The 57,671-nt window shown below is 73.6% G+C and carries 39 protein-coding genes and 1 pseudogene (2 of these 40 cut by a window edge); 15 read left to right on the plus strand and 25 right to left on the minus strand.

Annotated elements, in window-relative coordinates:
* Window positions 1–14,879: the 5' portion of a non-ribosomal peptide synthase/polyketide synthase gene (locus tag IEY93_RS15980; protein WP_229691175.1), read on the minus strand. The gene continues 6,958 nt to the left of window position 1, outside the view; 14,879 of the gene's 21,837 nt are visible here — the first part of the coding sequence; its start codon is at window positions 14,877–14,879; its stop codon lies beyond the left edge, outside the window.
* Between the two features lie 199 nt (window positions 14,880–15,078).
* Here IEY93_RS15980 and IEY93_RS15985 point away from each other — a divergent pair, with 199 nt between their 5' ends.
* From IEY93_RS15985 to IEY93_RS15995, 3 genes are read left to right on the plus strand one after another with little or no spacing between them, the layout of a single operon-like run.
* Window positions 15,079–16,107 carry a FecCD family ABC transporter permease gene (locus tag IEY93_RS15985; RefSeq protein ID WP_189163848.1) on the plus strand — a complete coding sequence of 343 codons (1,029 nt, stop codon included), beginning with the start codon at window positions 15,079–15,081 and terminating at the stop codon, window positions 16,105–16,107.
* A gap of 2 nt (window positions 16,108–16,109) precedes the next feature.
* Window positions 16,110–17,195, plus strand: coding sequence for a FecCD family ABC transporter permease (locus tag IEY93_RS15990; RefSeq protein ID WP_229691176.1), 1,086 nt, complete (start codon window positions 16,110–16,112; stop codon window positions 17,193–17,195).
* Between the two features lie 4 nt (window positions 17,196–17,199).
* Window positions 17,200–18,024: an ABC transporter ATP-binding protein gene (locus IEY93_RS15995; protein ID WP_189163850.1), complete on the plus strand. Its 825-nt coding sequence runs from the start codon at window positions 17,200–17,202 to the stop codon at window positions 18,022–18,024.
* Window positions 18,025–18,033: 9 nt separating this feature from the next.
* Here the strand turns inward: IEY93_RS15995 and IEY93_RS16000 are convergent, their stop codons facing one another.
* Together IEY93_RS16000 and IEY93_RS16005 are read right to left on the minus strand one after the other, a co-directional pair.
* Complete coding sequence (locus IEY93_RS16000) at window positions 18,034–18,981, minus strand: methionyl-tRNA formyltransferase (protein WP_189163851.1); 948 nt, start codon at window positions 18,979–18,981, stop codon at window positions 18,034–18,036.
* Between the two features lie 54 nt (window positions 18,982–19,035).
* Window positions 19,036–20,022: a siderophore-interacting protein gene (locus tag IEY93_RS16005; RefSeq protein ID WP_189163852.1), complete on the minus strand. Its 987-nt coding sequence runs from the start codon at window positions 20,020–20,022 to the stop codon at window positions 19,036–19,038.
* Window positions 20,023–20,212: 190 nt separating this feature from the next.
* Between IEY93_RS16005 and IEY93_RS16010 the strand changes: the two genes are divergently transcribed.
* From IEY93_RS16010 to IEY93_RS16020, 3 genes are all read left to right on the plus strand, one after another.
* A complete protein-coding gene (locus IEY93_RS16010) occupies window positions 20,213–20,893 on the plus strand; it encodes a TetR/AcrR family transcriptional regulator (protein ID WP_189163853.1) in 681 nt (226 codons plus the stop codon).
* A 224-nt stretch (window positions 20,894–21,117) separates the two neighbouring features.
* The gene (locus tag IEY93_RS16015) at window positions 21,118–22,794 is read left to right on the plus strand and encodes an FAD-dependent monooxygenase (RefSeq protein WP_189163854.1); all 1,677 of its coding nucleotides are present in this window, start codon (window positions 21,118–21,120) and stop codon (window positions 22,792–22,794) included.
* 363 nt (window positions 22,795–23,157) lie between these two features.
* Complete coding sequence (locus IEY93_RS16020) at window positions 23,158–23,457, plus strand: SHOCT domain-containing protein (RefSeq protein WP_189163855.1); 300 nt, start codon at window positions 23,158–23,160, stop codon at window positions 23,455–23,457.
* A gap of 68 nt (window positions 23,458–23,525) precedes the next feature.
* On the opposite strand, the gene IEY93_RS16025 is transcribed toward IEY93_RS16020, so the two are convergent.
* From IEY93_RS16025 to IEY93_RS16035, 3 genes and pseudogenes are all read right to left on the minus strand, one after another.
* A complete protein-coding gene (locus IEY93_RS16025) occupies window positions 23,526–24,005 on the minus strand; it encodes a DoxX family protein (RefSeq protein WP_189163856.1) in 480 nt (159 codons plus the stop codon).
* A gap of 447 nt (window positions 24,006–24,452) precedes the next feature.
* Window positions 24,453–24,827 carry a hypothetical protein gene (locus tag IEY93_RS16030; RefSeq protein ID WP_189163918.1) on the minus strand — a complete coding sequence of 125 codons (375 nt, stop codon included), beginning with the start codon at window positions 24,825–24,827 and terminating at the stop codon, window positions 24,453–24,455.
* Between the two features lie 40 nt (window positions 24,828–24,867).
* Window positions 24,868–25,320 (minus strand): annotated as a pseudogene (locus IEY93_RS16035) (winged helix-turn-helix domain-containing protein); the annotation flags it as partial.
* On the opposite strand from IEY93_RS16035, the gene IEY93_RS16040 reads away from it, so the two are divergent.
* Complete coding sequence (locus IEY93_RS16040; protein ID WP_229691177.1) at window positions 25,240–26,067, plus strand: transporter substrate-binding domain-containing protein; 828 nt, start codon at window positions 25,240–25,242, stop codon at window positions 26,065–26,067. The pseudogene IEY93_RS16035 and the gene IEY93_RS16040 overlap by 81 nt on opposite strands.
* 180 nt (window positions 26,068–26,247) lie before the next feature.
* Here the strand turns inward: IEY93_RS16040 and IEY93_RS16045 are convergent, their stop codons facing one another.
* Window positions 26,248–27,072, minus strand: coding sequence for a GNAT family N-acetyltransferase (locus tag IEY93_RS16045; RefSeq protein ID WP_189163857.1), 825 nt, complete (start codon window positions 27,070–27,072; stop codon window positions 26,248–26,250).
* Between the two features lie 371 nt (window positions 27,073–27,443).
* Between IEY93_RS16045 and IEY93_RS16050 the strand changes: the two genes are divergently transcribed.
* Window positions 27,444–28,181, plus strand: a complete 738-nt coding sequence (locus IEY93_RS16050; protein ID WP_189163858.1) for a hypothetical protein — start codon at window positions 27,444–27,446, stop codon at window positions 28,179–28,181.
* A 34-nt stretch (window positions 28,182–28,215) separates the two neighbouring features.
* Here the strand turns inward: IEY93_RS16050 and IEY93_RS16055 are convergent, their stop codons facing one another.
* A complete protein-coding gene (locus tag IEY93_RS16055; RefSeq protein ID WP_189163859.1) occupies window positions 28,216–28,875 on the minus strand; it encodes a response regulator in 660 nt (219 codons plus the stop codon).
* Complete coding sequence (locus IEY93_RS16060) at window positions 28,872–29,054, minus strand: hypothetical protein (protein ID WP_189163860.1); 183 nt, start codon at window positions 29,052–29,054, stop codon at window positions 28,872–28,874. The genes IEY93_RS16055 and IEY93_RS16060 overlap by 4 nt, the downstream gene beginning before the upstream one ends.
* Window positions 29,055–29,429: 375 nt before the next feature.
* On the opposite strand from IEY93_RS16060, the gene IEY93_RS16065 reads away from it, so the two are divergent.
* The 3 genes from IEY93_RS16065 (at window position 29,430) to IEY93_RS39355 (ending at window position 34,488) form a co-directional block, all read left to right on the plus strand.
* Complete coding sequence (locus tag IEY93_RS16065) at window positions 29,430–30,680, plus strand: MFS transporter (RefSeq protein WP_189163861.1); 1,251 nt, start codon at window positions 29,430–29,432, stop codon at window positions 30,678–30,680.
* A gap of 332 nt (window positions 30,681–31,012) precedes the next feature.
* A complete protein-coding gene (locus IEY93_RS16070; RefSeq protein ID WP_189163862.1) occupies window positions 31,013–31,975 on the plus strand; it encodes an AraC family transcriptional regulator in 963 nt (320 codons plus the stop codon).
* Between the two features lie 173 nt (window positions 31,976–32,148).
* On the plus strand, window positions 32,149–34,488 hold the full coding sequence (locus IEY93_RS39355; protein ID WP_203968621.1) for an ATP-binding protein: 2,340 nt from the start codon (window positions 32,149–32,151) through the stop codon (window positions 34,486–34,488).
* 7 nt (window positions 34,489–34,495) lie between these two features.
* Here the strand turns inward: IEY93_RS39355 and IEY93_RS16080 are convergent, their stop codons facing one another.
* The 10 genes from IEY93_RS16080 to IEY93_RS16125 form a co-directional block, all read right to left on the minus strand.
* Window positions 34,496–36,175, minus strand: coding sequence for an acyl-CoA carboxylase subunit beta (locus IEY93_RS16080; protein ID WP_189163863.1), 1,680 nt, complete (start codon window positions 36,173–36,175; stop codon window positions 34,496–34,498).
* A gap of 32 nt (window positions 36,176–36,207) precedes the next feature.
* Window positions 36,208–37,020, minus strand: a complete 813-nt coding sequence (locus tag IEY93_RS16085; protein ID WP_189163864.1) for an SDR family NAD(P)-dependent oxidoreductase — start codon at window positions 37,018–37,020, stop codon at window positions 36,208–36,210.
* On the minus strand, window positions 37,013–38,068 hold the full coding sequence (locus IEY93_RS16090; protein WP_189163865.1) for an AfsA-related hotdog domain-containing protein: 1,056 nt from the start codon (window positions 38,066–38,068) through the stop codon (window positions 37,013–37,015). Before IEY93_RS16090 ends, IEY93_RS16085 begins: the two co-directional genes overlap by 8 nt.
* Window positions 38,069–38,159: 91 nt before the next feature.
* On the minus strand, window positions 38,160–38,819 hold the full coding sequence (locus IEY93_RS16095) for an HAD-IA family hydrolase (RefSeq protein ID WP_189163866.1): 660 nt from the start codon (window positions 38,817–38,819) through the stop codon (window positions 38,160–38,162).
* A gap of 98 nt (window positions 38,820–38,917) precedes the next feature.
* Window positions 38,918–39,895 carry a ketoacyl-ACP synthase III gene (locus IEY93_RS16100; RefSeq protein WP_189163867.1) on the minus strand — a complete coding sequence of 326 codons (978 nt, stop codon included), beginning with the start codon at window positions 39,893–39,895 and terminating at the stop codon, window positions 38,918–38,920.
* A gap of 66 nt (window positions 39,896–39,961) precedes the next feature.
* Window positions 39,962–41,770 (minus strand): CoA-transferase, encoded by a 1,809-nt coding sequence (locus IEY93_RS16105; protein ID WP_189163868.1) that lies wholly within the window; start codon window positions 41,768–41,770, stop codon window positions 39,962–39,964.
* Window positions 41,767–43,077 carry a beta-ketoacyl-[acyl-carrier-protein] synthase family protein gene (locus IEY93_RS16110; RefSeq protein WP_203968622.1) on the minus strand — a complete coding sequence of 437 codons (1,311 nt, stop codon included), beginning with the start codon at window positions 43,075–43,077 and terminating at the stop codon, window positions 41,767–41,769. Before IEY93_RS16110 ends, IEY93_RS16105 begins: the two co-directional genes overlap by 4 nt.
* Before the next feature lie 217 nt (window positions 43,078–43,294).
* Entirely contained in the window at window positions 43,295–44,836 is a 1,542-nt protein-coding gene (locus tag IEY93_RS16115; RefSeq protein ID WP_189163869.1) for an FAD-binding oxidoreductase, read from the minus strand.
* 1 nt (window position 44,837) lies between these two features.
* Window positions 44,838–46,091, minus strand: coding sequence for an MFS transporter (locus IEY93_RS16120; protein WP_189163870.1), 1,254 nt, complete (start codon window positions 46,089–46,091; stop codon window positions 44,838–44,840).
* 20 nt (window positions 46,092–46,111) lie between these two features.
* Window positions 46,112–46,831, minus strand: coding sequence for an SDR family oxidoreductase (locus IEY93_RS16125; RefSeq protein ID WP_189163871.1), 720 nt, complete (start codon window positions 46,829–46,831; stop codon window positions 46,112–46,114).
* A gap of 274 nt (window positions 46,832–47,105) precedes the next feature.
* On the opposite strand from IEY93_RS16125, the gene IEY93_RS16130 reads away from it, so the two are divergent.
* Genes IEY93_RS16130 through IEY93_RS16140 form a run of 3 tightly spaced genes read left to right on the plus strand, consistent with a single transcriptional unit; the run spans window position 47,106 to window position 49,373 of the window.
* Window positions 47,106–48,158 carry a phosphotriesterase family protein gene (locus IEY93_RS16130; protein WP_189163872.1) on the plus strand — a complete coding sequence of 351 codons (1,053 nt, stop codon included), beginning with the start codon at window positions 47,106–47,108 and terminating at the stop codon, window positions 48,156–48,158.
* Complete coding sequence (locus IEY93_RS16135) at window positions 48,142–48,507, plus strand: cupin domain-containing protein (protein WP_189163873.1); 366 nt, start codon at window positions 48,142–48,144, stop codon at window positions 48,505–48,507. The genes IEY93_RS16130 and IEY93_RS16135 overlap by 17 nt, the downstream gene beginning before the upstream one ends.
* Window positions 48,508–48,521: 14 nt before the next feature.
* Entirely contained in the window at window positions 48,522–49,373 is an 852-nt protein-coding gene (locus tag IEY93_RS16140) for an SDR family NAD(P)-dependent oxidoreductase (RefSeq protein ID WP_229691178.1), read from the plus strand.
* Window positions 49,374–49,413: 40 nt separating this feature from the next.
* Here the strand turns inward: IEY93_RS16140 and IEY93_RS16145 are convergent, their stop codons facing one another.
* The 6 genes from IEY93_RS16145 to IEY93_RS16170 form a co-directional block, all read right to left on the minus strand.
* Window positions 49,414–50,529 carry a helix-turn-helix transcriptional regulator gene (locus tag IEY93_RS16145; RefSeq protein ID WP_308425753.1) on the minus strand — a complete coding sequence of 372 codons (1,116 nt, stop codon included), beginning with the start codon at window positions 50,527–50,529 and terminating at the stop codon, window positions 49,414–49,416.
* A gap of 675 nt (window positions 50,530–51,204) precedes the next feature.
* On the minus strand, window positions 51,205–52,422 hold the full coding sequence (locus IEY93_RS16150; protein WP_189163875.1) for an acyl-CoA dehydrogenase family protein: 1,218 nt from the start codon (window positions 52,420–52,422) through the stop codon (window positions 51,205–51,207).
* Between the two features lie 67 nt (window positions 52,423–52,489).
* Window positions 52,490–53,563: a phosphotransferase family protein gene (locus tag IEY93_RS16155; protein ID WP_189163876.1), complete on the minus strand. Its 1,074-nt coding sequence runs from the start codon at window positions 53,561–53,563 to the stop codon at window positions 52,490–52,492.
* Window positions 53,564–53,570: 7 nt separating this feature from the next.
* A complete protein-coding gene (locus tag IEY93_RS16160) occupies window positions 53,571–54,326 on the minus strand; it encodes an SDR family oxidoreductase (protein WP_189163877.1) in 756 nt (251 codons plus the stop codon).
* 7 nt (window positions 54,327–54,333) lie between these two features.
* Window positions 54,334–55,863 carry an FAD-dependent monooxygenase gene (locus IEY93_RS16165; RefSeq protein ID WP_189163878.1) on the minus strand — a complete coding sequence of 510 codons (1,530 nt, stop codon included), beginning with the start codon at window positions 55,861–55,863 and terminating at the stop codon, window positions 54,334–54,336.
* A gap of 20 nt (window positions 55,864–55,883) precedes the next feature.
* Entirely contained in the window at window positions 55,884–56,561 is a 678-nt protein-coding gene (locus tag IEY93_RS16170) for a LuxR C-terminal-related transcriptional regulator (RefSeq protein ID WP_189163879.1), read from the minus strand.
* A gap of 363 nt (window positions 56,562–56,924) precedes the next feature.
* Here IEY93_RS16170 and IEY93_RS16175 point away from each other — a divergent pair, with 363 nt between their 5' ends.
* Window positions 56,925–57,671, plus strand: partial view of an aldo/keto reductase gene (locus tag IEY93_RS16175; protein ID WP_189163880.1) — the 5' portion only. Its footprint extends 255 nt past the window's final position; 747 of the gene's 1,002 nt are visible here — the first part of the coding sequence; it begins with the start codon at window positions 56,925–56,927; its stop codon lies beyond the right edge, outside the window.

Genomic DNA, 57,671 nt, shown 5'->3' on the forward strand with positions numbered 1-57,671 from the left:
GCGACGGCGGCCTGGGCCAGCATGAACATGCTGACGCCGTGGTCGCGGGCGACTCCGCGCAGCCGGCGTTCGAGATCGGCCGGCAGCGACCAGCCGGCCGCCCCGCCGCGATGGCCGCTCTCCACAGGGCGCGGCCGGTCGGCGGGCAGCGCCGGCTCCTCGGGCAGCCCGGCCAGCGCGTCACGCCAGAAGGCGAGCTGCCGCTCCTCCAGGCCATCGGGGTCGCCGGGGTCGCCGAGCACGCGGCGATGCCAGAGGGCGTAGTCGGCGTACTGCACGGGAAGCGGGGCCCACCGCGGCGCCCCGCCCTCGCGCCGGGCGCGGTAGGCGTCGGACAGGTCGCGCCACAGCGGCACGTCTGACCACTCGTCGGCGGCGATGTGGTGCACGACGAGCAGCAGGACGTGCTCGCGCGGCGCCACCTGGAAGACCCAGGCGCGCAGGGGCGGCTCGCGGTCGAGTTCGAAGCCGTGGCCTGCGGCCTCGGCCAGCCGCCCGGCGAGCGCGTCCGGCGCGACCGGTTCGAAGCCGACGACGCAGGGGAGCTCCGCCGGGGCAAGGACATGCTGGTGGGGGTGTCCGTCCCGCTCGGGGAACACCGTGCGCAGGCTCTCGTGCCGGATCATCACGTCCCGCACGGCCTCGCGCAGGGCGTCGCGGTCGAGGTCGCCGGACAGCCGCCAGGCCGAGGGGATGGTGTAGGTGGCGCTCGGGCCCTCCAGCCGGTGCAGCACCCACAGCCGCCGCTGGGCGAACGACAGCGGCAGGAGGTCGGGCCGGGGCGCGGGCACCAGGGGTGGCGTGCTGGCCGGGGCCTCCCGCAGCCGACCGGCGAGCCGGGCGGCGGTGGGCGCCTCGAACACCGCGCGCAGGCCCACCTCGGCGCCGAGCACGGCGCGGATGCGGCCGATCAGCCGCATCGCCAGCAGGGAGTGGCCGCCGAGCGCGAAGAAGTCGTCGTCCACGCCGACCCGTCCGGCGCCGAGCACGGCGGCGAACAGCTCGCACAGGATCTCCTCGCGGGCGTCGCGGGGCCGCCGTGCGGAGGTGGGGACCGCCGTGTCGGGGACGGGCAGCGCGCGGCGGTCCAGCTTGCCGCCGGCCGACTTCGGCAGGGCGGGCAGCTCGGCGAACACCGCGGGGACCATGTGCTCGGGCAGCGTGGCGGCGGCGTGCGCCCGAAGCGTCTCCGGATCGGCGTCCCGGCCGGCGGCGGGCACCACGTAGGCGACCAGGCGCCGCATGCCGGGGGTGTCCTCGCGGACGGTCACGGCGGCCTGCGCGACGCCGGGGTGGGCGTGCAGCACCGCCTCGATCTCGCCGAGCTCGATGCGGAACCCGCGCAGCTTCACCTGGTCGTCGGTGCGGCCGAGGAACGTCAGCGTGCCGTCGGCGCGGCGCCGCACCAGGTCTCCGGTGCGGTACATGCGCTCGCCGGGGGCGCCGAACGGGTCGGCGACGAACCGTCCGGCGGTCAGATCGGGACGGCCGAGGTAGCCCAGGGCCAGGCCCTCCCCCGCCAGGTACAGCTCGCCCGGCACCCCGGCGGGGACCGGCTCCAGCGTCTCGTCCAGCACGTGGGCGCGGGTGTTGGCCAGCGGCGCCGCCCAGGGCCGCGGGCGCTCCGGGCTCGGGCCATGCCAGCCGTAGGCGTCGACGGCGCACTCGGTGGGGCCGTACAGGTCGTGCGCCACGACTGTGGGCAGGGAGCTCAGCCGCTCCCACAGCGGCGCGGGCGTGGCCTCGCCGCCCACCGCGATGACACTGGGAAGGCGGCGGCCGGGGGCGAGGAAACCGTGGTGGATCAGTTCCCGCAGGTAGGTGGGGGTGAGGTCGACGAAGTCGATGCGCTGCTCGTCCAGGTAGGCGAGCAGCGCCGCCGGGTCGGCCATGGTGTCCTCGCCGACGACGTGCAGTTCGTGCCCGGCCAGCAGCCAGAGCATCGGCTCCCATGAGCCGTCGAAACCGAACGACGCCGCGTGTACCGCGCGCAGCGCCTCCCGCCCGGCGGCGGCGCGGACGGCCGGCTCGATGAGGTCCTCGCGGTGCGCGCCGAACAGGTTGGACAGGCCCCGGTGGGTGCCGAGCACCCCCTTGGGCCGGCCGGTGGACCCGGAGGTGTAGATGACGTACGCGACCGCGTCCGCGGGGACGGGCGGCACCGGCGCGGGGGCTCCGGCGGGCCCGGGGGCGTCGAGGAGCACGGCCCCGGCCCGCGCGGCGGCGGGCAGACGGGGCGCGATGGCGGTGGTGGTGAGCACGCAGGCCGGAGCGGCCTCGCCGAGCAGGTGGGCGAGCCGCTCCGCCGGGTGGCCGGGGTCGAGCGGCAGGTAGGCGGCGCCGGCGCCCAGCACGCCGAGGATGGCCGGGACCATCTCGGCCCGCGGGAGGGCCAGCCCTACAACGCTCCCCGCCCGCACGCCGCGGCCGGCCAGCAACCGGGCGACCCGGCCGGCCTCGGCGGACAGGCCGGCGAAGGTGAGCCTGCGCCCGCCGGTGACCAGGGCGACCCGGCCGGGATGGGCGCGGGCCGTGTCGGCGAAGATCTCCGGGACCGTGCGCGGCTCCACCGGCCGGGCGGTGTCGTTCCAGGCGCCCAGCGACGCCCGGCGTTCCTCGCCGGTCAGCACCGGCAGCCGGCCGACCGGGCGGTGCGGGTCGGCGGCCAGCAGGCCGAGCAGCGCGACCAGGCGGCCCGCCATGGCGTGGGCCGTCGCCGCGTCGGCGCGGTCCTTGGCGTACTCCAGCAGCAGGATGACGCGGTCCTCGCCCGCGTGGTCGGCGAAGGTGAAGTCCAGGTCGAACTTCGCGGTCTCGGCGCGGACCGGCCACCACTCGGTGGGCAGGTCCAGCACCCGCGGGTCGCCGTCGGGGCGGTAGTGGTAGCCCAGCATCACCTGGAACAGCGGGTTGCGCCCCGCCACGCGCGGCGGGTTGAGCGCCTCGACCACCTGCTCGAACGGCAGGTCCTGGTGCTCGAACGCGGCCAGGTCGGCGTCCTTGACCCGGGCCAGCAGCTCGGTGAACGACGGGTCGCCGGACAGGTCGGCGCGCAGCACGAGGGTGTTGACGAAGAAGCCGACGAGGTCGTCCAGCGCGCCGTCGGTCCGCCCGGCGATCGGGGCGCCGAGCGGGATGTCGGTGCCCGCGCCCATCCGGTGCAGCAGGGTGGCCACCGCGGCCTGGAACAGCATGAACATGCTGGTGCCGGTCTCGGCGGCCAGGGCGCGCAGCGCGCGGACGGTGGCGGTGGGGAGCTCGGCGCGCACCTGGCCGGCCCGCCCGTCCGGTTCGGCCGGGCGGGGCCGGTCGAGCGGCAGGGGGATTTCCTCCGGCAGCCCGGCCAGGGTCTGCTTCCAGAAGGCGAGCTGCCGTGCCGCCCGGCCGCCGGGGCCGGCGGGGTCGCCGAGCAGCCGCCGCTGCCAGAGCGTGTAGTCGGCGTACTGCGCGGGCAGCGGCGCCCACCCGGGCTCCCGGCCCTGCGTGCGGGCCCGGTAGGCGGCGGCCAGGTCGGTGAGGAACGGCCGGTCGGACCACTCGTCGGTGGCGATGTGGTGCAGCACGATCGCCACCACGTGGTCGCCGGGGCCGGCGCGCAGCACCTCGGCGCGGATCGGGATCTCGGCGCGAAGGTCGAACGGCCGGGCCACCACGGCGCGGATCCGCTCCTCCAGCAGGTCCGGCGGGCAGTCGTGGACGTCGTAGAACCGCCCGATCTCGCACGGATCGAGGATGTGCTGGTACGGCCCGGCGTCCCGGTCCGAGGCCGCCGCCCCGGGCGCGGAGGTCTCGTCCGTGGCCTCCGGGAACACCGTGCGCAGCGCCTCGTGACGCTCCACCACGTCGCGCAGGGCGCGGCCCAGCGCGCCGGTGTCCAGCGCGCCGCGCAGGCGGACGACCAGCGGGAAGTGGTAGGCGTCGCCGCCGCTGAGCCGTCCGGCCAGCAGCAGCCGCCGCTGGGCCGGGGACGCCGGGACGCGCGGCGGCCTCGCGGGCGGCGGCGCGAGGGACGGGCGGGCCGGGCGGGCGGCGCTCGCGCGCTCGGCCAGCTGGGCGGGGGCGGGCGCCTCGAACAGGTCGCGGATGGCCAGTTCGGCGCCGAGCTCGGCGCGGGCCCGGCTGATGAGGCGGGTGGCGAGCAGCGAGTGGCCGCCGAGCTGGAAGAAGTCGTCCTCGGCGCCCACCTCCGGCACGGCGAGCACCTCGGCGAACAGGCGGCAGAGCACCTCCTCCTGCGGGGTGCCCGGTGCCCGTCCCCCGGCGAGCGGCACCGCCGGTTCGGGGTCGGGCAGCGCGCGCGTGTCGAGCTTGCCGTTGTCGTTGACGGGCAACCGGTCGAGGGTGACGAACGCGGCCGGGACCAGGTAGTCGGGCAGCCGCCGGCGCAGGTCCTCGCGCAGGCGGGCGGCCAGGCCACCGGTGCGGGCCGCGTCGGCCGGGGTGTTGGCGTAGGGCGGCTCGCCGCCGGCCGGCACGTAGAGTCCCTCGGTGCGGCGGAACTCTCCCCGTACGAAGACGGCGTCGTAGGCGCCGGGCTCGCGGGACCAGGTGGTCAGGACGCGGTAGCCTTCGCCCGCGCCGAGCGCGTGCAGGTCCTCGGGTTCGATTCCGCCGGTGACCGGGGCGCCGTGCTCGCTGCCGAGGCGGGCGTCGGGCACTCCCGCCACCCGCAGCCGCCGCACGCCCGGCTCCCGCAGGCGGCGCGTGAGAGCGCCGGCCCAGTCCGCGGCCGTCGGCTCGCCGGACGTGGCGGTCACCTCCGTCCAGGGCAGCACGGGCGCGTCGCCGAGGCGCACGTCGGGCTCGCCGTCGTACAGGACGACGTCGTAGCGGTAGCGGGTCAGCTCGTCGTGGTGGCGCCCGCGCTTGGTGCGCAGGTCGACGCCGAGTCCCAGAGTGGTGAAGTAGTCGGGGTGGACCAGCAGTTCCTTCTCCAGCGCGACGCCGCGTTCGACGGCCGCGCGCAGGCCGTCCTCGCCGCCGGCCGTGCCGTCGCGCCCGGCGCGGGCCAGGTGCACCCCGGTGTGGAAGGCGCGGGCGAGCCGCAGGTCGCGCACGTCGCCGATGAACAGCGAGCCGCCCGGGGCCAGCAGTTTTATGGCGCCGCGGATCACCGTGGTCAGGTGGCCGAGGTCCGGCAGGTACTGGACGACGGAGTTGACGACGATGGTGTCGAAGTGGCCGGCGGGCAGGCCGTCGGTCACGTGCGCGGCCTGGCAGCGCAGCTCCACCTTGGCCGCCAGCTCGGGGGCGCGGCGCAGGTCCTCGGCCAGCTTGCGGATGACGGGGGCGGCGAAGTCGGTCGCCCAGTACGCCTCGGCGTCCGGCGCCAGGCGGGACAGCAGCAGCCCCGAGCCGACGCCGATCTCCAGGATGCGGCGCGGGCGCAGCTCACGGATGCGTTCGACGGTCCGCTCGCGCCATTCGCGCATGTGGCCGAGCGGGATCGGCGCGCCGTCGTAGCTGCTGTCCCATCCGGCGAAGTCCTCGGTGAACAGGGCGGTGCCGATGCGCTCGTACTCGTCGGAGTAGACGGTGCGCCACTCGCCGATCCACGCGCGTTCGGCGGCCTCCCGCAGCTCGCCGGCCGGCTCGGCGGGCACGACGTAGGCGACCAGGCGCCGCGTACCCGGAGCCGAGGGGTCCTCGCGGGCGACGACGGCGGCCTGGGCGACCTCCGGGTGCCGCGTGAGGGCGGTCTCGACCTCGCCGGGCTCGACCCGGTGGCCGCGGATCTTCACCTGGTCGTCGGTGCGGCCGAGGAAGTCGATGTCACCGCCGGGGCGGCGGCGCACCAGGTCGCCGGTGCGGTACATGCGCTCGCCGGGGTCTCCGTAGGGGTCGGCGACGAAGCGTTCGGCGGTGAGCGCGGGCCGGTCGAGGTAGCCGCGGGCCAGGCCGATACCGGCGATGTATAGCTCGCCGGGGACGCCGGGGGGCACCGGGCGCAGCCAGGCGTCCAGGATGTGGGCGCGGGTGCCGCGGATGGGCCGCCCGACGGTGGGGGTCGGGCTGTCGCCGGTGCCCGCGCCGAGCGTGTTGATCGTGTACTCGGTGGGGCCGTAGAGGTTGTAGCCGTAGGTGCCCTCGGTGTCGCGGAGCCGGTCCCACACCGCCTCCGGCACCGCCTCGCCGCCGAGCAGCACCAGCGGCGGACGGTGCCCGTCGAGCAGTCCCTGCTCGATCAGCAGGTGCGCGTAGGTCGGCGTGACGTTGACGACGTCCACCCGGTGGGCCTGGCAGTAGGCGACCAGGGCCTCGGCGTCCCGCCTGAGCTCCTCGTCGCAGATGTGCACCTCGTGCCCCTCGACCAGCCAGAGCAGCTCCTCCCACGACATGTCGAAGGCGAACGACACGGTGTGCGCGACGCGCAGCCGGCGGCCTCCGGCGGCGGCGACGGCCGGCGCGAAGATCTCCCGCCGGTGGTTGAGCTGCATGTTCGTCAGCCCCCGGTAGGGGGTGACGACGCCCTTGGGACGCCCGGTGGAGCCGGAGGTGTAGATGACGTACGCCGGGTGCTCCAGGCTGAAGCGGGGGCGGTCGGCCTCGGTGACCGGCCCGCCGGGCAGCCCCGCGAGCTCCCCGGTCACCGCCGGGTCATCGAGCAGGACGCGAGGGACGGCCGCGGCCGTCAGGCGCCGGGCGACGGAGCGGGTGGTCAGCAGCAGGGCCGGCCGGGCGTCGTCCAGCGTCGCCGCGAGCCGGTCGTCGGGGTGGTCGAGCTCCAGCGGCAGGTAGGCCGCGCCGGTGCGCAGGACCGCGAACAGGGCGACCACGGTGTCGATGGAGCGGGGCAGGGCCAGCGCGATGATCTTCTCGGGCGCCGCGCCCCGCGCGAGCAGCAGCCGCGCCATGCGGTCTATCCGGGCGGACAGCTCGGCGTAGGTGACGCTCAGCTCGCCGAAGACCAGCGCCGTCGCCTCCGGGGTGCGGGCGGCCTGGCCGGCGAGCAGGTCGGCGATGGTCTGCGTGGGCACGGGCGCGCGGCCGGCGGCGTGTCCCCGCTCCAGCTCGGCACGTTCGGCGGGCAGCGTGTGGCCGACGCGCCCGGCCGGGGCGTCCAGGTCGTCCACCAGGTGCTCCACCAGCAGGGTGAAGCGGTCCAGCAGCGCCTGGGCGCGGGGGCGGGCGACGAGGTCGGGCCGGTGGGCGAGGGTGACCCGGATGCGCCTGCCCGGGGTGACGACGAGGTTGACGGGGTAGTGCGTGGCGTCCACGTTCGCCACGGCGGTGACCCCGTACCGGCCGGACAGCTCCGCGAGCCGCTCCTCGGTGTCGCCGTCGCGCAGCACGAACAGGGTGTCGAACAGCCGCCGGTGCCCGGTCTCGGCCTGCAGCACGCCGAGACCGAGGTACTCGTGCGGCATGAGGGCCACCCGCTCATCCTGGACGCGCCGCAGCAGGCCGGCCACCCGTTCGGCGGGGTCGAAGGCGATGCGCGCCGGGACGGTGTTGAGGAACATCCCGATGATGTTCTCGACGTCGGGCACCTCACTGGGACGGCCGGCGACCGTCGTGCCGAACACGACGTCGGCGCGGCCGGTCTCGGCGGCCAGCACCAGGCCCCAGGCGGTGGTGAGCACGGTGTTGAGGGTCAGTCCCCGGCGGCGGGCGGCGTCGCGCACACGCTCGGACAGCTCTTCGGGCAGGACGGCGTCCAGGCTCTCGGGGATGACCGGCCGGCCCTCGCCGGCGGCGGGCGCGAGCAGGGTGGGCTCCTGCAGCCCGGCGAGCGCGGCGCGCCAGGCGCGGGTGGACGCCTTGGTGTCCTGCGCCGCCAGCCAGGTCAGGTAGTCGCGGTAGGAGCCGGGGCGCGGCAGGGCGCGCTCCTCGCCGCCGCTCTGGTACAGGGCGAAGAGCCGGTCGAGGAACAGCCAGGCCGACCAGCCGTCCCACAGCAGCAGGTGCCGGCCGATGACGAGCCGGTCGCCCCGGTCCGCGCCGAGCCTGATCAGCAGCATCCGCAGCAGCGGCGGCCTGGCCAGGTCGAACCCGCGGGTCCGCTCGGCGTCCATGAGCTCGCGCAGCCGCGCGTCCTGCTCGGCGGCCGGAAGGTGCGACAGGTCGGTCTCCTCCAGCGGCACCTCGGAGCCTGGGACGATGAACTGCACCGGACCGGGCAGCCCGTCGCCGGTGAAGCCGGCCCGCAGGTTCGCCGTGCCGGCCAGCAGCACCCCGGCCGCACGGCGCAGGCGTCCGGCGTCCACGCGCGCGGCGAAGTCGAACGACTCGTGCACGGTGTAGACGTCGAGCGCGCCGTCGTCGTAGGTCGAGTGGAAGAACAGCCCTTCCTGGAGCGGCGACAGCGGCCACACCTCCGCCACGTCGCCGCCGGCGACCCGCCGCACCCGCGCGTACTCGGCCTCGGTGAGCTCGAACGCCGGGCCCGGCGCGGCGGCGGAGACGGCCTGGCCGCCGGCCTGCCGCAGCGCCGCGGCCAGGGCGGCGGGGGTGCGGTGCTCGAACACCTCGCGCGGGCTCAGGTCGAGACCCGCCCGGCGGGCCCGGCCCGCGACGGCGATCGAGCTGATGCTGTCGCCGCCGAGCATGAAGAAGTCGTCGTCGACGCCGGCCTCGCCGAGCTTCAGCACGGCCGCGAAGATCTCGGTGAGGACGCGTTCACGCTCGTCGCGCGGAGCCCGCGCGGCGGCGCGCACGGCCTTGGGGGCGGGCAGCGCGTCGCGGTCGAGTTTGCCGCTGGGCGTCAGCGGCAGGGCGGCGAGCTCGACGTACGCCCCGGGCACCATGGCCGCGGGAAGCACGCGCGCCAGGTCGGCGTTCAGCGCGGCGGGGTCCAGGACGCGTTCCCCGCCCCCGGCCGTGTCGGCGCCGTCGCCGCGGGCCGCTGGGACGACGTAGGCGACGAGCGTGGATCCGCGGACGGTCACCGCGGCCTGGGCCACGCCGGGCAGCGCGGTCAGCGCCGCCTCGACCTCGCCGGGTTCGACGCGGTTGCCGCGCAGCTTGACCTGCCGGTCGGTGCGGCCCAGGTACTCGATGACGCCATCGGCACGGCGGCGCACCAGGTCGCCGGTGCGGTACATGCGCTCGCCCGGCGCCCCGAAGGGGTCGGCGACGAACCGCTCGGCGGTCAGCCCGGCCCGGCCGTGGTAGCCCCGGGCGAGTTGCACCCCGGTGAGGTACAGCTCGCCGGGTACGCCGGCCGGCACCGGGCGCAGGCAGGAGTCCAGCACCCGCAGGCCGGTGTTCCACACCGGGCGGCCGATGGGCACGATGGTGCCCTCGGCCGGGCCGCAGGCGTGGTGGGTCACGTCGACGGCAGCCTCGGTCGGCCCGTACAGGTTGTGCAGCGGCACCCCGGTGAGGGCGTGCCAGCGCGCCGCGGCGGCGCCGGGCAGGGCCTCGCCGCTGCTGAAGACGTGCCGCAGCCCGGCCGCCCAGGACGGGTCGGCGGTGACCTCGCCGGCGCCGAGGAACGCCTCCAGCATGGACGGCACGAAGTGCATCGTGGTGACGCGCTGCTCGCGGATGAGTCCGGCCAGGTAGACGGGGTCACGGTGCCCGCCGGGCTCGGCGAGGACCACGGCGGCGCCCTCGCACAGCGCCCAGAAGAACTCCCAGACGCTCACGTCGAAGCTGGACGGCGTCTTCTGCAGCACCCGGTCGCCGGCGCGCAGCCCGTACTCGCCCTGCATCCACGCCAGCCGGTTGACGATCGCCCGGTGGGTCACGACGACCCCCTTGGGCAGGCCGGTGGACCCGGAGGTGTAGATGAGGTAGGCCGGGTCGCCGGGCCCCGCGGGCACGCCCTCCTCATCTCCCGGTCCGGTCGCGCTCTCGCCGTCCGCGGGTCCCAGCAGGACGCGGGCCGGGCCCTGCGCGCGCGGGAGCCGCTCTGCGGCCTCCGCGGTCGTCACCACCATTCCGGCGCCGGAGTCGGCCAGCATGTACGCGATGCGGTCGCGGGGGTAGTCCAGGTCGATCGGCAGGTAGGCCGCGCCCGACTTCAGCACGCCGAGCAGCGCCACCATCAGCTCCGCCGAGCGCGGGACGGCGACCGCGACGACGCGCCCCGGCCCGGCGCCCATCGCCCGCAGGCGGCGGGCGAGCAGCGCGGCGCGGGCGTCCAGCCCCGCGTAGCTCAGGGTCTCGCCCCGGAAGACGACGGCGGTGGCCGCCGGCGTGCGGGCGGCCTGGGCCTCGAAGGCGGCGGCCAGCGTGGTGTCGGCGACCTCCCGCTGCGCGCCCGCGATCTGTGCCTGCGCCGCCTCCTGCTCCGACAGCAGGGATAGGCGGGCGGCGCTGCGGCCGGGGTCGTCGGCCAGCGCCCGCAGGACACGGGTGAGCCGGTCCGCGATCCGCCGCACGGCCGCGCCGTCCAGGCGCTGGGCGTGGTACTTCAGCCGCAGGTCCAGCCGGGGGCCCGGCTTCACGATCAGGGCGAGCGGGTAGTGGACGGCGTCGTGGAACTCCTGGCCGGTGATCTCGACCGTCCCGGACGGGTCGGCCTGGCCCGACTCGGCGGGGTGGTTCTCGAAGACGACGAGGGTGTCGAACAGCTCCCCGCCGCCTGCCCTGCCCGCGATGCGCTGGAGTTCGGCCAGGCCCAGGTGCTGGTGGTCCAGCAGCCGGGTCTGCTCGGCCTGCAGCCGCTCGGCGAGGGCGGCGAGGGTGTCGCCGGGCCGCCAGCGGAAGCGGGTCGGCAGGGTGTTGATGAACAGGCCCACCATGGACTCGATGCCGTCGACCTCCACGGCGCGGCCGGAGACGGTGGTGCCGAAGACGACGTCCTGCCCGCCGGTGAGGCCGCCGAGGAGCAGACCCCAGGCGGTCTGGACGAGCGTGCCGAGGGTCACGCCCTGCTCTCTCGCCCGCGCCGTGAGCCGCGCGGTGAGGGTCTCCGGCAGTTCGGCGCGCACCTGGGCCGGCGCGAGCCGCGCCCGGCCCGCGGGGGCGTCGACCAGGCGGACCGGCTCGCCGAGCCCGTCGAGCGCGGCCCGCCAGGCCGCGCGGGCGGCGTCGCGGTCGGCGCGGGCGAGGTGGCGCAGATACTCCCGATAAGGAGTCACCGGAGGCAGCCCCGCCCCCGTGGCCGGCACGGCGGGCGCCTCCACGGCCTGCGCGGCCGGCACGGCGGGCGCAGCCTGCGTCGCGGGCAGCTCCGCGGCCTGCGCGGCCGGCACGGCGGGCGCCTCCACGGCCTGCGTGGCGGGCGTGGGTGCGGCCTGCGCGGCGGCCATTTCGGACGCCGGTGCGGCCTGCGCGGCGGGGGGCGCGTACAGGGCCAGCAGCTCGCGGTGCAGCACCGGCAGTGACCAGCCGTCCGCCACGATGTGGTGGAACGTCAGCACCAGTTCGGCCCGGCCGGGCTCGAGCCCGACCAGCGCGAACCGCACCAGGGGCGGGCGGGCCAGGTCGAATCCGGCCTCGCGCTCCGCGGCGGCGACGGCGTCCGCGAGCGGCCGCCGCTCCTCGGGGCGCCGCGCCGACAGGTCGACCTCCCGCCAGGGCAGCTCCGGCCTGGCGGCGATGATCTGCACCGGGTTTCCGTCCGGGCGGCGGCGGAAGCAGGCGCGCAGCGGGGCGTGCCGGTCGAGCAGCCGCCGGGCGGCCAGGCGCAGGGCCGCGCCGTCGACCGGCCCGGTCAGCTCGATGACCTGCTGGACCACGTAGGCGTCACCGTCGGCGCCGTCGACCAGCGAGTGGAAGAAGAAGCCCTCCTGGAGCGGGGTGAGCGGCAGTGGCTCCTCGACGTCCACGGGGTGATCCCCTTGGATCTCCGCGAGTTCCTCCGCCGTGAGCCGTACGAGCGGCGTCTCCGCGCCGGTGTCCTCCGTGCCGCCGGGGCCCGCGAGGCCGCAGGTGCGTCCGGCACCGGGCGCCGCCGCGCCGCGGATCGCCGGCCGGTCGTCGGCGGCGCGCTCGCCCGCGACCTGAGCGAGGGCGGCGGCCGTGCGGTGACGGAAGACGTCGCCGGGGGTGAGCCGCAGTCCCGCCTCGCGCGCGCGGACCAGCAGCCGGATGGCCACGATGCTGTCGCCGCCGAAAGCGAAGAAGTCGTCGTCCGCCGACACCTTCGCCAGGCCCAGCACCTCGGCGTACAGCTCGCACAGCACCTGCTCGCGGGCGTCGCGCGGGCTGCGGCCGGAGCTGAGCGCCGAGTAGTCGGGGGCCGGGAGCGCAGAGGCGTCGATCTTGCCGCTCGGGGTGACCGGGATCGCCTCCAGGGGCACGAAGGCGGCCGGGACCATGTGGTCGGGCAGGGCCTGCGCCGCGTGCGCGCGCAGCGTGCGCATCAGCGCGGTGACGTCCCGGAACGGCGCGGGGCGGTTGGCGTGCGGCCGGCCGGGGGACGGCCGGTACAGCTCCGCCAGGGGCGCGTCCCCGGCGGCGAAGACCACGTCCAGGTCGCCGTCACCGGCCTCGCCGTTCCAGGTCACCGCCACCCGGAGGCCGTGCCGGGCGCCGAGCGCGTGCAGTGCCTCGGGGTCGGCGGCCTCCACCGGCGGGGCGGGGTCGCCGGCGCCGTCGATGGCGCGCAGCGCGGCGAGGTCCTCGGTGAGCCGCGCGTTCGGCACCGCGGTGACGCGGAGCCGGGTGACGCCCCGCGCCAGACGCGCCGCGAGGCCCCGCGTCCCGCCGATCTCCGCCCACCCGATCTCCTCTCCGGTCTCGGGCGCGGGGTCGGCCTCCGCGGCGCGGGACCGCTCGCGGAGCACCACGTCGTAGCGGTACCGGGTCAGTTCGTTGTGGTGGACGCCGCGCTTGACCCGGATGTCGGCGGCGAAGCCGGAAAGGCCGGTGAAGAAGCCGGGGTCGAGCAGCAGCTCGCCCTCCCAGCGCACCGAGCGCTCCACCGCGGCGCGCAGGGCCCGCTCGTCCCGCGGGCCGGTGGCGCGCCGGGTCTCGACGGCGGCGCGCAGGCAGCGCAGCAGCCGCAGGTTCCGCACGTCGCCGACGTACACGGCGCCGCCGGGGGCCAGCAGCATGCGGGCCTTGTCCAGCACGTCCCGCAGGTACTCCTCGCTCGGGAAGTACTGGGCGACGGAGTTGACGACCACGGTGTCGAACCGGCCCGCCGGCAGCCCGGCGAGGTCGTGCGCGGCCCGCGCGCGCAGTTCGACCCGGCCGGACAGCCCGGGCACGGCGTCGACCTTGGCGCGCAGCGACCGCACCGCCTCCTCCGAGACGTCGGTGCCCCAGTAGACCTCGCAGCCGGGGGCGAGGCGGGACAGGATGAGCCCGCTGCCCACGCCGATCTCCAGCACCCGGCGCGGCCCCAGTTCGCCGATGGCCGCGACCGTGGCGTCCCGCCATTCCCGCATCTGCTCGACGGGGATGGGCAGGCCGTCGTACATGCTGTTCCAGCCGGCGAAGCCCTCGCCGAGGGCCTCAGAGCCCGCGGCCGAGTAGAGCAGTTCGTGCAGGTCCTTCCACTCCCGCACCCGCCCGGTCTCGTCGCGGCGCGGCCCGGTGGCCAGGGACGGCACCACGTAGGCGGCCAGGCGGCGGTCACCGGGCCGGTCCTCGCGGACGACCACCGTGACCTGGTCCACGGCCGGGTGCGCCCGCAGCACCGACTCGATCTCTCCGGGCTCGACGCGGAAGCCGCGGATCTTCACCTGCGAGTCGGTGCGGCCGAGGAACGCGAGCCGTCCGTCGGCCTGCCGGCGCACCAGGTCGCCGGTGCGGTACAGCCGCTCGCCCGGCGCGCCGAACGGGTCGGCGACGAACCGCTCGGCGGTCAGGTCCGGCCGGCCGAGGTAGCCGCGGGCCAGGCCGGCCCCGCCCAGGTACAGCTCGCCGGGGACGCCCACCGGGACGGGCCGCAGGCGGGAGTCGAGCACGTACGCCCGGGTGCCGGGGTCGGGGACACCGATGGGCACGATCGCGCCGGGCCGGATGCCGGGGTCGCACAGGCCGAGGGTGGAGTTGGTGGTGGCCTCGGTCGGGCCGTAGGCGTTGAACATCATCCGGCCGCGCGCGTACCGGCCGACCAGCTCCGGGGAGACGCGCTCGGTGCCGGCCAGCAGGGTGGCGGCGGGCGGCAGCTCGGCGTCCTTCGGCATGGCGTCGAGCAGCGCCGGAGGCAGGATCATGAAGGTGACGCCGTTGGCGCGGGCGTAGTCGGCGAGCGCCGTGCCGGGCATCCGCAGCTCGGCGGGGACGACCACCAGCCGCCCTCCGGACAGCAGGCCCAGGCACAGGTCCCAGAAGGCCACGTCGAAGCCGGGTGAGGCGAACTGCAGGACCCGGTCGTCCGGTCCGATGCCGAACCGCTCGGTCTGGGTGGCCACGAGCTTGGCCACGCCGGTGTGCGACAGCACCACGCCCTTGGGACGTCCCGTGGAGCCGGAGGTGTAGATGACGTAGGCGGCGTTGAGCACCGACAGAGGGCCCCGGTCGGCCTCGGCGGGGTCGTGGGCCGGGCGTCCGGCCAGTTCGCGCGCGGTCTCCGGCGCGTCGAGGACCAGGGTGTCCAGGCCGTCGCGCGACGGCAGCCCGTCCAGGGTGGCCTCGGTGGTGACCAGGCAGACGGGCGCGGCGTCGGCGAGCATGTGGGCGATGCGGGCGGGCGGGTGGTCGGTGTCCAGTGGCAGGTAGGCCGCGCCGGACTTGAGCACGGCCACCTCGGCGACGATGAGTTCGGCCGATCGGGGCAGGGCGAGGCCGACGACGCGCTCGGGCCCGGCGCCCCGCGCGATGAGCGCGTGGGCGAGCCGGTTGGCGCGCTCGTCCAGCTCGGCGTAGGTGAGCCGGACGTCGCGGAAGACCAGGGCGATGGCGTCCGGGCGGCGGCGTACCTGCTCGGCGAACATCTCGGGCCAGGTGAGCGGCGGCACCCGGTGGGCGGTGTCGTTCCACTCGACGAGGATGCGCCGCCGCTCATCGGCGGTCAGCGTTTCCGTCGCCGTCACTTCCTCCGGAACCGGCACTGGTCACCAAGCCTCTCAGAAAGCGGAAAAAACCGGCACAAACCGCCGTGATCGCCGGACATACTAAGGTAAGGTTTACCTAAGTTGATAGACCTGCGCCAGAGGAAACGACCACAATCTGGGGCAACAATTAAGGTTCGCCTTACCTAACCGTGAAGGACTCGAACGTGGAAGCACTCCGGTGACGCACGGCGCGGGGCGGTCCCGCTTCGCCGCCCTCGCGGGGCTGCTCGCCGTCACCCTCGTCGCGCTGTGCCTGCTGTCCATCGCCCTGGGCGCCCGCAGCCTCCCCCTCGACCAGGTCGTGCGGGCACTGCTCGGGCACCCGCCCGACCGGCTCGTCGAGAACGTGGTCTGGTCGGTCCGCGTCCCGCGCACCGCGCTCGGCCTGACCGCGGGAGCCGCCCTCGGGCTGTCCGGCGCGCTCATGCAGGCGCTGACCCGCAACCCGCTCGCCGACCCCGGACTGCTCGGCGTCAGCGCCGGCGCGGCCTTCGCGATCGTGGTCTCGGTCGCGTTCTTCGGAGTGGGGTCGCTGTACGGCTACATCTGGTTCGCGTTCGCCGGCGCGCTCGTCGCCGGCGTCCTGGCCTACCTGCTCGGCGGGCTCGGCCGTTCGGGCCTCACCCCGGTCAAGCTGGCCCTGTCCGGGGTGGCGGTGAGCGCACTGCTGTTCTCGCTCACCAACGCCGTCGTCCTGACCGACCCGGACGCGCTGAACCGCTACCGCTTCTGGTCGGCCGGCTCGCTCGCCGACCAGGACGCGGCCACCGTGCTGCGCGTGCTGCCGTTCATCGCGCTCGGCACGGTGCTGGCACTGGCCTGCGCGCCCGCGCTCAACAGCCTGGCCCTCGGCGACGACGTGGCCGCCTCGCTGGGGCGGCGGCTCGGGCTGGTCCGCCTCCAGGGCGCCCTCGCCGTCACGCTGCTCACCGGCGCGGCCGTGGCGGTCATCGGCCCGGTCGTCTTCGTCGGGCTCGTGGTGCCGCACATCGCCCGGATCCTCGCGCGGCAGGCCGGGCTCGGCCCCGACCACCGCCTGCTGCTGCCGCTGTCGGCGGTGCTCGCGCCCTGCCTGGTGCTGGCCGCGGACATCATCGGCCGGGTCGCCGCCCGGCCGGCCGAGATCCAGGCCGGCGTCCTCATCGCCTTCATCGGCGGCCCGTTCTTCATCGCCCTGGTCCGCCGGCGCCACCTCGCGGAAGTATGACCATGGCATCCCCCTCCCCCGCCCCTCCGTCCGCCGCGGCCCCGCCCGCCGGGCACCGCACGTTCCGGCTGGCCGTGCCGCCCGTCTCCGGCGTCCTGCGTCCCCGCCTGCTCGCCGTGTGCGCCTTCCTCACCGTCGCCGCCTTCCTGGTCCTGTGCTGGGGCGTGTCGATCGGCGACTACCCGATCGGCCTTCCCTCGGTCGCCGGGGCGCTCGCCGGATACGGGGACCCCGGCACGCTGCTGGTCGTCCGCGGACTGCGGCTGCCGCGCGCCCTGATCGGGGCGCTGGCCGGCGTCGCCTTCGGCGTGTCGGGCGCGGTCTTCCAGACCATGACCCGCAACCCGCTGGCCAGCCCGGACATGATCGGGCTCACCCAGGGCGCCGGCGTGGCCGTCGTCGCGGGCATCGTGCTGGGGTGGGACGCCGGGCCCGGCCCGCAGGCGCTGGGGCTCCTCGGCGCGCTCGCCACCGGCCTGCTCGTCTACGTGCTGGCCTGGCGCCGGGGCACCACCGGTCACCGCCTCGTCCTGGTCGGCATCGGCGTGTCGTGGATCTGCACCAGCGCCACCGACTACCTGGTCGCCAAGGGCGGGCGGTTCCAGGCGCAGGCCGCCCTCGGCTGGCTGGTGGGCAACCTCAACGGCCGCGGCTGGGACCAGGTGGGCCCGCTCGCCCTCGCCATGGCGGTGCTGGTGCCGGTCGCGCTGGCGCTGGGCCGCCTGACGCGCACCCTGCAGCTCGGCGACGACGTGGCCGCCGGTCTCGGCACCCCTGTGCAACGGGTCCGGCTCGCGCTGCTGCTCACCGGGGTCGGGCTGGTCGCGTTCGCCACCGCGGCGGCCGGGCCGATCGTCTTCGCGGCGCTCGCCGCCCCGCAGATCGCGCAGCGGCTCGCCCGCACCGCCTGGCCGCCGCCGGTGGCCTCGGGGCTGACCGGCGCGCTGGTCGTCCTGTCCTCCGATCTCCTGGCACGCGAGCTGCTCCCCAGCACGGAGCTGCCGGTCGGGATCGTCACCGGCGTGCTGGGCGCGCCGGTCCTTCTCTGGTTGCTCATCCGCGCCGACCGCGCCGGCTCAGGAGGCTGAAACCGTGCCGACCACCCACCCTGACCTGCGGGCGAGCGGGCTGCGCCTCGCCTACGACGAACGGCTGATCGTGGACGGCCTGGACGTGGCCGTCCCGCCCGGCCGCGTCACCGCCATCATCGGCGCGAACGCCTGCGGCAAGTCCACCCTGCTGCGGGCCCTCGCGCGGCTGCTCGCGCCGCGCGGCGGGGCCGTCCGGCTCGACGGCCGCGCGCTGCAGTCGATCCCGACCAGGGAACTGGCCCGGCGGCTCGGCATCCTGCCGCAGTCACCGGTCGCACCGGAGGGACTGACCGTCCTGGACCTGGTCAACCGCGGCCGCTCGCCGCACCAGACGTGGTGGCGGCAGTGGTCGAGGGCCGACGAGGAGGCCGTGCACGGCGCGCTGGCCGCCACCGGAATGGCCGGCCTCGCCGACCGCGCGGTGGACGAGCTGTCCGGCGGCCAGCGCCAGCGCGCCTGGATCGCCATGGCCGTCGCCCAGGACACCCCGGTGCTGCTGCTCGACGAGCCGACGACCTACCTGGACCTGGCGCACCAGATCGACGTCCTGGACCTCATCATCGATCTCAACCGGCGGGAGAACCGGACCATCGTGATGGTCCTGCACGACCTCAACCAGGCGTGCCGGTACGCCGACCACGTCATCGCCATGAAGTCCGGCCGCATCGTCGCCGAGGGCGCGCCGGCCGAGGTCATCACCGCCGAGGCCGTGCGGGACATCTTCGGCCTGCGCTGCCAGGTCATGACGGACCCGGTCAGCGGCACCCCGCTGATCGTCCCCATGGGCCGCCACCACAGCCCCGCGGGCGTGGAGGCGGCCCGGTAGGCCGCGTCCTCAGGGCCGGGCGGTGAGGTAGCCGCCCATCACGCGGAAGTAGTCGGTGGCCGCGTGCTCGGCGCCGTCCTCGGTGCGCAACCGCCGGACGACCAGCCCGCGCCGGCGTCCGGTACGCGCGTCCGCGCCGCTGACGACGACCACGCCGTCCCCCTCGCGGATGAAGATCCGCCCGGGGGTGCCGCCGTAGCAGGCCTCGGACACCGCGGCCGACACGATGCCGATGCGCTCGCCCCGGTGGTAGGTGAAGGCGCTGGGATAGGGGTCGGACTGCGCGCGCACCAGCCGCTCCAGGTCCTCGGCCGGCCAGGTCCAGTCGATGCGGCCGTCCTCGATGGAGCGCTTGTGGAAGAAGCGGGCCTTGGATCGATCTTGGGGAACCCACTCGGCGCGGCCCGAGGCGATGAGGCCGAGAGCGTCGCGCACGATGGGGCCGATCAGGGCGACCGTCTTGTGGAACAGGTCGGTCGCGGTGTCGTGCGGCCCCACCGGCACGGCCCGCTGGAGCACGATGTCGCCCGCGTCCAGCTCGGCGTTCATGCGGTGGGCGGTGACACCGACCTGTTCCTCCCCGTTGATGAGGGCCCAGATGAGCGGCGAGAAGCCCGCGTACGCCGGCAGCAGCGAGTCGTGGACGTTCAGCGTGCCGTGCGGCGGGAGGTCGAAGATCGACGGCGGCAGCCAGGTGCGCCAGTTGTTGGCGACGATGATGTCCGGCGCCGCGTCGCGGAGCGCGGCCGCGAGTTCCTCATCGCCCGGACGGGTGCGCAGCAGCACCGGCACGTCGTGCTTGGCGGCCAGGTCGGCGACCGAGTCGTCCCAGATCCTCTCGTACGCGTGGTCGCTCTTGGGGTGGGTGACCACCAGCGCCACCTCGTGCTCGGAGTCCAGCAGCGCCTGCAGCGTGCGATGGCCCCACGTCTGGAAGCCGAACATGACGACCCGCATCGGGCGTTCCTCTCCTTGGTCACGATCTTCGTGCGGTACGGCCGCGGCCGGACGTCAGCCGATGTCGGAGCGGCCGAGGCGCCAGTAGCCCATGAACGCGACGGCTCCGCGGTCGACGCCGAGGTCGCCGACCAGGTGGCGGCGCAGCAGCTTGACCACGCCCGCCTCGCCCGCGAGCCAGGCGTAGAAGCCGCGCTGGGCCGCCGCGCTCCCGGCGTCCGGAACCTCCCAGAGGATCTCGGCGTCGACGTCGACGTCCTCAAGCCGGCCGGCGGGCCGCTCCTCCGCCCCTTCCGGCCCGCGGGCTCTCCGGCCGCCGGCGACCAGGCGGGAGGCGGCCTCGCGGACCGCGGCGGACAGCCGCTCACCGTGGCCGTGCCCGGGGACGCCCGGGCCTCGGCGGGGCAGCCAGGTGACCCGGACCCCGGGCGGGACGAGCAGGGGCCTGCCGTCCGCGTGGTCGGGCACCTCCAGGATCACCTCGGCGTACACGTGCGCGGGGAGTGACTCGGCGATGGCGCGGATGGCCGGGACGGCGGTCTCGTCCCCCGCGAGCAGCAGGCGCGTCGCGTCCGGCGGCGGGGACCATTCGCGGCCGCCCGCCTCGCCGCGGTGCCGGGCGTCCGGGCCGATCACCACGAGCGGGTCGCCGGGCCGCGCCGTCTCCGCCCATCGGGAGGCCGGGCCGGTGGCGCCGTGCAGCACGAACTCCACGTCGAGCTCGCGGGCGCCGTGGCGTACGGCGCCCGCGGTGTAGGTGCGCAGGGGGTTGCGGCGCTCCGGCGGCATCGCCCGCCACCTCAGGTACCAGTCGTCCTGCTCGGGGAAGACCGGGTATCCGTGCTCGGGGTGCGGGAAGATCAGGTTGATCCGCTGGTCGAGCCCGCGGTCGGCGAAGAACCGCAGATCGTCACCGGCCAGGGTGACGCGCGTGAAGCTCGGGCTGATCCTGCTCACCCGCCGCACCCGCACGTGGAAGGCCCGGTACGCGGGCACATCCGCGGCTTGGGGATCCGCGACGGGCTCGGTGCCGACGGACATGGGTCGCCCCTTCCAGGTCTTTCCCGACTGCGACGCGCCGGCCCGACCGGCCGACCGCTTTAACTTAGCTTTGCCTAACCTAAGAACTCAACCCAGAGCACCCCCACACCATCACCACCCGCGGCTCTCGGTGAGAAATTTGCGGGATGCGCATCTTTTCGTATCGCGCAAGTATTGCTAGGGTTGGGGCGTGGACAGCGGAACGGACGAGCGAGTCGGCCTGCGCGAGCGCAAGAAGCGGCAGACGCGCATCGCGCTGGGCTGGGCCGCCATCCGGCTCGTCGTCGAACGGGGGTGGGACGCGGTCCGGGTGGAGGACATCGCCGCCGAGGCCGGAGTGTCGCCCCGGACGTTCAACAACTACTTCTCCGGCAAGGCGGAGGCGGTCGTCTCACGGCACCTCGACCGCTACCGGCTCATCGCGGAGGAGTTCCGCGCCCGCCCGGCGTCCGAACCACTGTGGGAGGCGATCACCAACGCGGCGCTGGCCCGCTTCGCCCTGGAGGAGGGCACCGCACTGCAGGAGGGCACCGGGTTGCCGGAAGGTGCCGGCCTCCGGGGGGTGTCCCACCAGGAGTGGGTCTCCGGCCTGCGGCTCATGCTCGCCGAACCGGCGCTGCAGGGCGAGTTCCACCGGGCCGCCGCGACCGCCGAGGCCGAGCTCGCCGCGGCGGTCGCCGACCGCACGGGCACCGATCCGGCCCGGGACCTGTACCCCCGCCTGGTGGCGGCGGCGGTCGGGGCGGCGATCACCGTCGCCATGGACCACTGGATGCGCAGCGATCCGCCGGTCCCGATGATGCCGCTGCTCCGCGACGCCCTCCGGCAGGTCGCCGCGGGCCTGCCCGCCCCGGGGTCGCCACCCGCCTGACCCGCGGCCATCGCTCCATCCCCGCGCGCCGTCACCCACCCCGGGCGACGCTCCAGGCGCGTGCCCTCGATCACCGATGTCGCCCCGCCACGCGGCTCCGCCCTTTGCGGTCCGGCCGCGGGTCACCCCTGCCCATCCCGGTGGCCGCCCGCCGCGCACGCCCTCCGCTGGGGCGCCGCCGGCTCATCTCGCCATGCCCTTCTTAAGCCTTGAGGAGAACCGACATGACCGCTGACGTCGTCATCATCGGCGCGGGCCCGAACGGCCTCATGCTCGCCTGCGAGCTGAGCCTGGCCGGCGTGCGCCCGCTGGTGCTGGAGCGCCTGCCCGCACGCACCGGCGAGAGCCGCGCCAACGGCCTGGTGGGCCAGGTGGTGCGCATGCTCGACCGGCGCGGGTTGTACGAGCGGCTCGCCGGCGAGCCGGGGCCGCCGCGGCCCCAGCCGTTCTTCGTGTTCGGCGCGCTCCCCCTGGACCTGCGGGCCGTCGCGACGGAGGACAACCCGTTGTACGGGCTGATGGTGCCGCAGCGCCGCGTCGAGCAGGTGCTGGAGGAACGGGCCGCCGAGCTCGGCGTGGAGATCCGCCGCGGGCACGAACTGACCGGGCTGGCGCAGGACGGCGACGGGGTCACCGCCGAGGTGACCGGGCCGGAGGGCGGCTACCGCCTGCGCGCCCGCTACCTGGTCGGCGCGGACGGCGGGCGCAGCGTCGTGCGCAAGCTGTCGGGCATCGGCTTCCCCGGCGTCTCCCGTGACGACTCCGTCAGCCGCACCATGCACGTGACCGTGCCCGCCGAGCTGGTGGACCCGGCGACCGGCGGGCTGAACGTTCCCGGCTACGGCCTGATCCCGCCGTTCATGCACCACCGCACCGAGCGCGGCCTGTTCGTCTTCGCCCCCTTCCCCACCGGGACGATGGTGAGCACGGCCGAACGGGAGCCGGCCGCCACCGGGGACGGGTCCGGACCGACCATCGACGAACTGCGCGAGAGCGTCCGCCGCGTGCTCGGCGCCGACCTGCCGCTCGCCCCGCCCGAGGGCGAGGGTCCGCACCTGAGGCGCCGGCTGACCGGCGGCAACACGCGCCTGGCCGACCGGTTCCGTGACCGCCGGGTGCTGCTGCTCGGCGACGCCGCGCACGTGCACAGCGCGATCGGCGGGCCCGGGCTGAACCTCGGCCTGCAGGACGCGGTCAACCTGGGCTGGAAGCTCGCCGCCGAGGTGCGCGGCTTCGCGCCGCCCGGGCTGCTGGACACCTACGAGACCGAACGCCGCCCGGTCGCGCGGCGGGTGGTGATGCACACCCAGGCGCAGTCGGCGCTGACCGCGCCGGGGCCCGAGGTAACCGCGCTGCGGGAGCTGTTCGCCGAGTTGCTGCGCGACCCGGCCAACGCACGGCACATCGCCGCGACCATGGCCGGCGCCGACGTCCGCTACGCCATGGACGGCGCCTCCCCCGCCGGCGCCGGCGCCGCCTCGGGCGATGGGGCGGTGCCGGGCGGCGGTGCGCCCGGGGCAGGGCGTCCGCAGGCCGGGGCATGGGCTCCCGATCTGTCGCTGGTCACCGAGGCGGGGCCGGTGCGGCTGGCCGACCTGACCACCAGCGCCCGGCCACTGCTGCTGGACCTGACCGAGGACGGATCATGGGCGGCGCAGGCCACGGCGTGGCACGACCGGGTGGACATCGTGCACGCCCGGCTCGCCGGGCCGGTGGCCGGGGACGCGCAGGAGCCGGTCACCGGGCTGCTGCTGCGCCCCGACTGCTACGTGGCCTGGGCCACGAGCGCCCCGGCCCCGTCGGACCTCAGCGGCCCGGGCGGGGCGGAGAGCGCAGGGCTGCGCGCCGCGCTGTCGCGCTGGTTCGGCGCGGCGCGCACCGAGGCCGCAAGCCGCGCCTGACGTGGGTCCCGGCCGCCCGGGCGGGCCGGCCACCTGATCGCGCGGATGCGCCGCGCCGGTCCACCGTCCGGGGCGGAGGAGGCCATGCCCTCCCAGCCTACGGCGGTCCCGGGGCCGGTGGGGGGGTGTGTCACTCCCAGGCGACGCTCGTCCTGGCAGGCCGGCGCGGGGTGCAGCACGATGAGGGCATGCCAGAACCGGCCGGCATATCGGGCTCCGCAGGTGCTCGCCGATCCGCCCCTGACCCGGCGGCGGACGATCGCGGCGGTGTCCCGGCCGGCACCCGCCCCGCAAGGCCGTGCGCCCCGGGGGCGACCCCTCGCGGCGGTCACACACGCCGCCGCTCTGCGCCGAAGGAAAGAGATGATCACACAGATGTCCCTGTACGGTCTCGTGCTGGACAACTCGGCGATCGCGCTCGCGGCCTTCAGCTTCGTCCTGCTGTGCGCCGCCGTCGCCGGAGGCGTCAAGGTCATGCTGCACGACCCGTTCGAGGAGCTTCTCCCCCGCGGCCGGTCCCGCGAGGAGGACCGGCTGTTCCGGAGGTTCGCCGAAGGCGAGATCGACGACGATGAGTACCGCCGCCATCGGGAGACCCTGCGGACGACGGCGCCACAGGCCCCGGAGGCCGGACGAGACGACCCGCCCCCGGGTCGCACCTGAGGGCGGGCCCCCGTACTCCCGCCGGCGACGCCCTCGCGTCGCCGGCGGGCTCGCGTCCGGCGCGGAGATCAGCGGGTTCGGGGCTGGAGCACCGCGGCGACCCCGCGCACCAGGCCACGCCTTGGGGCGTACTCCCCTCCCTCCGCGCTTCGCCGGCGCTGGATGAGGGTGTCGAGCGCCCAGACGCCCGGGCCGAAGACCGCGACGAGGAAGAACGACCAGCAGAACAGCGCGGCCATCTCCCCTCCGTTGTTCAGCGGCAGCAGGGCCTGCGGCTGGTGCACGACGAAGTACGCGTAGGCCATGGAGCCCGACGAGAGCAGCGCGCTCACCCGGGTGAACAACCCCAGGACGACGAGCGTGCCGAAGATGAGCTGGATGATCGCGGCCCACCATCCGGGCCAGGCGCCGAACGGGATGGCCTGCCCGGTGCCCCGGCTGCCGCCGAAGACGCCGAAGACCGACGAAAGGCCGTGGAACATGAACAGCAGACCCGTCACCACGCGGAACAGCGAGAGCACCGGTCCGGCGAACCTGTCGACGTTCATTTCTCACCTCTTGGTCTCTTGGCCGCCGCGCCGCGGGCTCACAGGGCATGGGGTCATGCGCGCCGTGCACGCCGTGCGATGACGCGGCCGGACGGCCGGGGTGGGGAGTGGTTCCCGCGGTCTGCCTCGGAACGACCCCTATGCCGCGCACACACGCGTCACCGGTGCCGTCCCCCCGCGAGAACGGGAAGTTCGGTGCGCAGGCGCCTGACCGCCTGCCTTTCCGTTGGTCCTCTGATATCCCGTCCTGGACCGATGTGAGGGTTCGCCCACCCCGCCCTCCGCTGCCGGCGGCGGTGACGGGGAAAGCTCCCACCCCAGAATCGGCTCGGGGGCACCCCTAGTCAACGGACCCGGCCACGGCCGCGCGGCCCGGCAGGCCACACCGATCGCGGCGGAACCGCCTCTGACCTGCTCCTCTGTGCCGCCGCAGCGCGAAGGCGACACTTATCTCGCAATGAAACTTTCCTCAATGGGGATTTCCGCGTGGCACAGGTGGCCGGATCCGCGGTCAGACCGCCAGCGCGCGGCGGGCGTAGGCGCGGACGTGGGCGTCGGAGTCGGCTGGGCCCACCCGGACAGGGCCAGGACGGCGGCCTTGCGGACGTCCAGGGCCGTGGCGCGGACCACCGCGTCCGGGCTGCCCGCCAGCCGGGCCAGCCCTCCGGCCAGGCCCGCAGTGGCGGGCAGGACCTCCACCAGCTCCCGCAGGCCGGCCGCGGCGCGCACGGTGCCGTGCGGGTCGGCGAGCGCGGCGACCAGCGCCGTGGCCGTGCCGGCGGGGACGGTCTCGGTGAGCGTGGCGATGGCCGCCCTGCGCACCTTGGGCGTGCGGATACTTCTCGCCCGACACCGTGGTGCCGACCCCGGGGCACCTCTCGACCAGGCCCTCGTCCCGCAGCGGGCCGAGCGCCTCGCGCACGGTGTTGCGGGACGCGCCGAACTCGCGGGCGAGCACCGCCTCCAGCGGGAGCCGCCCTCTGGGCAGCCGGCCGTGCACGATCTCCCCGCGCAACAGGTCGGCCACCTGACGGGCCCGGTCGGCTCGACGCCACGAGCGGCGAGCTTCCGTGGCTCGCCCGCACGTCGATCTCCGGCGGCACCCGGCCCCACCGAAGACCCTCTCCAGTGACGACGACGGCGCGCCCGCGCAGAACCGCGGCGGCCGGAAGGGCTGACCCATGCCTGCACCCCCCATTGCGGACGAGAACACCTCCGCCGGCGAGGAGACACCGTGAGCGCGGCCCCGGTCCTCGACAAGACCGCCGCGGACGACGCCACGCCCGAGACGCTGCGGGTGGTGCAGGCACGCCATCCCTGGCGCTGGGCCGCGACCGCCGTGGTCCTGGTGCTGCTGGCCATGGCCGTCAACGCGCTGGTCACCAACCCGGCCTGGGACTGGCCCGTGGTGCGCCGGTACCTGTTCCACCCCTCGGTGGTCGACGCGGTGCTGTTCACCGTCGAGCTCACCGCGCTCGGCATCGTCCTCGGCTTCGTGCTGGGAACGCTCCTCGCCCTGATGCGCCTGACCCGCGTCCCGCTGCTGACCTACCGGCTGGACCAGCTCGCCTGGGAGGTGCCCAAGGACAGCAAGATCACCGCGATCTCCGCACCGGCCGACATCGCCGGGCTGAACGTGTCGGTGGGCTCGGGGACCAACCAGGAGAAGATCCTGCTGGACGGGGACCGGCAGAATCGGGCGAAGGGCCTGAAGCCCATCCAGGTGCAGTACTACAAGCAGGCCTCCGACACCTACCTGGCGCTGAAGTCCGGGCGGGTCGACGCGTACTTCGGGCCCAACCCCACCGCCGCCTATCATGCGGCCGTCAGCGGGGACACCAAGATCGTCGGCACGCTCTCCGGAGCCGGCCCGACGTTGCAGGGCCTGATCGCGGCCATGACCAAGAAGGGCAGCGGGGTGGCCGAGCCGGTCCGCGACGCGCTGAACGTCGTCATCGAGAACGGCACGTACGCCGAGGTGCTCAAGCGGTGGGGCCTTGCGAACGAGGCCGTGCCCGAGTCCCTGCTCAACCCGCCCGGCCTGCCGCGGACCAGCGGCTAGCCCATCGGATGACGGCGCCGGAGGGGGGCGGGCGAGCGCCTCCTCCGGCGCCGCATGAGCGCACCGCCGCCGGATCCCGGCCGTGGCGAGGCCTGTCGCGGCATCGCAAGGACCGCCCCTCCTCCGGGCGACGGTGTGGGCCGTCCGCCCGGAGGAGGGCGGCGCACGTGTGCGCCGGCCTCACCCGACCGGCGTACCGGCGGGCACCCGCACGGCGGCGAACATCACCTGGCGCCGCAGCCGGAAACCAAGGAACTCGTACAACCGGATCGCGGTGGCGTTGGTCGCCACGGTGTGCAGGAACGGCGTCTCCCCGCGTTCCCGGATCCCGGCCGCGACGGCGAGCACCAGCCGGCTCGCCAGGCCCCGGCCGCGGAAGGCCGGGTCGGTGCAGACGGCGCTGATCTCGGTCCAGCCCGGCGGCCGCAACCGCTCACCGGCCATCGCCACCAGCCGGCCGTCATGACGGACGCCCAGGTAGGCGCCCATCTCGATCGTGCGGGGAAGGTAGGGGCCCGGCTCGGTGCGGCTGACCAGGTCCAGCATCTCCGGCACGTCGCCCGGCCCCAGCCGGACCAGCTCGCCGTCGTACGCGCCGGCGACGTCCTCACCGGTCAGCTGGACGCCCGGCAGGCGCATCACCACTTCCCATCCGCGCGGCGGCTCGCTCCGCAGGCCGGGGATCACGACCTGGGCCCCGGGTCCGGCGAGCGCGGCGAGGTCGTCCCAGTCCTCCTGGGCCGGCTCGTCGGGCAGCGCGAGGAACGGGGCGACGTCCACCGGGTAGCGCACCACCCTGCCGCGCCGTTCCGCGAAACGCGCGTGCCCGCCGTTCAGCGACCACCAGGCGGGATTGTCCAGCGGACGATCGCCGGCGGCCGGCTCCCCGGCCCTCTCGCGCACGGCTTCGCGGCCGTGCCCGGCCCGCTCCCCGTCCTGTTCGCCCGGCTCGGCGAGCGAAGCGCCCCCGTGTCCCTCCACCTGCTCGCACGGCACGTTCGGCATCCGCCTCTCCCCTTCCTTTCCTTCTTCACTGTGTTCGCCGCCCAAGGACCAAGCGTGACGTGCCCGGCTCTCACCGGGGTGACCGGGGCCGGATCGGGCGTCTCAAAATATCCAGTTAATTAGTAGGTTATATCGGAATCACGCCGTGCGTCTGCGCGGAACCTCGTCCGGCGGAACATGAGCGACCTCGTCATCCCAGGAGGCCGCGCCGCGGGCCCCGGCTCGTCATGCCGGTACGGGTCCACGCAAGCCCGGGAACAGTGCGCACGGCGGGAGAACGCCGCGGCTCGCTCGCCGCCGGAGCGGGCCCCGGCCGCTGACGTCGCCGGAGGCGACCGTGATGATGGAGGGTCACAAGGAAAGGACGGCCCATGACGCTTCCCTCCCTGCACGACGGCCCGGCCGGCGCCGGCTCCCGGCCCTTCCCGGTGGCGATCCGGCGAGCCGCCGGCACCACGCCCCGGCGGCTGCTGATCGCGATCACCCTGCTGCTGGGCCTGCTGCCCGCGGTGGCGATCGTCGCGGCGGCGCCACCCGCCGACATCACGCTCGCCGCCCTCGTGTTACCCGTGCAGAGCCTGATGTCGGTCACGGTCCCGCTGATCGGCATCCTGCTGGCCGGTGACCTGCGCCGGCTGCCCGGCACGCCCCCGCTCGCCCCCACCATGGCGGCGGCCGCGGTGCCGGCCGCCCTGATCGGCGCCTTCGGATCCGCCGTCTGCGCCATCGCACTCGCCCTGGTCCCGGCCACCGCTCCGGACCCCTGGCGCGGCGCTCCGGTCGTCCTGATCGGCGGCGTGCTGGTACAGGTCGTCGCCCAGCTCATCGGCATCGGGCTCGGGCTGCTGCTGCGCTCGCCCGCCGTCGCGTTCGTCGCCAGCCTCGCGCCGGCCGGCCTGTGGTGGGCGCTGGGCACCGTCGAGGTCCTGCGCCCTCTCCAGGCCTTCACCCCGTACGCCACCGTCGTGAACCTGCTCTCCGGCCGGATGAGCGCGGCCGCCTGGGGCCAGTGGCTCGCCGTGCTCCTGATCTGGGTCGCCGGCCTGAACGCCGCCGGCGCCGCACTGCTCGCCCGGCGACGGACCTCCGCCGTGAAGACGGCGGGATGAGGAACGACGGCCCCACCACGCGCCGAACCGCCGCTCAGGTCACCAGGCCCCTGCGGTAGGCGTACACCACCACCTGCACGCGGTCGCGCAGGCCGAGCTTGGTGAGGATGCGCGACACGTACGTCTTGACGGTCTCCTGGCTGATCACCAAGGCCGCCGCGATCTCGCCGTTGGACAGCCCGTCGGCGATGAGGCGCAGCACCTCCAGCTCGCGCGGGGTCAGCCCCGCGTCCCCCGGCACGCTCTCGGCAGGACGGATCCGCGCCGCGTACCTGCCGACGAGCTGCCGGGTCACCTCGGGCGCCAGCAGCGCGGCACCCGAGGCGACCGTGCGGATGCCGTTCAGCAGCTGCGCCGGCGGGGCGTCCTTGAGCAGGAAGCCGCTCGCCCCCGCCCGCAGCGCCTCGTACACGTACTCGTCCAGGTTGAACGTCGTCACCACGAGCACCTTGACGGGATGGGCCACCCCGGCGCCCGCCAGCAGGCGGGTGGCCGCGATGCCGTCGAGCACCGGCATCCGCACGTCCATCACCACGATGTCCGGGTCCAGCCGGTGGGCGAGGTCGACCGCGGCGCGACCGTCCCCGCACTCGCCCACCACCTCCAGGTCGGGCTGGGCGTCGATGATCGTCGCGAACCCGGTGCGGATCAGCGCCTGGTCGTCGCAGACCAGCACCCGCAGCGGCCCGCTCACGACCGGCTCCCGGTCCAGCCGCACCCGCCGGTGACGGCCCGCACGATCACGCCGGGCCGATCGGTGCCGGGGAACTCCGGCGGGAGGTGGCCGAGGCCCGGCCACGGCTCGCGCGCGCAGCGCCGGACCGCGGCGCCGCCCCGCCGCCACAGGTCCTGGACCCGCCGGAGATCGATCACCGGGAGAGCCTAGCCGTCGTACCGGCGTGGCACATGCCCTTCGCACCGCACCGGGCCGCCACCGGAGACGACCACCGCGATCCTCGCAGGGCCGCCGCCCGCCACCGCGTCAGGGCCGCATTTTTCGGCGGTTCCCGGGCCGAGGCGGGAAGGCCCTCTGCACCGGGAGTGAACGCGCCGGTGCCCGCCGGGTGCGCCGGCTCGCCCGGGTAGGGGCAGGCCGGATCGGCGATCCACGAAGAGTCCAGTGTTCGTCAAGTGGCACCGCGTACCTTCACAAAACGCCGCGAAGTCGCCGGCGGCACGCTCGCGCGTCGAGGCCACTGGTCTCTCCACCACGCTCCGCACCGGAAAGAAACGGAAAAGAGGTCCCTCTTGCTCAGCAGCGCCTATCGAGCTCAGTGCGAAGCCGAGGAAGCGCGCCACACGCCAGACCGCGACGCCGGGAACCGGAGACTCGCCCTGCTCGCCCTCGCACTCGGCACCTTCGCCATCGGCACCGGCGAATTCGGTAGCAACGGCATCATCCAGCTCTTCGCCGCCGATCTGGACATCTCGCTGCCGCAGGCGACGTACGCCGTGACCGCCTACGCGGTCGGCGTCATGATCGGGTCGCCGGTCATCACGATCATGGCGGCCCGGGCGAACCGCAAGAAGCTGCTTCTGGCGCTCATCCTGCTCTTCCTCGCCGGCAACCTGCTGTCGGCGCTGTCGGCGAACTTCGGCATGCTGCTCGCGGCCCGGTTCGTCACCGGCACCGTCCAGGGCGCCTACTTCGGCGCCGGCGCCGTCGTCGCCGCCTACGTCTACGGCCCGGGCAAGGGCGGGAGGGCCTTCGCGACCGTCATGGCCGGCCTGACGATCGCCACGATCGTCGGCTCCCCCCTCGGCACCTTCGTCGGCCAGCAGGCCGGCTGGCAGGCGCTGTACGTCGTGGTCACGGCGATCGGCCTGCTCGCCGGCGCGGCCATCCTCTTCTGGGTGCCGAGCACCACGGCCCTGGACGGCGGGCCCATCGCCCAGGAACTGGGAGCCCTGCGCCGCCCCATGGTATGGGTGATCATGGTCGTGGCCGCCCTCGGCATCTCCAGCATCTTCGCGGTCTACACCTTCATCGGTCCGTACATCACGGACGCGGCGCGGGCCGGCGAGTCGCTGATCCCCGTGGCGCTCGCCGTGTTCGGCGTGGGCATGGCGGTGGGGAACCAGGCCGGTGGCCGCCTCGCCGACCGCTACGCCCACCGCGGCCTGGTCCTCGGCTACGGGAGCGTCCTGCTGTTCCTCGTCGCGATCGCCACGGCGGGTGAGATGACCTGGCTGCTGATGCCCGCCCTCTTCGGGGTCGGCGCGACGATGATGCTCGCCATCCCCACGATCCAGGTGCTGCTCACCACGTACGCTCCCGAGGCGCCTACCCTGATGGGCGCGCTCAACCTCGCGTCGCTCAACCTGGCCAACGCGCTCGGAGCCGTCGGCGGCTCGATCACTCTGGCGGCGGGCCTCGGGACGCTCTCGACGGCCTGGGCGGGCCTGGTGCTGACCGTCGCCGGTCTCCTCGTCTTCGCCGTCACCGTCCCCCGGGTGGCGCCGCCGCGGCCGGTCCAGGCGACGGCGGCCGCCGCATGACCATGCCGGCTCCCGGGCGGCGGTCAAGGACGATCACCCGGGCGTCCTCGGCGGGAGAGGTGCCGCGGCGCGGCAGGCGGCCGCGGGCGGCGCACCCGTTCAGGAGCAACCACCAGCCCTGACCGTGGCCTTTCCCGCGCGAGATCCCGCAGGACCGGCGCCGGTCTGCGCGTACCGGGGCCGGTCCCGCCACGACGGCCAGCATCGGAACCGGCGTACCGGCCCGGTGCCGGGAGACCGGCACGCTGTCGCCCAGATGGCTGCACGGGCTCCGCGCGGCACCCGGGACCACAAGATGCGACCATCGACATGAGCGACCGCAGGAAGGGTTCATGATGTCGGCCTCGGAGATCGAACACCGGGTGAGCTCGGCTGATCTCGTCTCGGCGCTGGAGGCCCGCGCGCGCGAGATCGGCGGCAACGACGGCGGCTGGCCCGGCCTGACCCTCTACCGCTACATCGAGCCGACGGCGCCCGCCTGGGAGGAGATCCGGTCGCTGTCCCTCGGGATCGTCGCGCAGGGCAGCAAGGCCGTGATCGTGGACGGCGCGCGCTACGTCTACGACCCGTTCCACTACCTGGTGCTCGGCAGCAACCTGCACTTCCAGGCCGAAGTGCTGCAGGCCGGCCCCTGCGAGCCGTTCCTGTCCTTCGTCCTGGAGATCGACCCCGCGCTGGTGCGGAAGGTCTCCACCGACATGCTCGGCCGGCGCTCGGCCACCTCCGCCGCCGTCGCCGAGCAGGAGGGGGCCGACCGGTGCGTCGTCTCTCCGCTCGATCCGGAGCTGATGGCGGCGGTCCTGCGGTTCCTGCGGTCACTCGACAGCCAGGCCGACCGGCGGGTGCTGGCGCCGATGTGCGTCGAGGAGATGGTCTACCGCGTGCTGCGCCGCGAGCAGTTCGCCCGGATGCTGCACATCGCGGCCAGGCAGGTCTCGCACGACACGATCTCCGCCGCGCTGACGTTCGCCCGAGCGCACTACGCGGAGCCGCTGACGGTCAACGACCTGGCCAGGCAGGCGGCGCTCAGCCCATCGGCGTTCTCCGCCCTGTTCCGCGAGGTCACCGGCCGCACGCCCTATCGGTTCCTCAAGGAGTACCGGCTGGACCGGGGGCGTGAGCTGCTCGTCGACCGCGGGATGGGGGTCGCCGAGGCGTCCCGCCAGGTGGGCTACGCGAGCGTCTCGCACTTCATCAAGGAGTTCCGCAACCGCTTCGGCGTCACACCGCGCGCCTACGTCGACGCGCACAACGTGGCGGCCGAACTGCGCAGGATGCACCCGGACGCGGGCTAGATCGTCCCCGCGCGTCTCCGCGCCGGGCGGGACGCGCCGCCCGGGCGGCGGGAAGTCACGGGGAATGGGCACTGATCGAACAGGATCGCGGTACCTCCCGGCTTCACACTCGGCTTTACTGGCCTGATCCACTGATCCGCAGGCCGTCTCGACATTCCAAGGTGATCACACGCGTGGCTTCGCCCATCCTTCCCATCGGCGGCGGTGGCGAGGACCGCTCGGCTTCGGGAGGCTCCCTGCTCTTCCAGATCCTCGGCCCGTTGCGGCTCTGGCGGGACGGGGCCGAGCTGAACGCCGGCCCCCGGCAGCAGGCCTTTCTGCTGGCCCTGCTCCTGGCGCGGGAGGGACGGCCGCTCAGCACCGGCGAGCTGATCGACCTCATCTGGGACGACGACCCGCCGGTCAGCGCCCTCAATGTCATCCACAAGTACATCGGCTCGTTGCGGCGGCTGCTGGAGCCCACGCTCTCGGCGCGGGATCCCGGCTCCCACCTGCTGCGGCGCGGCAACGGCTACCTGTTCACCGCAGGCACCGGGACACTGGACCTCGTCGTGTTCCGGGACCTCACCGAGGCCGCCGAGGTCGCCCTGGCGCAGGATCGCCACGAGGTGGCCCTCGACCGTTACGTGGAGGCCCTGGGCCTGTGGCAGGGGCCGGCGGGCGGCGGCCTGCACCAGGGATCGGCCTCGACGTCGATCTTCACCAGGCTGGACGACAGGTTCTTCGAGGTCTGCACGGCGGCGGCCGGCCTCGCGGTACCGATGGGCCGGCCGGAGCGGGTGCTGCCGTCCTTGCAACTGGCCGCCACGATGGCGCCGCTGCACGAGCCGGTGCAGGCGAGCCTCATCTCCGCCCTGGGCGCCGCCGGGCAGCAGGCCGAGGCACTGTCGGTGTTCCGCGCGGTCCACGCCCGCCTGGCCGGGGAACTCGGCGTCGACCCCGGCCCGGCCCTGATCGCCGCGCACCGGCGGGTGCTGGACCAGAGCCTGACGGCGGGCGGGGCCGTGACCCCGCACCGGCCGGCCGGACGCCCGTCCTCGCCGCCCCGGCCCGCCACCGGGCCCGGCGCCTCGCCCGCGGGTGGCATGGTCGGCCGGGCCGGGGAGCTGACGGTGCTGCGGCAGGCGATCGAGCCCGCCTTCACCGGCGGCGGCGGGATCATCGTCCTGGAGGGCGAACCGGGGATCGGCAAGACCCGTCTGCTGGAGGAGCTCGCCGCCGAGGCCGATCGGCGCGGGGCCCGCGTCGTCTGGGGCCACTGCCTGGAGGGCGAGGGAACACCCTCGATGTGGCCGTGGGTGGAGGTGATCGGCACGGTGCTGGACGACTCGCCCGGCGTGGCGCGGCACCAGTGGCTCACCGGCGAGCTCGGCGCCCTGCTGGATCCGGACGGCGAGCTGCCCGGCGGATCGGCACCCGCCGGCGGTGGAGCGCGGTTCCGCCTGTTCGAAGCGGCCGTCGACGCCATCGGCCAGGCCGCGGCGCAGCGGCCGCTGGTGCTCGTGATCGACGACCTCCAGTGGGCCGACATCGCGTCGCTGCACCTGTTCGGTCACCTGGCGGCCCGGCTGCCGGGCGGCACCGTGATCGTCGGAGGTCTGCGCGACCGCGCACCCGTGCCCGGCGAGGCGCTGGCGCGGACGCTCGCCGCGGCCAGCCGGGTGCCCGGCCACTATCGCATCCGGCTCGGCCCTCTCGGCCCGGCCGAGGTGGCCGAGCTGGTCCGCCGGGAGACCGGGCTGACCCCGGGCCAGGGCGCCGTCCGCACCATCTGCGCACGCACCGCCGGAAACCCGTTCTTCGTCCGGGAGCTGGCCCGGCTGTTCGCCGACAGCGGCGTGGTCACCGAGGACGCCGTGGCGCGGGCGGAAGTGCCCTCCACCGTGCGCGACGTCGTCTGCGCCCGGATGACCGCGCTCGACGACCACGCCAGGGACCTGCTCCAGATCGCCGCGCTGATCGGCCGGGACGTGGACCTCGGCCTGCTCGCCGGTGTCGCCGGTGTCGACGTGCAGAGCTGCCTTGATCGCCTGGAGCCCGTGGAAGCGCTCGGCCTGCTCGGACCCGCTCCCGGAGACCCGTTCTCGTTCCGCTTCTCCCACGATCTGGTCCGCGAGTCGGTCTGCCGGACCATGCCTCCGGGACGGGCGAGGCGGCTTCACCTCCGCGTCGCCGACGCGCTCGAGCCGACCGAACTCGCCGGCGACTCCGTCGCCGAGCGCGTCGCCCACCACCTGTGGGCCGCCGGTCCGCTCGCCGATCCGCACCGGACGGCGGCGGCCCTGGTGCGCGCCGGCCGTCACGCGGCGGCCAAGTGCGCGCTGGAGGCCGCCGATGGACGGCTCCGGTCCGCCGTCCGGATGGCGCGGACGGCGAACCTCGCGGAAGTGGAGTTATCCGCGGTGTCACCGCTGATCGCGCTCATCAGGACGCGCTCGATGTACGGCTCCCCTGCGGCGGATCCGCGCGAAGGCGCGGAGCACCTGGCCCGGGGGCGTGGCCGCACCACGTGAGGAGCGTTCACAACGGGACGTTGCCGTGCCTGCGCGCCACGGCGCGGGCGCGCTTGCCGCGCAGCATCGCCAGACCGCGCGCCACCGCGGCCCGGGTGTGCCCGGGGTCGATCACCTCGTCGACCAGGCCCCGCTCGGCCGCGTAGTAGGGGTGCATCAGCTCTTCGGTGTACCGGGCGACCAGCTCGGCGCGCAGGCCGTCGGGGTCGGCCGCCGCCGCGAGTTCCCTGCGGTGCACCACGTTGACCGCCGCGTCCGCCCCCATGACCGCCACCTGGTTGGTGGGCCAGGCCAGCGACAGGTCGCAGCCGATGGAACGCGAGTCCATCACGATGTACGCACCGCCGTAGGCCTTCCTGATGATGACCTGGACGCGGGGCACCGTGGCCTCGCAGTAGGCGTACAGCAGCTTGGCACCGTGCCGGATCCCGCCGCCGTGCTCCTGCTCGGTGCCCGGCAGGAACCCCGGGACGTCCACCAGCGTCACCAGCGGGATGCCGAACGAGTCGCAGAACCGCACGAACCGTGCCGCCTTCTGGGACGCCGTGCTGTCCAGCACGCCCGCCAGGACCATGGGCTGGTTTCCGACGACGCCGACGACCTCGCCGTGGAGCCGGCCGAATCCGCACAGCACGTTGGGCGCCCAGCGCTCGTGCACTTCCAGATACTCGCCGTCGTCGACGATCTCGGCGATGACCTCCCGCATGTCGTAGGGCCGGCTCGCCTCCACCGGAACGATCTCGGCCAGTGCGGGCCGCAGATCGTCCTCCTCGGCCACCGGGACCACCGGAGCGGGCTCGAGGTTGTTGCCGGGCAGCAGCGACAGCAGGAATCGGACGTCCTCCAGGCAGCCCTCCTCGTCGTCGTACACGAAGGAGGCGACCCCCGAACGCTCGGCGTGCACGTCCGCGCCGCCCAGCTCCGCGTGGGTCACCCGCTCACCGGTGACCGACTCGACCACGTCGGGCCCGGTCAGGTACATCTGCGCGGTCCCGCGGACCATGAAGGTGAAGTCGGCCAGCGCCGGGGAGTAGGCCGCCCCGCCGGCGCACGGGCCGAGGACGATGCTGATCTGCGGGATCACCCCGGAGGCCTCCACCTGGCGGCGGAAGATCCCGCCGTACCCGTCGAGGGCCATGGCGCCCTCCTGGATGCGCGCCCCGCCGCTGTCGTTGAGCGCGACGATCGGGCAGCCGGTGGCGAGAGCCAGGTCCATCACTTTGTGGATCTTCGCGGCGTGGGCGGCGCCGAGGGAACCGCCGGCGATGGTGAAATCCTGCGCGTAGACGAACACCCGGCGGCCGTACACCGTCCCGGAGCCCGCGACCACACCGTCGGTGTACGGCCGCCCGGGTGCCGTGCCACGGCGGTACATCTCGATCTCGACGAACGAGTTCTCGTCGAGCAGCGACTCCAGGCGTTCGCGCGCGGTCCGCTTGCCCAGCCGGTGCTGCCGCTCCACGGCCTCCGGACGCCCCCGGATGATGCGGTCCTTCAGCCTGAGGCCGCCTTCCCGGAGCGCTCGCATGGTGAGCGGCTCCGCCGACGCCTCGCTCCGCGGGCTCTCCGGGCTCCGCGGGCTCTCCGGGCTCACCGGGCTCACCGGGCTCTGCGGGCTCTGCGGGCTCTGCGGGCCCGATGGGGCAAGGCCGGGGACACGCACCAGGTCGATCTCCGAAATGCTCATCGTCGCCCTTCGAGGATGTCGGATCCACTTGCTCACAAGGTCAGGTAGCCGCCGTCGACGGGAACCGCCGTGCCGGTCACGTACGTGCTCGCGGCCCCGGCGAGGAACAGCAGCGCCCCGTCGAGTTCGTGCGGCTCACCGAGGCGCCGCATCGGGGTGCGGCGTTCGATCCAGGCCCGTCCCGTCCCGGTGTCGACCATCTCCGCGGTCATCTCGGAGCGGAACCAGCCGGGGCACAGAGCGTTGACCCGCACGCCGCGGTCGGCCCACTGGGCCGCCAGTTCCCTGGTCAGGTTGATCACACCGCCCTTGCTCGCGGCGTACGCCGCCTGCGGCAGGCTGCCGCTGCCCACCAGTCCGTAGACCGAGGCCACGTTGACGATGCTGCCGCCGCCGCGCCGCAGCATGCCGGACGCGACGGCCGCGCTGAGGGCGAAGACCGAGTTCAGGTTCACCGCGACGATCTCGGAGAAGGCGTCCGGGGTCTGCTCCTCGGCGGGCACGACCTGCGAGAGGCCCGCGTTGTTGACCAGGATGTCGATCGATCCGAGTCGTTCGGTCACGGTGCGCACCAGGCGGTCGCGATCGCCCGCCGCGGTCACGTCGCAGGGAACCGCGAGTGCGCCGGGCATCTGGGCGGCGAGTTCGCCGATGCGGTCCTTGCGGCGGGCGGCGAGGGCCACCCGGGCGCCGGCCGCGGTCAGCACCTGTGCGAAGCGGGCACCGAGCCCGCTCGACGCGCCGGTGACCACGGCGACCCGGCCGTCGAGCCGGAACAGGGAGATCGGATCGGACGGGCCTCCGGGCACGAAGACGCCGGGCGCCGCGGCGCGGTCATCACGCATCGCGGACGCTGCCCGGTCCGGCGTCGCGGGACTCGGAGGCCGGCAGGGCGCCGAGCCCCACGATCATGGTCGCGACGGTCTCGCCGCCCTGGTGGAAGGTCACCTCGGCGCCGCACCCCGGCCGGGGAACACCACCCGCGGCGCCGCCCGGCAGCGGGCGTGCCCGCACCTGGACGTCCGCGTCGAGTTCGGTGAACCGGTGGTAGCGGGCACCGAGCGACCGCAGCCACAGCGTGGACGGGGCCATGCCGAGGCACTCGCCGGCCAGCAGCAGGGTGGCCTGCCGCGCCGCCTCCATCATGACCGGGCCTGGAACGTGGTCTTGCGGATGGTCGAACATGCTGGAGTGGTCCACCGGGACGCGCAGCAGTGCCCCGGCCTCGCCGGCCGTGCTCCACGGAGCGTGCAGCACGACGTTGCGCGCCTGTTCGCGGCCGACGAGATGCGGGGCGACGGGCGCGCGGGGCACCGCCGCGGGCAGGGTGCCGGAGTACGGCGCGGGTCCGGTGCGGTACGCCATGCGCAACGCCTTGTAGGCCTCGCCGGTCCGCAGCGCCGTGTCGACGCGCACGGTGCCGATCGGCTCGCCCGCCGCGTTGTGGATCCGTACTTCGTGCACCACGCGGGAGACGGCTCCCTGGTAGGTCTTCTCCAGGGTGACGGCGCCGTGCAGGGACAACTCGACGATCCCGCCATCGGTGCGCAGGGGGCCCGGGTCGCCGATCTCCAGGTCGGTCTCCGCGGTGATGGCCTTGGTCTCCTCGCTCGCGCCGTGCTGAAGGTGCGTGGCGCACAGCAGCATCTGGCGGACGCTCTCGAACACGGCCAGCGGGTCATGGATCGCCGGCCGGGTCGTGTGGTCGCCGTAGTAGAAGTGACAGGGCGGAAGCTGGGCCGAGCCTTGGAAGCGATCGCGGCCCATCGTGGCGAAGTCCGTCAAGAAGACCTCGGCCAGTGCCGCACGGTGCACCAGACGCCGGTCGACGGTGCGATAGGTGGTGAGAACGGGCGCGGCGATTTCGGGTTCGATGCCGGTCGGTGCGGTCATGTGGACTCCCGGGACGGTCGGTGCGGGTTTGAGTGGACCGATGAGCGCAGCGCGCGGTGACGGAGGGCCGCGTGCCGCCGCGCGGGGTGGCTCAGCCGGTGCTCGCCGACGCCGCGGTGCGCGCGCGGATCAGCTCCTCGATCTCGGTGGCCGCCTGCTCGGCGTCGCGGAAGTGAACGGCCTGCCAGCCGGCCGCCACCGCGCCCGCGCAGTTCTTCTCCAGGTCGTCCACGAGCACGCAGGCGGCCGGGTCGTGGCCGCACCGCTCCGCCGCGATCTCGAAGATCTCGGGCTCCGGCTTGCGGTGGCCGACCGCGTACGAACAGACGATGTCGTCGAAGCAGGAGTCGTCGGCCATGTACCGGCGGTGCCGCTCCCAGGACGGCGGCAGGTTCGACAGCATGCCGACGAAGACCCCGCGCGACCTGAGGCCGGCCAGCCGCCTGAGCCACGCCTGGTCGGCGCGCCGGCCCTCGAACCACCGGTCGCCGAAGTCGCGCAGATCGGCGGCCAGGCCGAAGGTACGCGCCAGCTCTTCCTCGACCTCATGTGCCCATGCGGCCTCGTCCAGCAGCGGGATGTCCAGCACGCCCATGGAGTCGGTGCCGTGCGCCTCTCCCACCAGCCGCATCGCCTCCTTCAGCGCGTGCGTCGGCACCCCGGTGCGGGTGCTGAAGTCGTGGAACGTCACATCGACAGGAGCGGTGATCACGCCCCCGAAGTCGGTCCAGATGGCCAGGTCACCGCTCATGTGGTCTCTCGCTTCTCCCGCACGAGGCGGGTGGACGTTCGGACGGTCTTCGGTGGGGGCGCGCCCCGGGCCGGCGGCCGGGGCGCAGGGCAGAACGGTCAGAGCCGGTACAGCAGCCCGCCGTAGTACCAGCCGGAACCGACCGCGGTGGACAGCACCAGCTCACCGGGGCGCAGGGCACCGGCGGCGGAGAACTCCGACAAGGCGATCGGGATCGACGCGCAGCCGGTGTTGCCGCGCTGTGCGAAGTTGGTCAGGAACTTCTCCGCCGGCAGGTCCAGTCCGTCGCGCACGCCCTGGTGGATCCGGTTGTTGCCCGGGTGCGGCACCAGCCGGTCGATGTCGCCGCTCTTCATGTCGTTGCGGGTCAGAAGAGCCTCCGCGACCCGCAGGCTGGAGCGGACCGCGAGCTCGATGAGTTCCGGCCTGGGCCTCAGCCATCCCTCCGGCGGGCGGGCGGCCACCGTGTCGGCCTCCGCCGCGTCGCAGTCGAGAACGGAGTCCAGCAGGCCGCCCGGCCGGTCCCGCTCCCCCTTCTCGAGCACGACCGCCCCGGCGGCGTCGCCGAAGACGAGCCGGCCGCGCGAGCCGGGACGGGCACGATGGGAGAAGCGGTCGGCGGCCACGACCACCGCGCGCCGCCACCCCGGGTGCGCGGTCAGGAACGAGGCGGCCGTCTGCACGGCGTGGACGAAACCGGTGCACGCGCCGCAGACGTCGAAGGCCAGGGCGCTCTCGGCCCCGAGGCGGGCCGCCACCGCCGGAGCGATCTCCGGGATCCACTGCCGATCGGTCCAGTTGGCCAGGATCAGCAGGTCGGTGTCCTGCGCCGCGTGCCCGCCGCCGGCCAGCGCCGCCCGCGCGGCGCGTACCGACATGTACTCCACCGTCTCGTCCTCGGCGGCGACGTGCAGGCTGCGCACTCCGAGGTCGGCGACGACCTCGGCCGGGTGGTACCTGCCGCCGACGGTGACCCCGCCCGTGTTGTCCTGGACGGTGCGCGGGTAGTAGTGGCCGAACCCGGAGAATCTCAGCCCGGATCCGGTCCAGGTCCTGGCTTCGGTGCGGACGCGCATGGAAGGCTCCTCAGGTGATGGCGGGCACGGCGGCGGTCCGCCGGCCGTGACGCGTGCTCGGCCGGATCAGCGGTAGCGGCCGTCCGGATCGAGCGCCCGCAACGACTCGAGCTCTTCGGTGGTGATGGGCTTCTCGATGACCAGGCCAGCCGCCGGGGCCGTCCAGGCGGTACGCCGCTCCAGCAGGTCGCGGGCCCGTTGGATGGCGCCGGGTTCCTCGCCGGCCGGGTCGTCCTCGGATTCGCCCGGCGGCAGGAAGGTGGCGAGCCGGAAGCCGTCGCCGGAGGCGTCGCGCCGGAAGCGCCCGAAGTCGCCGACCACTTCCCGCACCCGCCGGCCGGGGCTGGTCCGGTAGTGGACCCGGGGGACGTAACGGCGCCGGGAGGTGGTGGCGATCACCACGCAGTCGGTGGTGGAGGCGATGTCGTTCGCCCCTCCCGACCCGGTCAGCCAGCGTCCCTCGGCTGTCAGGCTGGTGTTCAGGGTGCCGGTCTCGTCGATCTCCGCCGCGGCCAGGACGCCGAGTGCCCGCGGGTTGGCCGCGACCATGCCGCCGAGTATCTCCGGGATGCCCGCCAGCATCTCGCTGCGTCCGGCGTGTGCCAGGCTGAACAGGTACACGTCCCCGTTCTCCGGCTCGAAGCCGTACATGCCGAGTTCGGCGGCGACCTTGACGGCGTGGCCGCCTCGCCGGAGCAGGTCGGCGGCCAGCCAGGCGGCCAGATGCGAGGCGCCGATCCCGGCGAGCAGGGTGTCGTAACCGCCGTGCCGCACCTGGTCGGCGACGGCTCGGGCCCCGAGCACGATCAGCCGTTCCAGCCTGCTGGGCGCGGCGTCGCGCGGGTCTTCGGCCGGTCGACGAGGTGCGGGCGGGGCCGGTGGTGCGCCGGGCCCCTCGGACGCGGGCCGCTCGCGGGCGGCGGCGGGCTTCTCCCCCGCGGCCCGCCGGCCGTCGTCGCCGTCGTGGCAGGCCAGCGCGGAACGGCGCCCGGCGCCCAGGAGCTCCAGGTAGCCGGCGTGCGAACCCGGCCCGGTCACCCACTCCTGGTACCAGTCGGCCCCCGCGTGCGGCCCACCGCACGCGGCGACGATGCGCTCCATGAACGCGTAGTCGTCGAAGTAGCCGGTCACGCCGCAGACCCCGGCGGTGCGCAGCGACTGCGGATGGGCGCCGAAGGGCGCCTCGCACAGGCCCAGTACCCGCGAACCGGGGATGAGGACACGATCGGCGACCGCCCGCAGCTCGCCACGCGGGACGATCCGCTCGACGGAGGCGATCACTCCGCGCCGGGCGGCGTAGGCGGCCCAGGCGCCCTCACCGAGCGGCGGCACCACGACGATGTTCCCGTCCTCGTCGGCGCACACGCCGTGCACCAGGGTCACGTCAGGGCGCAGCGGCGTCAGCAGCGTGATCGGCCGCCCCGGCCGGGCCGGGTCGTCCACCTCGTACAGCTCGCCGCTCTTGCCGCCGGTCAGGTCGGTGCCGGTCAGCGAGGCGGTCGTCGCGTACGGCAGTCCGAGCGCGCCGGCCATCAGGCGCTGGACGTAGGACAGCAGCGACCACGCCTCGAAGGTGAACGGCCGCCCCTCGGCCAGGTCGCGGTACAGCGGATTGGGCCGGGGGGAGGGATAGGTGTCACCGGCGAATCCCGCGATGACCTTGTCCGCGACGCCGGACAGGGCGATCGCGTGCGCGGCCGAGTGGACGGCGGTGGTGCTGACCGTGAGGTGCCCGCCGGCGCCGAGGGTTCGGCACAGCGCGTAGGTGAGCGCGTTCGGCCGCGAGGGGGTGCCGGCCAGATGGACGTGGTCGCCGGGCGAGACGGTACGGCGGACCAGCTCGTCGGGGCCGGCGGCGATGATGGGGGGCGTCATGACACCGCCCCTACCGCGGCGACCGCCGTCTGGCTGCCGAAGGCGAAGGACATGGACACCGCCAGGCCGACGCGGGCCGCGCGGCTCCCCTCGGCGACGTGATCGTGGTCGCACTCGGGGTCGGGGTCGGTGAGGTTGATGGTCGGGGCGATGGTCTGGTGGTGGGCCATCAGACCGGTCGCGGCCACGTTCATGATCCCCGCCAGGCCGAAGGTGTGCCCGTAGATGGGCTTGTTGGAGCTCATCGGCGGTAACCGGTCCGCGCTCCTGCCGGGATACAGGGCGCGCAGGGCCCGGCTCTCGGCGAGGTCGTTGTACGGCGTGGCGGTGCCGTGGGCGCAGAAGTAGTCCACCTCTTCGGGATCACGGCCGAGATCGGTCAGCATCGTCTCGATCAGCGAGGCCGTGACCTTGCCGGTCAGGTCCATGGTGGTCGCGTGCGCCGCCTCGTTGAGGGAGGCGACCGAGAGCAGTTCGGCGTAGGCGCGGGCGCCTCGGGCCGCGGCGAAGGAGGCGCGTTCCAGGACCAGCACCACCGAGCCCTCTCCCAGGGCGAAGCCCTCCCGGTCGGAGTTGTAGGGCCGGACCGCGCGCGTGGGGTCCTCACGCTCGGTGGAGAGCACCTTTCCGCCCGTCGCGCGGTAGCACGCGGCGACCTCCGGGGTGATCGGGAACTCATGCCCGCCGACGAACATGACGTCCGCCGCGCCGGCGCGCAGTTCGCGCAGCGCCACGCCGAGCGCCTGGTGACCGCCGACGCAGGCGTTGCTGAGCGTGGTGACCAGTCCCTGGGCGTCCAGATGGATGGCGGAGAGGCTGGCCGGGCAACCGGCCAGGCCCCGGAACATGGCGCCCATGTCCCCGAAGGGCGCCGGGCTCGCTCCGGTCAGCGCGTCCCGCCACCAGGAGAGCGGCCCGCGGGAGGAGGACATGACGATGCCCACCCGGCGCGGGTCGGCGTCCCCGGGTGCCAGGCCGGCGTCGCGCCGGGCGTCGGCCGCGGCCGACATCGCGATGAGGATCTCCCGCGAGTACTTGGCGGCGTGGCGCTCGGGCAGATCCGGCAGGTGGCGACGGTGGTCGAAGCCGGATATCTCGGCGGCGACGTGTACCGGAATCCCCGTCGCCTGCGGATCGAATCGGGTGAGCGGCCCTATCTGGGACCGGCCGCGCGAGATGTTCTCCCAGAAATCCCGCACGGACCCGGTGCCGGGAAGCACAACGCCGATTCCGGTGATCAGAACCCGTTCCGAATGGGACGACCGGGAATCCGCGTCACCATCGCGCATGAATTCGTCACTGACCATGGAAAGGATGCTATAGATATTCATCCGGCATTTCCCAGGACCCTCGGTACCGTTTTTCGCAGGCGCTCGGGCACCAGGGCCGTCGACCTCTGCGGCGCACCGATCGCAACGCCGGCTCGTGCGCCGGTGGACGGAAGGGCCGTCCCGACCGGCGGAAACGCAGAAGAGGCGGGTGACGCCGGGATGTGCCGGCGTCACCCGCCTGGTCGACCGGGTGCTAGGGGAGCCTTACCGAAAGCGCGTGCCGGAAGACATCGCCGGGATCCCAGCACGCCTTCGCACGCTGTAATCGCTCGTACCCGTCCTTGAAATACAATGTGTGCCACGGAATTCCGGAGGTGTTCACCGAAGGATCCGCCAGATCGGTGTCCGGATAGTTGATGTACGACCCGTCGGTCGCCGTCCCGGGGGCGGGCACGCCACCGGTGGCGGCGTACAACTCGGCGTAGAACCGGCGGATCCTTTCCACATGCCGCTCGTCGTCTCCCGAGTGCACCCAGTAGGTGCCCAGATAACTTTTCAGGATGGAGTCGCGTTGCGGCGCGGCGGTCGCCGAGGGATGGACGGAGTTGATCTGCCCTCCGTAGGAGAAGAGCAGAAGCACCGTGTGCCCGTCGTAGCCGGGATCGGACAGGAAGCGGTACGCCGTCGCCGCCTGCTCGCCGGAGTACGGCTCCCTCAGGTAAGCGCCTTTGCTCTTGGACCGGGTGTGGATGCCGCGGTTCTCCACGTCACGGAGCGCGGAGTCCAGCCAGGGCATCGTGGTGTACTGGACCGACCAGGGAACGCCGACACCGTCGTTCACCGCGGCGATGTAGTCCTCCAGGAGCTTCGCCGAACCCGGGTCGCTCCCGTCCATCTGCGCGTTGAGCGTCACCTGACCCACCATCAGCTGGTTGAGGTACAGGCCGCTGTACAGGCTGTCGTACGGCCCCGGTCCCTCGGCGCCGTCCTGCTGGTGCCACTCGCCGTGATTGCGCACGATCTTGGTGAACGCCGCCTCGGTCATCGTCTCCCAGGGCCAGTTGACCGACGCCAGGATGGTCGTCCGCGGCGGCCTGGGCAGGATTGTGGCCGGCCCGTCGCCGGCATCGGCGCCGGGCGAGCGGAACCAGTACCGCGTGACGACGCCGAAGTTGCCGCCGCCGGCGCCGGTGCAGGCCCACCACAGGTCCCGGTTGGGATCGGCGGGCTCCCTGGTCGCCACCAGGGTGCTCGCCCGGCCGGACCGGTCCACCGCCACCATCTCGACTCCGTACAGATGGTCGACGATCAGGCCGTGGCGGCGGCACATCGCGCCGAAGCCGCCACCTTGCACGTATCCGCCGAGTCCCACACCGGGACAGGTGCCTCCGGGGATGGCGACGCCCCAGCTCAGATACAGAGCGGGATAGACCTGGCCCAGCAGTGCCCCCGCACCGATCGAGAAGGCCCGGTGCCGCGGGTCGAACGCGACGGAGTTCATCCGGGACATGTCGATGAGCGTGCGCACCTCCGGGTTGTCCACCAGGTTCTCCAGGCCGTGCCCGCCGCCGCGCACGGCGATCCGCGAGCCGTCGTCGACGGCCTCCTGGACCACCTGGCGGACCTGTTCGGCGGAGTGGACCAGGCGCACGGTGCCCGGCGTGGCGGCGAAGCGTGTGTTGCGCCCACGTCGCACGAGGTGCGCGTAGCGAGGGTCGTCGGGGCGCACGGTCACCGCGGCCGGCGGCCCGGCGGCGGTGTCCAGGCTCTCGTGGCCCAGGGCAGGGGACGACATGTCAGTGCTTCCCTTCAGGGGTCGTCGGGGAGTCGCGCCGCCTGCGGAGGACCCGGTGGCCGAGGAGAAGGAGCAACGCGAGCCCGGCCACGCCGACTCCCAGTGGGGCCACCGTCGACCAGCCGCCGTACGGCCATGCGGCGCCCGCCGCCGCCGAGCCGAGGGAGCCTCCCAGGAAGTACGCGGTCATGTAGACGGTGTTGACGCGGCTCCGGGTGCCACCGTCGGCATCGGCGAAGATGGTCGCCTGGTTGGTGATGTGCGCCGCCTGCACGGAGAAGTCGACGAGCAGGACGGCGCCCGACAGGACCGCGATCGACGCGCCGTGCGCCGACGCCACCGCGAAACTGAGGAGGATCGCCGTGAAGGCGGTCGCGGTCACCATCGTCTGGCGGCCGCCGTCCGCAAGGCGGCCGGCCAGTGAGGCGCCGAGCGCGCCGGCGGCGCCCAGCAGGCCCATCAGCCCGATCGCGGCGGGGCCGAATTCATAGGGGGGCTGGCCGAGCCGTAACGGCAGGGCCGTCCACAGGATGCTGAAGGCCGCCATGCCGCAGGCTCCGTACAGCGTCCGCTCCACGAGCACGGGGCTGTGCCGGACCAGGGCCGCCAGGGAGGCCAGCAGGCGCAGGTAGGCCCGCGGGGAGATCGGCCCGGCCGACGCCGTCGGCACGAGCACCCGGCGTACGGCGAGGCCGACGGCCAGCATCAGGCCGGCCGCCGACCAGAACACCGCGCGCCAGCCGGCCACGTCGGCGAGTAACCCGGCGAAGGTCCGGCATAACAGGGCGCCGAGGATCAGCCCTGTCATGACCGTCCCGACGACTCGCCCGCGCTGCTCGGGGAGCGCCATGTTCGCCGCCTGCGGCAGGATCACCATGGCCGACACCGTCACCAGCCCCAGCAGGAAGCACAGGCACAGCAGGACGGCGCCGGAAGCGAACGGGATCACGGCGAGCACCGCCGTGGTGGACGCCATCAGCACCGAGAGCAGGCGCCTGCGGTCGGTGGCGTCACCGAGCGGCACCAGCGCGACCAGCCCCACCGCGTAGCCCAGCTGGGTGCACGAGACCGCCCGGGTGAGGGTGTCGGGAGTGGTCCGCAGTGCGGCCGCCATCTCCTGCATGATCGGCTGTATGTAGTAGAGATTCGCCACGCACAGGCCGCAGGCGACCGCCAGGACGAGGATCGTCGAGCGCGGCAGCGCGGTGCCCTCCGGCCCGGAGGGCCGCGTGGCCGGCGCTTCGACGCCGGCCACGCTGTTTCGTTCTCTGGGCGTCACAGCACCGCGCCGCCGTCGACGTGCAGGAGCGCGCCGGTGACGAAGGTGTTCTCCATGGAGTGCAGCACCGTGGTGGCGACGTCGTCGGGCCGGCCGATCCGCCCGACCGGCGAGGACTTCGCCGTCTGCTCGAACAGGGCGGCGCGCGCGTCCTCGGGGATCGGCTCCCACAGCGGCGTGTCGATCAGACCGGCCACGACGACGTTCACCCGGATGGGAGCGAGTTCGACGGCGAGCGACCGTCCGAGCCCGCCGATCGCGGTGTTGGCGGCGGCCGTGATGCACATGTCGGGGTACGGCTTGTAGCCGGCGGCGCCCGCGAGCAGGGTGATCGAACCCCCCTCGGAGATCTTCCGCCCGGCGTGCCGCACGCACAGCATCTGTCCCACGATCTTGGTGTCGATGCAGCGCCGCACGTCGTCCGCCGCCATCTCGTAGACCGAGCCCGTGGCCATGTCGCCGGGGCACACCACGAGGTGGTCCAGGGCGCCCACGGTGCCGAAGAACGCCCTGACGCTCTCCTCGTCGGTCACGTCGATCACGCCGGTGGTGACACCGTCGATCTCCTTGGCCGTCTGCGCGAGCTTCTCCTCCGACCGGGAGGCGACGACGACCTTGGCCCCGGCCGACGCAGCCTGCCGGGCCACGGCCTTGCCGATGCCGGAGCTACCGCCCACCACGACGATGAGGGCTCCCGACAGGCTCTTCTCAGCCATTTTCTGTTCTCCTGGGTGGCATTGAACGGATGGTTCGCTGGGATGAGTCGCGGACCCGGAGCGGGCCCACCGGCTCGGCAACGACGGTGCCACCACTGGAAGCCGATAAGCAGGTGGCTTCTTGTCCTAGTTGGCCGAGTACCAGGCTGGGACGCCGGGGCGTCGCCTGTCAGGTGCAATGACCACCACCTTCACGGCTCGACTCATCGCCTCAGCTGCCGGAATCATCGGTTCGGCAGGTGATGGACAGGCTGCGACCATGAAGGCGGTCAACATGAGCACGGTTACCCCGGCACCGCTCGAGCACGTACCCACCGTGCGCGGGCCGGTGTCCGCAGACGACCTCGGGCTCACCCTCGCCCATGAGCATCTCTTCGTCCTCAGCGCGGAATTCCAGTCCAACTACCCGGACCTGTGGGACCCGGAGGAGGGCGTTCGTGCCGCCGTGGCGCAGCTCGGGCGCGCCTACGAGGCCGGAGTACGGACGATCATCGACATGACCGTGCTCGGCCAGGGGCGTGACCTCTCGCTGGTCAAGCGGGTGGCCGAGCGGACGGAGGTGAACATCGTCATCGCGACCGGCGTCTACAGTGTCGACGGGCTCCCGCTGTTCGCCCGGTTCCGCGGCCCCGACGGCATCGCCGTCTCGGAGGAACCTCTGATCGACCTGCTGCTTCGCGATGTGACCGAGGGCGTCGGCGGAAGCGGGATACGGGCGGGCGTGGTGAAGTTCGCCTGCGAGCGCGTCCCTCCGGACGCCAGTGCGCACCGGATGGCCGCCGCCGTGGCGGAGGTGCACCGGCGCACCGGAGTCCCGGTGCTCGTCCACTCCGACCCGTTCGACGAGAGCGGCGGCAACGGCATCGATCTGGTGCGGATCCTGGAAAGGGAGGGGGTGGCCCCGAACCATGTCGTCGTCGGCCACGCCGGCGACTCCGCCAGCCTGCGCTACCTGCGCGAACTCGCCGACACCGGCTGCATGCTCGGTTACGACCGCTACGGCATGGAGCGGCTGGCCCCCGACGAGCAGCGCAATGCCACGCTGGCCGCGCTGGTCCGGGCAGGTCATACCCGGCAGATCCTTCTCTCGCAGGACCACGCGGTGCACATCGACTACTTCACCGTCGAGCAGCGGCGGCACCTGTTCCCCCAGTGGAGCTACACCCACCTGCTGGAACGGGCGCTGCCGCGGCTGCGCGCGGAGCAGGACATCGACGAGTCGGCGATCGACATCATGCTGGTGGACAACCCCAGGCGGCTGCTCACCCGGCAGGGTGCCCCCGCGCCGGCCCGGACCGGGGAGATGGCCGATGTCCGGCGCGCCTGACCCGCGGCGATCACGGGCCGAGGCGCCCGGGCACGCCGAGCCGTGGGACGAACTGGGCACAGAGCTCGTCCTCGACGAGGAGCGCGTCAAGTGCTGGATCGAGACCGTGCCGCCCGGCGAGCGTCGCCCGGCGCACACACATCGGCATCCGTGGGTGACGATCGTGCTGTCGGGCGCCTTCTGCGAGTCGCTCACCGAGCACGGGGAACTGATCAAGAAGGCTTCGCTGGAGACGGGACGGGTGATCTTCAACCGAGGTGACGACCTGCCCATGCGGCACTACGTCCGCAACATCTCGGACCGAACACTGACCATGGTCGCCATCGAACTGCGCGACGGAAAAGACTGAAAGGACCAAGCATCGTGACCGCTCAACGCCCAAGCCCGCCGACCGGACCGGCGCTGGTGACCGGCGCCACCTCGGGGCTCGGCCGGGCGACGGCGCTCGCCCTCGCCGCGCGAGGGTGGAACATCCTCGTGCACGGCCGGGACAAGACGCGCTGTGACGAGGTCGTCGCGGAGATCAGGGCGGCGGGCGGCAGCGCCTCTCCCTACCTGGCGGATCTCAGCTCTCTCGGCCGGACCGCGGCGATGGCCGAGCAGGTGGCCTCGGACTACCCGAGCCTGAGCCTGCTGCTCAACAACGCCGGCGTGGGATTCGGCGCCGACACGCGGTACCGGGAGGTGAGCAAGGACGGCTACGAACTGCGGCTCGCCGTCAACTACCTCGCTCCCGTGGTGCTCACCAAGCTGCTCAGGGCACCACTGCGCGCGGGAGGCGGTCAGGTCGTCAACGTCGGATCGATCGGGCAGAGCCCGCCGGACTTCGACGACCTGCAGTTCATCCGTCGTTACGAGGGGTCGAAGGCGTACATGCGCAGCAAGTTCGCCCTGGCGGCCTTCACCTTCGCGATGGCGGAGGAGTATCTGGAGGACGGCATCCGGGTCAACTGCCTGCACCCGGGCACCTATCTCGACACCGGCATGACCCGCGAGGCGGGCATCAACCCGTGGAGCACGGTTCAGGAGGGGGTCGACGCGGTCCTGCGGGTGATCGAGGCCGGACAGAACGGGACCACCGGCCACTTCTTCGATGGCTCCCGCCCCACCCGGGCGCATCAGGACGCCTATGCCCCCAAGGTGCGGCAGCGGCTGAGGGCGCTCACCGGCCAGCTCCTGATCGGCGTGGAGGGGGCCGAGAAGGCCGTGTGGTAGGCGATCAGGCCCGGATGCCCCGCATCCGGGCCGGTGATCATCAGCCTGCGAAGCCTCGTGGTTCCGGCACCGCCGTGAGCCACGGCGGCCGGCCCTGCCGCTGCGCACCGCGCCGCTCCTCCACCAGCTCCCGCAACTGGGCGAGAAGGTGCGGGTTGAGCACGGGCTGGTGGACGATCAGAGTGGCGTCGGTGTTGATCAGCGCGAGCTTGACGTAACCGATGTGAAGCCGGCCCAGCGACGGATGGTCGAGGGTGCGCAGCGCCGGGCCTCCCGTCTCCAGGTCCATCCGGCGCCACAGATCCCGGAATTCGGGGCTGCGCGCCTCCAATCCGGTGATGAGGTCCACGTACTCCGGTTGCACGAGGTTCTCGGCGTTCTGCGCCCGGAACAGCGCCACCGTCTGCATGGCGTGCTGGTCCCAGTCCGAGTACATGGTCCTGGTGCGTTCCTCGAACGTCATCAGCAGCGTGTTGCGTTCCTCGATGGGAAGCTGCTCGAAATGCGGGAACAGTACGGAGAATCCGTGGTTCCAGGCGAGAACGTCGAAGCGGTGATTGCAGATCACCGCCGGCAACGGATCCAGCGCGTCAAGGAATGTCAGGTACTGGACGTGAATGTCCTCCTTGGAGCAGGGATGACCCGCGGAGGGCGGGCTCTCTCCCGCCAGCCGGAACAGATGCGCCGTCTCCAGATCGTCCAATTGCAGGGCGCGGCCCAGGCTGCTGAGCACCTGCCGGGAAACCCGGATGCGACGGGCCTGCTCCAGCCAGGTGTACCAGGTGACGCTCACCCCTGCGAGGGAGGCCAGCTCTTCCCTGCGCAACCCGCACGTCCGCCGGCGCCCGTAGGTCTGCTGGATGCCGGCCTTCTTCGGACTCAGCCGCTCCCGGCGGCTCCGGAGGAAGGACGCGAGTGCACGCCGTTGCTGGTCGGTTACGTCCATGAATGCCTTTCTCGAAGCTGATCCGGCACGCCGGGTCGTTCCGCTTGATCCGCACGCCGGCGTTTCAGGGTGTGACCGCAGGATCTCGCATGGCGAGCGTGGCCAGAAGGGCATGCGGGCCCGGATCCGTCCGCGGCGTCCGGCGCCCCACGGCCCGGCCGGGACGGCGCGCCGGTGATCGGCGGCGCGCCTCATGCTCGCCGGCCGCATGCCTTCGGATGACGCGGGCCGATTCGCCCGATCACTTCGTCATGCCCGCGCGAGCCCTCAACGGGACGCCGCCCCTCTCGCGTCCACCCCCGGGCACATGGCCGCCCACGGCCGGCCCGCTCGGCGCACCCGCCTCGGCATCCCACGGCGAAAGCCCTGCGCACATTGGCGACCCCCTCTTGACCGAATGTTAATACGTCGTTGAATTCGACGTAATCATGCAGGTCGCCACAATGCCGACTTCCCCTTTCCCTGAACCTCCGGGAATGCCCGGCGGAACACCCGGTCATTATGCCACCATCTTACACGAAATCAAATCCGATACCAGTCACCCGATTTTCGGACACGATTCCCCGCGGCGGGCGAGCCGCCTTTCTCCGGCCCGCCGCCCCGGGGGCGCGCCGCCCTGCGCCGATACCCGCCGCCCCGGCGCATGACGGCGTCGCTTGTGCGCTCCACGCGATCCCGGCCGGAGTTTCGGACACCGGACGCCGGCTGGAAACCATCCGGCGGAGTGATATCTCCGGTAATCGCCGCCGCGCCGCAGATCCGCCTCTTTACCGGCTGGTTTCGTGAAAGTTCTGCTCCGCAGTAAGGCCGGTCACCCGCATTTCCCCTGCCGTCCCGGCGCGACGGCGCATATCGCCCCTCCCGGCGCCATGCGTCCGGCCCATCTCACGGCCGGTCCTGGTGGACGGCCAGCTCCCGCCGGGCGAGCGAGGCACGGTGGACCTCGTCCGGGCCGTCGGCGAGCCGCAGAGTACGGGCGTGCGCCCACATCTGCGCGAGGGGGAGGTCCTGGGACACCCCTGCTCCGCCGTGCGCCTGTATCGCCTTGTCCAGCACCCATTCGGTCATCGCCGGAACCACGATCTTGATCGCCTGGATCTCGGTGTGCGCACCCTTGTTCCCGACGGTGTCCATCAGCCAGGCCGTCTTCAGGACGAGGAGGCGCGCCTGTTCGATGCGCACCCGGCACTCCGCGATCCACTCGCGCAGGACGCCCTGCTCGGCGAGCGGTCTGCCGAACGCCTGGCGCCGTGTCACCCGCCGGCACATCAGGCCGAGGGCGCGCTCGGCCATCCCGATCAGCCGCATGCAGTGATGGATGCGCCCTGGGCCCAGCCTCGCCTGCGCGATCGGGAAGCCGTCGCCCTCGGCGGCGATCATGTTGGCCGCCGGGACCCGGACGTCACGGAAGACGATCTCGCCATGGCCGCCGTGCGCGCCGTCGGTGTATCCGAACACCGTGACACCACGGCGCACCTCCACTCCCGGTGTGTTCCGCGGCACCAGCAGCATGGACTGCCGCCGATGCCGGGGGGCGTCGGGGTCGGTCCTCCCCATGACGATGAGAAGTTCGCACTCGGCCGCCATCGCCCCCGACGACCACCATTTCCGGCCGTTGACCAGGTAATCGCTCCCGTCCCGTTCGATGCTGGTCGAGATGTTGGACGCGTCGGAGGAGGCGACGTCAGGCTCGGTCATGCAGAAGGCGGACCGGATCGTGCCGTCCAGCAGGGGCCTGAGCCAGCGCTCCTGCTGCTCCGGCGTGCCGAACAACGCGAGGATCTCCATGTTGCCGGTGTCGGGGGCCGCGCAGTTCAGCGCCTCCGGGGCGATGTGCGGACTGTGCCCGGTGATCTCGGCGAGCGGGGCGTACTGGAGGTTGCTCAGACCGGCGCCGAAGCGCGTGTCGGGCAGGAAGAGGTTCCACAGCCCACGGGCCCTGGCCTCCTTCTTGAGCCGCTCCATCTCCGGCGGCCGGCACCAGGGGTCCGCGGACGTCCGTTCCGGCGCGAAGGCCGGCTCCGCGGGAAGGACGCACTCGTCCATGAAGGCGAGAAGTCTCTTGCGAAGTTCTTCGGTGCGGGCGTCATGGGCGAAGTCCATCGTGTCTCCGTTCCGGCCGGCCGGCGGTGTGATCGTGGTGCGACGCACCCGTGCGGGTCCGCGCTGCTCATTCGAGCTCGTCCAGGGCTGCGTGGCCCCGCTCGACGAGCATCGGGACGGCGTCGGCGATGCCGTCGAACCCGTCGCCGACCACGAGCCCCTGGCGGCGACGGTGATCGATCCCCCGGAGGATCGCGACGATCTTGTAAAAGGCCAGAGCCGTGTACCAGCCGAGCCTGGCCGGCCGCACGGCGCTGAGGGCCGTGTAGCGCTCGATGAGATGATCACGGCCGGGCCAGCCGGGAAGCGCGCCCGGTGAGGCGACCGGCGATCGCGGGACACCCGCGAAACCATCCCAGTACATGCAGAGCATGCCGAGGTCGGCCAGCGGATCCCCGATGGTGCACATCTCCCAGTCGAGCACCGCCCGGATCCGGCCGCCGTCGCCGGGGTCCAGCAGGAGATTGTCGAGTTTGTAATCCCCGTGCACGATCGAGGCCGCGCCGGACGCCGGGCAGGTGGCGGCCAGCCGGTCGTTCAGCGCGTCCGCCCCGGGCGGCGCGCCGCCCGACGCCTCCATCTGCCGCCTCCAGCGCCTGACCTGACGCTCGAGGAAGCCCTCGGGACGGCCGAATCCGGCGAGTCCGGCCGCCGCGGGACCGACCGCGTGCAACGCGGCGAGCGTGCCGGCCACGGCGTCGGTGAGGCGAACCGCGTCCTTCGGGGTGAACGTCAGCAGATCGCCGTCCGTGCGCAGGACGCGGCCCTCGACCCACTCCATGACATAGAACGGCGCGCCCAGCACCGACGGGTCCGCACACAGCCCATAGGTCCGTGGCACCGGCACGTCAGTGGGGCCGAGCGCCGTCAGCGCCCGGAACTCCCGTGCCATGTCGTGCGCGGTGGCCAGGACGTGGCCCAGCGGCGGACGGCGCAGCACCAGCAGGCGCTCGCCCCACCCGAGGAGATAGGTGAGATTGGAACGGCCGCCGGCCAGCAGGCGCACCGTGGTCAGCGGGCCCGGCTCGCCGGGGAACCGCCGGCGCAGCCAGCGGCTCAATCCGGCGATCTCGATCCCCGCGGGCACGGCCGGACGGGAGGGCAGGCCGGGGGGCAGTGCCCCGGATGACGGGAAGGTCATGACCCGGTCAGACCCCTCCGCCGCTCAGGACGATCCCACCGTCGGCGACGAGGGTCTGACCGGTGATCCAGGAGGCGTCGTCCGAGGCGAGGAAGGCGACCGCGCCGGCGATGTCCTCAGGGGTTCCGAGCCGCCCGAGTGCGTACTGACCCGCCAGTTCGTCCTCCCGCCCCTCGTACAGCCGTGCCGCGAACTTCGTCCTGACCACTGCGGGCGCCACGGCGTTCACCCGGACCCGGGGGCCCATCTCCTGGGCGAGTTGACGAGTCAGGTGGATCAGTGCCGCCTTGCTCGCCCCGTACACACCGATGCCCATGGCCGGGGTGAGCCCGGCCAGGGCGGCGATGTTCACCACGGCTCCCCCGTGATCGCCCAGCCAGGCACGGCGCGCCTCGCGCAGCCAGCCGAGCGCGGCTCCGACGTTGACGTCGAAGGTCTTGCGAACCGCGCGGTCCTCCATCTCCAGCACGCGGCCGTAGGCGGGGTTGACCGCGCTGTTGTTGACCAGCACGTCGATCCTGCCGAACTCCTCCAGCGTCCGGGCGACCGCCGCGGCGCGATGCCCGGGATCGTCCGCCCGGCCTGCCACCGTGATCGCATGCCGCGGGCCGCCCAGCGTCTTCACCGCCTCGGCCAGCGACTCCTCACCACGCGCGGTGAGGCAGACCCGCGCGCCCTCGGCCACCAGGCGCCGGGCGCAGGCCAGGCCGATGCCGCGGCTGCCGCCGGTGATGAGCGCGACCTGTCCATCGAACCTGTTCATACCGGCGTCACTCCCCACCGCGCGCGGCCGGGACCGGGGACAGGTACCGCTCCAGCCAGGCGGTGACGCGCCGGCCGCCGATCTCGTCGACCTCGGCCACCACGCCGTCCGGCCGTACCACGGCGGACACCTCCCCGCGCAGCCCCAGCGCCGCCCGGACGGCTTCGGACTCCACCTGGACGACGTCGACGCCGGGCACCGTCCGCCACCGGCCGGCCGCCAGGTCCGGCCCGGGCGACCCCGGGCGCGCGAAGAGCACAAGGCAGACGTCCGGTGCGGCGCGCAGCAGGTCGTGCAGCCATCCGCCCTGTGGCAGCGGGACGTCCGGCAGCCGCCCGCCGACCGCCAGCCGGCCTATTCGCCGGCGCGGCCCGGGATAGGCCAGTGTGAGCTGGGCCTGCCGAGGGACCACGGTCCGGTCGAGCACACCGGTCGCCTGAGCGACGTGCAGCGCCGCGTCCCGGACCCGGCACCGCCAGCCGCGCATCGTCCACAGTCTGGTCTGCCGATCGGTGTCCCTGACCACCGACAGGGCCACGTGCCGGCGTTCCCGTTCCCACTCGTCCAGGACCGACTCCGGGCGTGCCTCGTGGACCACACCCGCCAGGCGCCATGCCAGCGAGGAGGCGTCCTCGATGCCGGTGTTGAGTCCCTGACCGCCGGCCGGGCTGTGGATGTGGGCGGCGTCACCGGCGAGCAGCACCCTGCCCTCCCGGAACCGCTCCGCCGCCCTGCGGTGCACGCGGAACACACCCGTCCGCGGGCTGCCCAGCAGGTGCACCGGTACGGGGACGCGCTCGGAGGCGGCCTCCTGCACCGTCCGGACCGGATCATCCACCGGGGCGTCGGGCGCCACGCTGACGAACACCCTGTACTGGCCGGCCGGCAGCCCCACGATCACCACGACACCGGAGGGGGTCATGTAATAGTGCGCCTCATCGTGACCGAGCGGCGTCTCCCACGGGCCGTCCGCCAGCAGGAACTGCTGCGGATAGGACGCGCCGGTGAACGGGACGCCGAGGGCCCGCCGGACGGCGCTGTGCGCCCCGTCACAGCCCACCAGCCACCGGCACCTGCTCTCCCAGCGCTCCGCACCGTCCATCCCCGAGAACTCGACCTGGACACCCCCGCCGTCCTGGCGCAGGCCGCCGAACCGGGCGCCGAACTCGATCTCGCCGCCGAGGGCCAGGAACCGCTCGCGGAGCACCGCCTCGGTCTGCTCCTGCGGCAACGACAGCGCGTACGGATGCCGGGTGCCGGTCAGTCCGTCGAAACGGGTGCGGGCCAGGCGCCGCCCACCCGAGCTGTAGTTCTGCGCCCGGATGACGTGCCCCCGGGCGACGACCTCCTCCGCGGCGCCGATGCGGGCCAGCGCCTCAAGGGCCCGTGGCCACATGATGATCGCCTTGGCGTGGGGATGAGGGCGGTCGGCCTTCTCGACGAGCCGCACGGCCACGCCGCGCCGGAGCAGTTCGGCGCCGAGGGTCAGCCCGACGGGGCCGGCGCCGACGATGAGCACATCCGATGATCGGATCATCTTGTCCGCTCCACCTTCCCTCAGCAGGCGGCGGCACGCTGGTGCCGTGCCGCGGCCTTGGCGAGTTCACGCCGGTTGGCGAACCCGGTCTTGTGCAGGACGCTGCTGACGTGGTTCTTGACGGTCTGCCGCGCCAGGTGCAGCTCCGCGGCGATCTCGTCGTTCGAATACCGGTGCAGCAGCAACGCGAAGATCTGCTCCTCGCGCTGGGTCATCCGAACCGGCGGGGCGCAGACCTGAAGATCCCTGGCGTCGTCCCCCTCCCGCGCCGGATGACCCGGCGGCCACACCGGACGTCCGGCGATCACATCGCGTACGGCGTCCAGGAGCTGCCGTTCCGTCGCCGAGCGATGCACCATGCCGTCCGCACCGCTGGCCAGGCACGCCGCGACGAAGGAGGCGGCGCCGTTTCCCGAGTAGATCAGCACGGCGGGAGCGGAAGGCAGCCGCTTGAGCCGCCGGCACCAGCTCAGGACGCCGTGCGGCCGGTCCGCCTCCGTCGCGAGTACGACGAGGGCCACGCCGTGCCCGCGAACCGTCTCCAGCGCCTCCCCTCCGAGCGCCGCCTCATACACGCGGCCGGCCAGTCCCGAGCAGCGCAACAGCGCGGCGACAGCGCCTCTGGAGACGGGATAGGGGTCGATGACCAGCACGTTCGAGATGCCCGGTGACCAGGGCGGTAGGTCTTCTCCGACCATTTCTGGCCTCCTTCCTCGCTATGAAGGTTCGGGTGGGACCTGAAAGATCAAAGATTGCGTCGCGGAATTTCCCAGGGTGGTCTAGGGTGGGGCGGCCCGTTTGGTGCGACCGGTGAGGTGAACGGTCCCCGATCAGTCTTGGGAAGCGGTCCGCGGCCGAGCCAGGGTTGATCACTACCTGTGCGCCGGATACCGGTGTTCCTTCCACCCCCCTGTTCGGTGGTGGTCCTTCTGCTGGCACGACCAGTACCAGGCTGACGACGCCTCCGTTCGGCATGCTGAGTTCCGGCCGGGCTCACTCATGGCCGGCAAAGGCTCGCCGCCGTCTGAAGACCCATCGGTTCGACACCTCAGGGAGCACTCATGACCACCGCCGCGCATTCGCTCCTTCCCCGCACCGTGCTGGGCGGAGCTCTGAACGTCCCGGTCATCGGGCTCGGCTGCATGGGCATGGCCGAGTTCTACGGCGCACCGGACGAGGCCGAGTCCATCCGGACCATCCACGGAGCCCTGGAAAGGGGCATGAACTTCCTCGACACCGCGGACATGTACGGTGCCGGTCTGAGCGAGGAGATCGTCGGCAAGGGACTACGCGGTGGCCGCCGCGAGCGGGTCGTGCTGGCCACCAAGTGCGGCCTCATCCGCACGCCGGACGGCGTCCGGCTGGACGGCAGCCCCCGGCACATCCGCCAGGCGGTCGAGGCGAGCCTACGGCGGCTCGGCACCGACCACATCGACCTGTACTACCTGCACCGCGTCGATCCGGCCGTCCCGGTAGAGGAGTCGGTGGCGGCCATGGCCGAACTCGTCGAGGCGGGCAAGGTACGTCACCTCGGGTTGTCGGAGGCCGGCTCCGCGTCGATCAGGAAGGCCCACGCGGTGCACCCGATCACCGCCGTCCAGACCGAGTACTCCCTCGCCAGCCGGACCCCCGAGCGTTCGGTCCTGCCCACGGTGCGGGAACTGGGGATCGGTTTCGTGGCCTGGGGGCCGTTCAGCCGGGGCCTGCTGTCCGGGACGATCAGGCCGGGAGCCGATCTGGCACCCGACGACATGCGCCGGGGCCTTCCGCGGTTCCAGGGGGACAACCTCCGGCGCAACGCCGCCCTT

This window comes from Sphaerisporangium melleum (assembly GCF_014646695.1).
Lineage (GTDB): Bacteria > Actinomycetota > Actinomycetes > Streptosporangiales > Streptosporangiaceae > Sphaerisporangium > Sphaerisporangium melleum.

Coding starts and splice junctions, on each gene's coding strand:
- IEY93_RS16090 (WP_189163865.1), bottom strand. CDS start 38,068: ATGACCGCACCGACCGGCATCGAACCCGAAATCGCCGCGCCCGTTCTC.
- IEY93_RS16085 (WP_189163864.1), bottom strand. CDS start 37,020: ATGCGTGATGACCGCGCCGCGGCGCCCGGCGTCTTCGTGCCCGGAGGC.
- IEY93_RS16100 (WP_189163867.1), bottom strand. CDS start 39,895: ATGCGCGTCCGCACCGAAGCCAGGACCTGGACCGGATCCGGGCTGAGA.
- IEY93_RS16000 (WP_189163851.1), bottom strand. CDS start 18,981: ATGCGGGTCGTCATGTTCGGCTTCCAGACGTGGGGCCATCGCACGCTG.
- IEY93_RS16015 (WP_189163854.1), top strand. CDS start 21,118: ATGACCGCTGACGTCGTCATCATCGGCGCGGGCCCGAACGGCCTCATG.
- IEY93_RS16145 (WP_308425753.1), bottom strand. CDS start 50,529: ATGCGGCCGGCGAGCATGAGGCGCGCCGCCGATCACCGGCGCGCCGTC.
- IEY93_RS16160 (WP_189163877.1), bottom strand. CDS start 54,326: ATGAACAGGTTCGATGGACAGGTCGCGCTCATCACCGGCGGCAGCCGC.
- IEY93_RS16135 (WP_189163873.1), top strand. CDS start 48,142: ATGTCCGGCGCGCCTGACCCGCGGCGATCACGGGCCGAGGCGCCCGGG.
- IEY93_RS16115 (WP_189163869.1), bottom strand. CDS start 44,836: ATGTCGTCCCCTGCCCTGGGCCACGAGAGCCTGGACACCGCCGCCGGG.
- IEY93_RS16125 (WP_189163871.1), bottom strand. CDS start 46,831: ATGGCTGAGAAGAGCCTGTCGGGAGCCCTCATCGTCGTGGTGGGCGGT.
- IEY93_RS16170 (WP_189163879.1), bottom strand. CDS start 56,561: ATGGTCGGAGAAGACCTACCGCCCTGGTCACCGGGCATCTCGAACGTG.
- IEY93_RS16155 (WP_189163876.1), bottom strand. CDS start 53,563: ATGACCTTCCCGTCATCCGGGGCACTGCCCCCCGGCCTGCCCTCCCGT.
- IEY93_RS16105 (WP_189163868.1), bottom strand. CDS start 41,770: ATGACGCCCCCCATCATCGCCGCCGGCCCCGACGAGCTGGTCCGCCGT.
- IEY93_RS16095 (WP_189163866.1), bottom strand. CDS start 38,819: ATGAGCGGTGACCTGGCCATCTGGACCGACTTCGGGGGCGTGATCACC.
- IEY93_RS16050 (WP_189163858.1), top strand. CDS start 27,444: ATGACGCTTCCCTCCCTGCACGACGGCCCGGCCGGCGCCGGCTCCCGG.
- IEY93_RS16005 (WP_189163852.1), bottom strand. CDS start 20,022: ATGTCCGTCGGCACCGAGCCCGTCGCGGATCCCCAAGCCGCGGATGTG.
- IEY93_RS15990 (WP_229691176.1), top strand. CDS start 16,110: ATGGCATCCCCCTCCCCCGCCCCTCCGTCCGCCGCGGCCCCGCCCGCC.
- IEY93_RS16110 (WP_203968622.1), bottom strand. CDS start 43,077: ATGGTCAGTGACGAATTCATGCGCGATGGTGACGCGGATTCCCGGTCG.
- IEY93_RS16150 (WP_189163875.1), bottom strand. CDS start 52,422: ATGGACTTCGCCCATGACGCCCGCACCGAAGAACTTCGCAAGAGACTT.
- IEY93_RS16165 (WP_189163878.1), bottom strand. CDS start 55,863: ATGATCCGATCATCGGATGTGCTCATCGTCGGCGCCGGCCCCGTCGGG.
- IEY93_RS16045 (WP_189163857.1), bottom strand. CDS start 27,072: ATGCCGAACGTGCCGTGCGAGCAGGTGGAGGGACACGGGGGCGCTTCG.
- IEY93_RS16080 (WP_189163863.1), bottom strand. CDS start 36,175: ATGAGCATTTCGGAGATCGACCTGGTGCGTGTCCCCGGCCTTGCCCCA.
- IEY93_RS16070 (WP_189163862.1), top strand. CDS start 31,013: ATGATGTCGGCCTCGGAGATCGAACACCGGGTGAGCTCGGCTGATCTC.
- IEY93_RS16020 (WP_189163855.1), top strand. CDS start 23,158: ATGATCACACAGATGTCCCTGTACGGTCTCGTGCTGGACAACTCGGCG.
- IEY93_RS16025 (WP_189163856.1), bottom strand. CDS start 24,005: ATGAACGTCGACAGGTTCGCCGGACCGGTGCTCTCGCTGTTCCGCGTG.
- IEY93_RS16130 (WP_189163872.1), top strand. CDS start 47,106: ATGAGCACGGTTACCCCGGCACCGCTCGAGCACGTACCCACCGTGCGC.